We start from the raw sequence: 57,671 nt of genomic DNA on the forward strand, positions 1-57,671 counted from the left end.
ACCAAAGCCCACTACTCAAACGCTTTATGAGGTTTTGTTTGCAATGGCAAACGAAAAACTAAATAACTTGTTCATCGAGTCGAGCTGAAAATCACTTCGTAGTAGGTGCCGCTACCGTTATACGCTCTTGGTTAGATAAGCGAATTTGAATGCCATCCACAGTGGTAATACGCTGCGCTTCAATGTCTTTTTTGCGCACATAATAAGTTGCCGACATCGCTTCAACAGGCGATGAAATGGTCACTTGCACAATTTTATTATCGTCATACCATGACCAGCCCCAAAAGGCTGCAGTTACTAGCATCGAAACGGCGATCATCGGATAAATAATCAACTTTGAAAATAGCGGTGAAGAATCACTGCCCATTGACACTAAAGCCGGCTTTTTCTTTGTGCCACGACCGCTGCGTATGTACAGCACACAAGCGACGATCACTAACAAGGTTACCAGTATTTTTGTAAGCACAGCGTGTTCCACAGTTAATTAGCTTAAGTATAATTATACTGATTTTAAAGATATAAACCGTTATATAAAACACAGCCCGTTAAATTAACTATTGCTAATGGATAATGTTTTAACCCCAAAGCCAATAAGCCAGTCACAGCCGCTATTTCGATCTATTTAAGTGCGTTAATTATTCGCACTGCACCATTACGTAACAAAGCAAACGACCAACTGAGCGCCATCACAGACTTTCATTGGTTTAACTTAGTTACCGCTAGGCAATAGTAATGCTGCAACGCTATAACTTGTTAGCCTTTTGACTGAGTTAACATTGCGCACTGGCCACGTTTTGGAATGTTAGTTGCACTTAAAAGCAAGTATTTATGATTGGCGCTGATGAGCCATTACTTTTAGCTTAATAAGAAAATATATGACTCGAAAGCTCACCGTTTCAATAGGCCAATATTCCAACAAAGGCATTAAGGAAATCAATCAAGATTTTCATGGCGCCACGATCCCAAAGCAACCACTATTGACCTCTAAGGGCATTGCTATTGCCATTGCTGATGGGATCAGTAGTAGTGATGTGAGCCAAATTGCCAGTGAAGCTAGCGTAAGGGGCTTTTTAGATGACTATAGTTGCACGCCAGAATCTTGGTCGGTTAAAAAGTCCGCAGCTCAGGTGCTAACCGCCACAAACTCTTGGCTCTATTCCCAATCCCAAAAAAGTGAACATCGATTTGATAACGATCGTGGTTATGTATGCACTTTAAGCGCGATGGTCTTCAAATCGACCACTGCCCATATATTTCATATTGGTGATAGCCGCATTTATCGGTTGCGGGATAATGAAATAACTCAGCTTACTGAAGATCACCGCCTGTGGATAAACGCTCATAAAAGCTACCTTAATCGCGGCCTAGGTATCAGCCCCTTCTTAGAAATCGATTATGATGCTAAGGCACTAGAACTCGGTGATACTTTTATCTTAACAACCGATGGTATTTATGAATTTATTTCCGAAGACGAAATTAACTCATTAATAAAATTACATCATCAAGCCTTAGATATTGCCGCCCAAGTCATTGCAGAGGTTGCACTGGCCAATGGCAGCCAAGACAATTTAACCATTCAAATTATCCGCATTGATGACTTGCCGCTGCAAAGCGCTGATGAAGCTTTACAAAAACTCACCGAACAACCTTTTCCACCTATTCTTGATGCCAGAATGAATTTTGACGGCTATCAAATCCTCAGGGCTTTGCACCATAGCAGTCGCAGCCATGTGTACTTGGCCATGGATATCGACAACCTAGAAAAAGTTGTCATTAAAACACCATCAATAGATTTACAAGGTGATCCTGCTTATCTTGAACGATTTTTAATGGAAGAGTGGATTGCCAGAAGGCTAAATAATGCCCATATCCTTAAGCCTTGTCCGCCCACTAAACAGCGTAATTATCTCTATGTAGCCATGGAATACATCGAAGGCATTACCCTGAGCCAGTGGATGTTAGATAATCCACAACCCGCTATTGAAACCGTGCGTGATATTGTCGAGCAAATAGCTAAAGGCTTGCGGGCTTTTCATCGGCAAGAAATGATCCATCAAGATTTACGCCCTGAAAACATCATGATTGACATTAATGGCATGGTAAAAATCATAGATTTTGGCGCCACCAAAGTAGCTGGTCTTGCTGAAATATCATCCCCAATCGTACATGCCGATATTCTCGGCACAGTGCAGTATACCGCCCCCGAATACTTTGTAGGTGAAGTTATCACCCATATGGCTGATAACTTTTCACTGGCGGTGATCACCTATCAAATGCTCAGCGGCAAATTACCCTTCGACGGTAAGATGTCCCAAGCAAGGACCAAAGCGGCGCAAAACCGCTTGGTATATCAATCAGTATTGGATGATGAGCGCGACATCCCGGCCTGGATTGATGATGCGTTAAAAAAAGCGCTCCATCCTAATCCTTATAAACGCTACAGTGAATTATCAGAATACTTATACGACTTGCGTCATCCCACTCAAGCTTTTTTAAATAAAACCCGTGCCCCACTTATCGAGCGCGAGCCTGTTAAGTTCTGGCAAGGGATTTGTGCAATCTTAAGTCTCATCATCTTGCTATTAATATTTCGCTGATGTGCTAATTAACTTTACCTTAACTATGTCACTTAAACTGGAGCTGCACTATGGAAATCAACACCCTAAGTAAAACGATTTTAGCTGCCAAAAAAGCACAAAAACTCACCTTCAATGATATAGGTCAGATGGTGGGCCGAGATGAGGTCTGGGTGGCGGCATTATGCTACGGCCAAGCCTGTGCATCTGAAGCTGAAGCAATTCAAATTGCACAAGCCTTAGGTATCGAAGCAGAGCAAATGATGCCACTAACCAACTCCCAACTTAAAGGCTTAGGCCCGACAGTGCCTACCGATCCATTGGTGTATCGCTTTTACGAGATCATGCAGGTGTATGGTATGCCGATGAAAGCTGTGATCCATGAAAAATTTGGTGACGGGATAATGAGCGCAATCGATTTTAGTTTAAACATTGATAAAATTGAAGATCCCAAAGGCGATCGCGTATTAGTGACCATGAATGGTAAATTTTTACCTTATAAGAAATGGTAACTGGCAATTACAACTGAGCTAGACAAGGTGTAACTACCTAGACCATGCCTCGCCGATTAATAAATCCTATCGCCATTAATGGGCGGTGGGATTTTTGTAACAGTGACGCGATAAAGTTAACCGAAGCAGCGCTATTACCTTAATACTTTTGTGCCATCTATGTTGGGCAAATAACTGACGGGTCAAAGCCAATTGGCTATAGTGCCGAATATAATGCTAATTCATATTATTACTTCACCTTATTGCACTGTAAAAAAAGCCAATTTAAAGCCAGTTACAAATCTGGTTAAAACGCTTCCCTCGTCCACAGAAAAAGCTTTGTTACATTCGTAACACATTATATTTATTGCACTTTTTAACAATTCGATAACCCAAAAAATCTTGTATCCCCGTATTAATGAGCTTATAATTCAGCCGCTACATCATTGAAACAAAATTGCTAACTACCGTAAACAAAATGCGAGCATCATACGATTTTCAATCGGCACACTTTACTAAGACTCTTTATGACTAAAATTTCAAAGTTAGTATTCATGTTAATTAGCTTTTTGATGATGATGAACGTATTACTGGTGTTAAGTTTTAGCCAGGGTATCGATGCTATTCATACTGAAAATTTTCACCACAACGTAATTAAGATTGCACCTGCCAATGTCATAGATACTAATTCCAATTGGGAAAAGTGGCTGTTTTTAGAAAATGATATCGTGAAATCTGGGCAGCATTACTTTGCGGTACTGGCTCGGGATGACAATGAACTCACCGTAGTCAAGGTCACAGACGTGTTTGGCGCTATGATGATGTTCAGTAATGTGCCATTACTACTCATGTTTCTATTTGCCTGCTTTATCCCTTTTTATATCAAAGCCAGTTCTGATAAGAAGAACAGTGCATCACTTGAATTTATCAGTAATGAAACCGATAAATTGTTAGCGACCTTCAAAATAAAGCAGCCAAACAATCACACTAACAATACTCTGTCACACATTAGCGTGGCATTAAATGAGTTAAATAGGCATGTAAAACAACAAAATATTGATACCCAGTTAACTATATTTCAAGACAAGCTCACCGGTCTTGTCGATCGCCATGCCTACCTTGAACACTTAGAAAAACAGTTACAACGCGCCCAAAAAGATGGCACCAAACAAGCCTTACTATTCATAGACTTAGATGGATTTAAACAGGTTAATGACTCCTTTGGCCACAGCTTTGGCGATGAGGTGCTCATTCAAGTTGCCAATCGATTATCCACAGTGATCAGAAACCATGACCTTAGCTATATCGGCTCTGGGGTAAATTTAGAGCTAAATCTATCCCGCTTAGGCGGTGATGAATTCTCTATTTTTATTGATCACATTGACGATGACAACCGTGCAGTGGAAGTCGCTAAAAACGTGCTACAAGAAGTTGAACGAGATTTCGTACTTGGTAATAAAATCATAAAAATTGGTGCTAGCATTGGCATTGCTAGCTACCCTGACAGCGCATCAAACCCCAATACACTATTACAAATGGCCGATGTGGCCATGTACCGCGCCAAAGCCGATGGCCGCGGTATTTTTCGTGTCTATTCGCCAGAAATGGGTAATAAAATTCGCCGCTATCACTACCTACTCGAAGAAATGCGTTTAGCCATTGCCAGCCAAAATTTCAGCTTATCATTTCAACCGATTGTCAGCGTTGATGACTGCAGTATCGATTACTTCGAATGCTTAGTCCGTTGGAATCACCCTATTGAAGGCCCAATCACCCCAACTGAATTTATCCCAATCGCAGAAGACTCAAACTTGATCATTGAACTGGGTAACTGGATTTTATTTGAAGCCTGTCGCCAAATGTCAGCTTGGCACAATGCCGGCATGAATAAAGTCCGAATTTCAGTGAATATCTCAGGGGTGCAATTAAAGCATGTGCCGTTATACGACTGGATTATGGACACCTTAGCGAAAACAGGCTTACCAGCTAGAGCATTATTATTGGAAATAACAGAATCATGTTTAATCCATGCATCTGACACTATTATTAATGATTTACAAAAACTACGCCGCCAAGGGGTATTAATTGCCATCGATGATTTTGGCACTGGCTTTAGCTCCCTTTCAACATTGGCTAATTTACCCGTTGATGTGATCAAAATTGATAAGCTGTTTATTGACCAAGCTACTATTAACCCTAAATACGAAAAGATTTTAGATTCGATTAGTAACCTGGGGAAAACCCTTGATTTAAAAGTGGTTGCTGAAGGCGTTGAAGTGGCCTCTCAATTTGAATTAATCAAAAAACTGGGCATTCATTGTGTGCAAGGTTACCTCATCAGTCGACCTGAAACCTCATTCAATGTTGGTTCTAAAGTGATTAAAAACAACCTCAACCATATTGCATTAACGGGCACAGGTGTGTGTAATCCGATTATCAATAAAGATGAATAAACCTAACCGCAGCTAGCCTTAATAAAGGGCATGATAGCAGCATCTACCTTGCCCTTCATTTTTTGGGATACGTCAAATTGACCACACTCAGTGAATAGAATGGCTAATCGCTATTACTGATCATCAACTGACTTCTAAGCTGGCTTTTTAACTTGCTGTACGACCCAATTTAGGCATAAAAAAACCGATGCATACATCGGTTTTTGGGGCTTAAATAACATCTTTTATGTGATTGCTTAACTGCGATCACCTAATTGTTATCATCTATCGTTTAAATCATTGCAGAATTAGCCGATATCAGAGCCTATTAAGCGTGCGCGACTTTACGTTTACTGTGGGCAATAATCAGCCCTACTAAACATATAATCCCAACAGCGATACCCACTGGCTGGCTTAACTCTTGTGGTAAACCAAGGCCAACACCCGCAGTCATAATATAAGAGACTGTGATAGAAGTACCGACGATTGCAGGTAAACTCACAATCCAATGGAAAGTACCACGGTTAAATAAGTACTTAGTTGCCAACCACAGTACACTGGTTGAAAGTAACATGTTGGAGAAGGCAAAATAGCGCCAGATTAATGAGAAATCAATCTTAGTCATAAAGTATGCAATCACCAGAATTGGAATGGCTAATAGCAAACGGTTACGCATACTTTGCGGGATTTTAAACGCATCAATGATGGTCAAACGTAATGAACGGAACGCGGTATCCCCTGAGGTTATCGGGAAAATTGCTACAGCAATAATCGCCATAATACCACCAGCAACGCCAAGATAAGTGCTCGCAACTTGGTTCACTACAAGGCCAGGCCCACCCGCATCAAGAATACTCTTAAGCTCAACATATCCACCAGGGAAAGCCGCAATACCTGCTGTTGCCCATACGCAAGCAACAATACCTTCAGACATCATTGCGCCATAATAAACTGGGCGAACATATTTTTCATTGGTTAAACAGCGAGCCATAATAGGGGCTTGAGTAGAATGGAAACCACTAATGGCACCACAAGTTATGGTGACAAATAATAACGGCCATACTGGTAAACCATCAGGATTTGGCTCCAGTAAATCATTGTTGTAATGGCTATGGTCAAAATAAGCAAAAATATCTGCAACCTCGGGCAATTGCGGCGCACTGATAAGCAGTGCCACTGCAATTGATACTGTCATCACAATCATGAGTAGACCAAATAATGGGTACAATTTAGTGATAATTTTATCAATGGGTAACAGTGTCGCTAAGAAGTAATAGCCTAAAATAACCAATACCCAAAAGGTATTGTTAGCCAAGATGGTACCTTCAAATAACTCTAAGTTACTTAACAGTCCCGCAGGACTCATAATGAACACCACACCAACGAAGAACAATAACATCGCAGTGAATACCAACATCACCCCTTTAAAGTACACATTAAAATAGTGACCGGCGATTTCAGGTAAGCTTTTACCGTCTTCTTTGATGCTCATAACTCCAGAGAAGTAATCATGCACCGCGCCGCCAATAATATTACCCAATACAATCCACACTAAGGCGATTGGACCGTATAATGCCCCCAGGATAGGACCAAAGATTGGCCCGACACCAGCAACGTTTAAAAATTGAATAAGGTACGCTCTAACGGGATGAACTTTGACGTAATCAACCCCATCGTCAAAACGTGTTTGAGGTGTTTTTGCATTTGGGTCAATGCCCGCTTGGCGCTCAACAAAAGGGCTGTAGAATTTATAAGCGAGGACTAACATCGCAATACAAATAAAGAAAATTAGCATTTTTTATTATCCATACTTGGTAGGGTATTTGGTTAGCATAGAGTGTCAGGTAGTTACTAACATTGGTCAAGCTATCCAGAGTTATACCAAGGTCGGGGTTGCGTTACTCAAATCATTAAACTGTAGATATATTACCAACCAAAAGAAATAATCATTCGCGTGACATCAAATCGCCCCTATCAATAAAGCTTAAGCCACTAATAAAACAGCTATTTCAATAATTTAGTCAGTCTCTATGAAAACTGTATTTCAAAACTGTTGCTTAATTACTAATTAATAAACCTGCAAGCAAAAGCCATTTTTGTGATCGCCGTCCATACTTGGAAATTCAAAAGAACGTTCACATCTCAAAAAGTAGCAAGGTAGCTATTTATTAAAGAGCTTAGCAATTAAGCACTAAGCAGTTATAACCATACTCGCCGCAATGACGACGCCCCTACGTTATTTGCTGGGCGTTAAAGGAATATGTTGAGTAACCATTATTAGCTCAACACTAACTCTACGACCCCAAGTATCCTCTTAGCTCAAAGCTAGCTATTGATAAGCTCAGCTTTAATTAGCTTAAGTAAAAAGGTTTCACGTTCAATGGATAAACCTTTTTTAGCGCTATTGGCAATGGTATTAAGGTTGTGCTGAATCGCTTCATCAATATCAATCCATACAGGCTGCATGCCGTTGCTAATTTCGTGGGCTTCAAATCGGGTCTCACCCAGCTCACTATCTATCTCACAGCTAAAACAGTAGCTCAGCATGTTTATTACTTTATAGCCATCACGATCCCAAGGGCGATACTCTTCATAAACCCCAAATGCGGTAATATTGCTAATAGATTTCGCACCGGTTTCTTCTTGTAACTCGCGGATCAACCCTTGCTCAATATCTTCATGGGCATCAACACCGCCACCTGGCAAGCTGTAATCGTGATAACGCTCGGTATATAACATCAAAATATTATTACCTTTTAATACAATTGCTCTAGCAGCAATTCGCGTCAGCATATGTGGTTGATTAGCAGCAACAAACTCGATAGGTGTGTCAGAGTGATGACAGGTTTTTAAGTGGCGCATAATATTCAATATGATGAAAAAGCGCATGATACGTGGCAAATAACTTGATTTCAATCTAAGAGGTTAGCGGCAACTACTGATTAATCGTTAATCATCGACTCGCATTCAAAACCTTGCCTCATTGAATCAAAGCGGCATTTAGACCCACATTGCCAAGGGGCATTCTGATAAGTGACAGACATATCTTGGGAGTAAATTTTGCATGAAGCATAATCATTAAAACCATCTTGCATCAAATAACTGGCTGACTCATAACCATTTTTATAAACAAATGATGTCCAAGTTTCGGGGCTATGGCTTTGGTGAGCCTTGGTAATATAGATCACCGCTGAAACCGTTGCTAACAGCAAGCTTAAAATGATGATAATTGATTGTTTATTAGCAATTGGGTTGCTGGACATAATTAGCCTAAAAAGCTGAAACTGAATTGTATAAACTAGTTATACACAAACTACGCGCAGATTAATATGCGCCCGTTAACTGCGGTTAAAACTCACCGCCCAAACAAGCTTTAAAGCATGGTGTTACTACTTCTAGCCAAATAACTTAACGCCCAACAATGCTTTGCTCAAACTTGCTAACAATTACAAGGTTGACATTTCCCCTTGGCTTAACAATATTGTTAGCTAATTTTTATCTAAAAAACGCTCTATAAATACTTTAATTACCAACAAGGAAGAAGATAATAATGAAAAAGTCCTTAATCGCCCTCGCCCTCGCCTCCAGTTTTTTAAGCGCATGCGGTACATCTGATGTCAAAGTCACTAATGAAGCAGCAGAAGTCACTGCCCAAGCCAAAGGCGCAGCTGAGCTTGGTAGCTTTGGGGTTGATTTAAGCGCCCGCAATGAAGCAGTTAAACCCGGTGATGACTTCTTTATGTATGCCAGTGGTACTTGGTATGACAACTTTGACATGCCAGCAGATAAAACTCGTTATGGCGCATTTACAGCATTAGCTGAGCGCAGTGAAACCCAAGTTAAAGAAATCATTGATGATATCACCAGCCGCAATGACTTAAATGCTGAAGAGCAACTTATCGCTGATTTTTATAATGCTTACATGGACACTAACACCATTAATAAGCTGGGTGTCAGCCCAATTCAAGCAACCCTTGATAGCATCAACAACATTAACAACACCGACGACTTAACCAAAGTCTTCGGTCAAACTTGGTTAACCGATGCTGCATCGCCAATTTATGGTGGCATGTGGTTTAATCGCATCAATCCAGATCAATATGAAATGTCTATTGGCGCAGGTGGTCTAGGTTTACCCGACCGTTCTTATTATCTAGAAGACAGTGAAAGATTCATTAACATCCGCAAAGCCTATGTTGAGCACATTACAGCCATGCTGGCTTTCACTGGTATCAAAGATGGCAGCGCTCGCGCTGAAGCCATACTGGCATTAGAAACAAAAATTGCTGAAGGTCAATGGCCAAGAGAAAAGCGCCGTAACCGCGACCTGACCCTCAACCAAGTTAAACGTGCTGATTTAGCAGCGCAATACCCAGGCTTTAATTGGGATTTATTTATCGAACAAACGGGCTATCAAGTTCCACAATTAAATATCTCACAGCCTGAGCCAGTTAAAGCAATGATTGCCTTAATTAATCAGCAGCCACTTAATGTTTGGCAGGATTACCTTAAGTTCCACACCATCAGTAATAATGCAGAATTATTATCTGAAGACATCTACAACACCAGCTTTGCTTTTTACGGTAAAGAGTTAAGCGGGCAAGAAGAGCCTAAACCACGCTGGAAACGCGCAGTCGCTGAAATGTCGGGCACGCAATCATTAGGTTTTGCGATTGGTAAAGTGTATGTGGCACGTTATTTCCCTGAATCATCAAAACAGCAAATGGCGGAATTAGTTGAGAACTTACGTACTTCTCTCGGTCAACGTATTGATGGCCTAGATTGGATGGGTGCTGAAACTAAAGTCAATGCACACGCTAAACTTGCCGCATTTAAACCAAAAATTGGTTACCCAGATGTATGGCAACAGTTTGATGGTTTATCACTGACAAGCAAAGATTTAGTGGCGAACATCCACAACCTACGTCAATATTTTCATGCTGACAGCGTCGCTAAAGAGCTACAAAAAACCGACCGTAACCGTTGGGGCATGACGCCACAATTTGTCAATGCCTATTACAATAGTTCATTCAACGAGATTGTATTCCCAGCCGCAATTTTACAGCCACCATTCTTTGACCCTAACGCAGATGCCGCAGTGAACTACGGCGGCATTGGCGCCGTTATTGGCCACGAAATGGGCCATGGTTTTGATGACCAGGGCTCAAAATCGGACGCCAACGGTATTCAGCGTAATTGGTGGACCGACTCAGATAGAGCGGCATTTGATGCTAAAGCTGACCAGCTAGCAGCGCAATACAGTTTATATGAGCCAATCCCAGAAAACTTCGTTAATGGCCGTAATAGCCTTGGTGAAAATATCGGTGATGTTGGCGGCTTAGCCATGGCGTATAACGCTTATCAACTGAGTTTAAACGGCAAAGAAGCGCCGATTATTGATGGCCTTACAGGCGATCAACGCTTCTTTTTAGCATGGGCGCAAGTGTGGAAAGAAAAACGTACTGAGCAAAGTATGTTAAGTCAGCTTCGTGCAGGTACTCACGCGCCAGGGCGTTACCGCGCATTAGCGCCACGTAACCATGATGCATGGTACAAAGCCTTTGATGTTAAACCTGGTGACAAGCTGTACCTACCAGAAGATCAACGTGTGCGTATTTGGTAGTTAAGCAATAATCAGAGCTAATCAAACTTGATTAAAAACCCAAAATGCCAGTTCAATTGACTGGCATTTTTTATCTTTAAGTTATGTAATGAACCCACTTTAAAGTAACAGTCAATCCATATGATATTCGCAGCTGAACAATAACCAATGGTTATGAGCTTTATCATTGTTAATTTCGTATTAGTCCCAATATCTGATTTATACCCGCGCATATAACAACGCACGCTTTTAAAACACATGCTTTTAAAACAGAATAGTGACACAGATAAGGAAACATCATGAGCAACGAATATGTACCACCAAAAGTCTGGACCATGAATCAAGAAAATGGTGGTCAATGGGCAAGTATTAACCGACCAGACTCAGGCGCTCGTCACCAAAAAGAATTAGCTATTGGCAGCAACCCAATTCAGCTGCATTCATTAGCCACACCAAATGGCCAGAAAGTCACCATCATGCTAGAAGAGCTACTAGCCAAAGGGGTAAAAGAGGCAGAATACGATGCTTACTTGATTAATATTGGCGAAGGTGAGCAGTTCTCATCAGGCTTTGTTGATATCAATCCAAACTCTAAAATTCCAGCATTATCCGATAACTCAGGTGCTAAAGCGGTGCGAGTATTTGAGTCTGGCGCGATTTTAGTTTATTTAGCAGATAAGTTCGGTCACTTCATACCAAAAGACTTTGCTCTGCGCACAGAAACGCTAAATTGGTTATTTTGGCTTCAAGGAGCAGCGCCTTATCTGGGGGGCGGCTTTGGTCACTTTTATGCATATGCCCCAGAAAAATTTGAATACCCGATTAATCGCTTCGCTATGGAAGCCAAACGTCAACTTGATGTGCTTGATAAGCAATTAGCGAAACATGCCTTTATTGCCGGTGATGAATACACCATTGCCGATATGGCAATTTGGCCATGGTACGGCAGTTTGGTGCTGGGCCATCTTTATGATGCTGCAGAGTTTTTAGATGTCGCAAGCTATCCGAACTTAGTTCGTTGGGCCAATATTATTGCCCAGCGCCAAGCAGTAAAGCGTGGTCGTATCGTCAATCGCTCATGGGGCGAAGAATGGGAGCAACTGCCTAATCGCCACAGTGCAGCTGATATTGATGAGGTACTGAATAAACAGCCGTAAATTAAGCGTCTTAAAATTCTTAATTCAGATAATAGCTATGCCATTTAAACAAAAAACCACGCTTAATCTAATTAGCGTGGTTTTTATTTAGCTCTGATTTATTCAGTTAGGTCAAAGGCCTTATAACTAAACATTGCGATACTTATTTATTAAAGCCAAATCATTAAAGCTCAACCTATAAACCTAAACCACTAAACTTTAATCGCTTTAAAGTGCTCTGAAGGTGTGACCAGCTCTTGCTGGGCTGCAATAGTTTGTAGCTCCCACTGGCGCTGATGGGCGGTCTCTTTTAACACGCCATAACAAGCATCTGTTGCATGTTCAAATGCCTCAACAGCAGATAAGCCTTGCACTAAACTTGCGGTAAATAACGCCGAAATTAAATCACCAACACCAACTGGCTGTTTTACGAACTCAAGTTGTGGACGCTGACTGATATAACAACCCTCTTGGGTTGCCAGCATCATGGTGAATGTCTCATCAGCGATGCTGTGTAAATGCTTAACCAACACAATATCAGGCCCTAAAGACAATGCTTTTTGGCAAGCTGCTTTAGCTTGCTCAAGATTGGTAATATCCATTTGAGTGAACTGACTCAGCTCAAATTGATTAGGTACAATCACATCAGCCAGAGGCATAACTTGTTTAATTAATTGCTCAGTAATACCATCAGCCAAAATACAGCCCTTTTCAGGGTCACCCATTACAGGATCACACACATAAATAGCCTGAGGATTGATCTCTTTAACCGTTTGAATGGTTTGGATCACTGCTTGGCACTGCTCAGCACTACCTTGGTAACCTGATAGCACCGCCTGACAATCTGCAAGCTTACCTATGTTACCAATACCCGCCACCAGCTCATTAATATCATCGGCAGAAAAAGCCCGCCCAGTCCAGCCCTGTTGGTACTGAGTATGATTTGAAAACTGCACTGTATGAATAGGCCAAACTTCTAAACCCATACGCTGCATAGGAAATACTGCTGAACTATTTCCTGCATGCCCGTAAACAACATGCGACTGGATCGAAATGACACCTTTCATAACACTCTCTTTTATTTATGTTTTAAGAATAATTAACTATCTACATTTAAAGAATATCAGTTAACGACAACCAATATAAACAACATCTAATGTAAGTCATAGACTAAAATAACGATATTAAAATGCTTCCCCGACAGAAAGATAAAGCGCATCATTATTATTGGATGAGCGAGCATAATCTAAGCGTAAATTGATTCGCTCTGCTGGTTGTAGCATAAAGCGCACGCCAATACCGTATGAAGGAATGATATCATCAGATTTATCCGCATGATTCACATCATCCAATTTACCTGCGCCAATAAAACCCACTAATCCCCAGCGCTTATGAAAACGCCAACGGGCTTCAGCTTCTGTTTCAATGGCACCTAAGGCCATATATTCAGTGGATGAAAAACCACGTAACCCTAAACGACAAGCTGCCCATAGCGGCACGTTACCCTCTTTCAAACAGCCTTTTAATTTATAAGCCACGGTTATCGACTCATGCACAGGAAAATAACCATCAAACTCTAATGAATAAGATTCAAAGTTGGTATCACTGCCAATGGCATCATCAAAAAAAGTGCCGTTGAGCTTAAAGTAATAACCATCATAAGGGTTAGTAGGCACATCACGAGAATCATAAATAATCCCAGCACCAAGTCCTGCGGAGACAATTTCATTTCGTAAATCAAAATCGATGGAGCTAATGTTAACATTAAAGTCTTGTTCAAAATCAATGAATACCCCATTAACTCCGACAAACCAATTACCACTAATGCGCCGCTCCAATTCAAGCAGTGCACCGTAGCCAGAAATATCCCAATCAACGTCGATAGGTAAACCAAGCAACTCGGTTGACACTAACGGCAGCTTTAAATCGGCATAGGCGACCCCACCTTTTAAATGCCAGTTATTATTATCCCAATAACTGGCATGACCAACTGCCGCGCCCCAGCTGTCATTACTGGAATAAAACCCTGCGATACCGGTAACAGAAGGAGGTTGTACCGCTTTTTGCTCTGCGGTTTGTGGATAAAAGTAGCCCACTAATCCGCCTAAACCTGAATCAATGGTCGGATTTGAAAACGGAATGGGCGCTGCCACAAAATTGCCTTTATTCACGGTTAAAGGTGCTTGGTTTTCTTTTAAATTTGGCACTAATGAGCTTGGCTCATTGGCAACGCTATCTTCAGCATTATCATTAGCAACAGCAGCCATAGGCGTCAGCAGCATACACAGCAATGGGCCAATAACAATAGAATTCAACCTGATCGTTCCCATAGATACTCCCTTAATTCATTTGCTCTAGTATCACGCAGCTAATACACCATGTCGCAATCTTGCCCAATTAAGCTTTGTTGCTGTTTTAATACTTTGTATAACTGTGAAATATAGTACAAAATTTTTCAATCTAGCATAAAAAATGCCAATCAAAAGATTGGCATTTTCATTTCTCAATCATCAGTCAATATTTGACTGATTAACTGCGGTATTGATTAACTAGCTTGCTTGATACTCTGCAAAGTAGCCATCAAGTACGACTCTTGTCGCACGACCAATTAACTCATAATCGTAGTGAGTTAGGTTAGCTAGTGATACACGCACTGAAGCATGAACAACATCAAATCCTTTACCTGGTAATAAAATTACCCCTGTTTTGTACGCTAACACAAAGAGGAAGTCTTGACCTTTATTGTTATCTTTAAACCATTGTACAAACTCATCGCCATAAAGTTTACCACCTAAAGCATCTAACTCTAGTAGGGTGTAGTAATCAACACGGTCTTCGTTTTCTTCAATTTCAACACCCATGTTTTTATACAATGTGATGTAACGTTCACGAATAATACGTTTACAAGCTGCTTTGTAATTATCTTCCAAGTCCATTAAACAACTTAATGAAAATAATGCCATTTGCACCTGTTGTGGTAATGCTAAACCAGCTGTGTGGTTTAGGGCTACAGCACGACTGTCGGCAACGATACGGTCAATAAACTTAATGTCTCTTGGTTCAGGTGTCAGTGTTTTATAACGGTTATCTAACTGTAATTGATGCGCTTCTGGTAACGCACGCATTGCATCATCAAATACGTTTTCATAATGAATACCGATAGTACCTAAACGCCAGCCGGTTGCACCAAAGTATTTTGAGAATGAATACACACATAAGGTGTTGTATGGCAGTTTGGCAAATAGCGAAATAAAGTTGTCTGCAAATGTGCCATATACGTCATCAGTGATGATGAACAAATCTTTGCGCTGTGTGTTAACAAAGTCAGTTAAACGGTCTAACGTATCGTTTGAAAACTTAACCGATGCAGGATTGGCAGGGTTAACCACACACAATAGTTTGATACCTGTATCAGCTAATTTTTCAATTTCTGATTGTGGTAACTGCCATGTATTTTCGTCTAAGCGTAATTCAACAATTTCTAACTCATATTCAGCAAGCTCTGGAATCTCTAAATAAGGGGTAAAGATAGGCGTCACTAACGCCACTTTGTCGCCTTTTTTAAGTAAACCATTGTTGAACATTGTCGCAAAAGTATAAGTCATAGACGCAGTGCCACCTTCAGTAGCGAACAGGTCAAAGTCAGTTGTCATTGGCATTGGGCCATACATTTCTTCACCTATGTACTGCTTAACCACTTTTTCAATGTTGGTTAACATACGTGAAGGCACAGGGTAGTTACAGGCTAAAAACGCGTTTACAAATTCGTGTAAAAAAGCTTGCTTATCAATACCTAAACGGTCATTAGCATAGCTAATTGCTTTTTGTAAAAACTTAACGCCATCTCTGTTTAGGTTTTCTTTTGCGAAAGTGTCAAAACGTTCAACAACGCCAACACCATCCGGAATACCACCAAAACCTTCGTTTAAGTATGAGTAGCTGCGCTCTGATTCTTCGATAGCAAAATCGCCTAAACGTAAGAATGCTTTACGAGGTAAGGTGGCCAAGAAGTTGGGGTTACCGCGGCCCGCATCCAATAAAATACGATCTGGAACGGTTTTAGCCACTTCAATCAATTTATCTTTTAATTCAAATGGGCTTAAGTTGGCAAATTTAGTGAAATCGATTGTTGGTACAGTTTGAGTATTTGATGTAGTCATAATATTTTACCTATTTATCAATTTAAAAGGGTGAATTTGGGGTGATAGTCGATAAGAGGAGACGTCACTCTCATCGACTATCTAGGGTAATTATTGGGTTGAAATAATGCCGACAATGATTGGACCCCAAAGGGTGAGTAATACATTGGCAATGGCGTAAGTGACCGTGAAAGCAAATACCGGTGTTGCATTACCTGCTTTTTCAAGTAGAGCTGCAAAGCCTGGATTAGCGCTGCGGCCACCTGCAACACAAGCGAGTGCTTCAATCGGGTTCTTAATCTTCAATACGTAGTAAGAGATAAAGAAAGAGATAATTTGTGGAATAATGGTTACCGCGACACCTAGGAACAATAAGGTTAAACCGTTTTCTTTAACCATATCGATTGCCTGAGGTCCTGCTTGTAAACCGACAACCCCAACAAATACCGCTAAACCAAAGTCACGTAAGAAGTTTGAAGCGCCCAGTGGCAGTGATCCCATATTTGGTTTACGACTACGTAACCAGCCCACAAATAAACCTGAAATCAAACAACCTGCACCTGAACCAATTGTCACTGGAATACCGGCTATTTCGAAGTTAATCAGACCAATTAATAAGCCACCTACCATACCTAAACCAAACAGTACGTAGTCAGTTGAAAATAATGAAACTAAACGCTTACCGATGCCTTTTTCGATACGGTTAATATCTTTTGCAGAGCCAGTGACTTGAATAATGTCATTTTTATGGACGATAAAATCGGCTGAAATATTTTGCGAGTTACCACCACGGATCACGTCGGTAACATACACACCACGTAAGGTATCCACGTTAGTTTCAGCTTTAATCTGTGCAAGTGTTTTACCAATTAATTGCTTGTCATTAGCAACAAGTTGACGATTTTCTTCAATTAATACGGTGCCACGTGGTAATGCCACTTCATGCTTGGCAGACTCTATGTGTCCAGCGATAGCTTGGCGAAGACCGGTTACCACTAAGATGTCACCCGCTTTTATCACCACTGATTTATCAACTTCAATGTTTTGACCATCACGTGAAATCATTTCGATAGCGGTATCAAGCAGATCACCGTTTACAGTTTGAATATCTTGACCAATTAATCGACTGTCTGTAGGAATTTTATAAGCACGTGACACAAGATCTGTCATCGCATTAAATTCACCTGGCGCCAGCTCAGGCTTACCGTCAGACATTTTTTCAGCTAGCTTTAGTGCTTCTTCGCGGATATCCCATTTCATAAAGGTCGGAATTAACCATGACACCATTAAAATTGGGCCTAACGAACCAAAGATGTATGTTACGGCGTAACCCACAGCCACATTGGTTTGCATCAAGCTTTTAGCTTCTTCGGTCATGCCACCTAATTGAGATATCGCATCACCAGCAGTACCAATAATGGCTGATTGCGTTAAGCCACCGGCAGCAAGACCTGCTGCAGTACCACTGTCTAAGCTAAATAACTTAGCTGCCACTAATACCGTAATTAAACCGGTTACCGTCATCACGACAGCGGAAAGTAAAATGTTGATAGTTTTGAAGTTAAGCGCGCCAAAGAATTGAGGCCCACCTTGATAACCTACCGCATAAATAAATAATGCGAAGAAGATGGTTTTGACTCCTGGGTCTATTTGCACACCAAATTGGCCAATTAATACTCCCATCAACAAGGTACCTGCAATACCACCAAGAACAAAACGTCCTATGGTAATTTTGCCGATCAGATAACCAAGTGCCAGAGTAATAAACAACGCAATATAGGGCGAAATAGCAAAAAGATTTTGGATGATATTCATAATCATTGCTGCCTTACAGGTTAAGTTTACATATTAAGAATTAGGTGGAGCGAACTGACTGGCATATTTGCTAGAATTAACACTGCTGAATCCAGATTGAACCTTTCAATCCGACCGTTTGACCAGTGATACCTTGTATCTTTCGCTTCCTTGGAAAACATCATAGGGATAAACATACAATCCGATTAATACATTTTGATGGATCTAACCCTTCGTAAAAGACAAAATAAAGTCAAACCATCAAATACCAATAAAAACCCCTTGATAACTATAACCTTAAGCCATACTCACTTAGGGGTAGTTGATTTCTAAGATTGCTAGACTTATTAAAATAAATTAAAAAGCTAAAAAATAGACGAATTAGATAGGAAATGGCGAACTATGCCTTCGCGTTCAGAATTGAGCGCCAAGTAAAGTTAGCTTAACTCACCGACTAAATGATTATGAAGTATCAGCAAGCTTAGCGGTTTAGCGGTTTAGCGGTTTAGCGGTTTAGCGGTTTAGCGGTTTAGCGGTTTAGCGGAGGACTATCCAACAATATAATGGCTTTGATTAGGCTATTTACCCATACCTCGACCACACAACATAAAACTCTGTTTTATATATTATTAACATAAATTTTAGGTACAAAAAAACCTAACCTCAAACACCATTTTAGCGTTATTGCCGCAACAGTATCGAAGATTAGGTTTTAGTTTGTCAGCCTTTTCAAGCAAAGACGCTAGGGCTGGCTCGGTAGCACCGCATATAACAGTATATAACAGTATATAAATCACAATTTCATTAACTTACATTAGTCGTATTCGGTTAATAACAGTTTAATTTCACGACTAAAATCGCCGCCATATTTAGCATCTCGCAAACCGTATTCAACAAACGCTTTCATATAACCAAGCTTATCGCCACAGTCATGGGATTTACCCGTCATATTAAAAGCTTCCACCGCATCAGATTTAATCAGCATATCAATAGCATCAGTTAATTGAATTTCATCCCCTGCGCCCGGCGGCGTTTGGGCTAGTAAATCCCAAATTTTTTCGGACAACACGTAACGACCAACCACGGCTAAATTTGACGGCGCTTGACCCACTGCAGGCTTTTCAACCATTTTATACACTTTGACTGACTCTCCAGCCATCACGGTTTCACCAGCGCAATCTGCAATGCCGTACTTATTCACTTGCTCATCAGGTACAGGGGCCACCATAATTTGACTGGCTTGGGACTCCTGATAACGCACCAGCATAGAAGCTAAGTTTTCAGTTCGCTGATCCGCTGAGTAGGCATCTAAAATGACATCGGGCAACACCACTGCAAATGGATTATTTCCAATACAGGGTTTTGCACATAATATCGCATGGCCTAAGCCCTTAGCCTCACCCTGACGCACATGCATAATGGTGACATTTTTAGGGCAAATAGACTGCACTTCATGTAATAACTGACGTTTAACCCGTTTTTCTAAGGTTGACTCTAACTCGTAAGATTTATCAAAGTGGTTTTCAATTGCATTTTTACTGGCATGAGTCACCAATACAATTTCTTTAATTCCCGCACTGACACATTCATCAACAATATATTGAATTAAGGGTTTATCAACAATGGGTAACATTTCTTTAGGTATGGCTTTGGTAGCTGGCAACATACGCGTGCCTAAACCTGCAACGGGAATGACAACTTTCATAAAATATCCTTATTTAACTAGCGCTAAATTGTATAGTAAAAGTAAAACTAAAATGATTTTCGAGCCTTTCGCTGAGGCTCAGAAGGTAAATAACGAACCGACCAACACAGGGTTATTATGGTTAAAAACAGTAACGTATTGGCTGGTGCTTGTAGATGGAAATCAACCGAGATATGCAAGAGCATATATACGATAGCCATAGCACAACCAAATGCGATACCCTTATAAAGCTTGTTATTGCGTAGATACATTGTTCGACAAGCAAGCCAAAACGAATACAACACCCAAGCGCCTAATATCACCGTCATAACAACACCATACTCAATTACAAATTGCACATATTCATTATGGGCATGATCATAAAAACCAGAGTAAAACTGGGGTTGGTATTGCGGAAAAACCGTATAAAAGCTGCCTCCTCCTGTACCTGTAAAAAGATTATCTTGAATGATAGGTAAGCTATCAATAACCACATTATCGCGGGTTTCTGAAGCAAAGCTGGTCTCAGCTAAGCGCTGCTTAACTTTTTCAATCCCAAAAATCGAACCAACAATAATCAAATCTAAAATAAAAATACTGATAACTAAGGGTTTAAACAATGTCGGCGGGCGGCGGTAAATAAATAATGCAATAACCGACATCAGGCCTAAAGCAGCAAAAAAGCCCGCATTGCCCATCCGCGAACGGCTCATTATTAGTCCTATAACCATCAACACGATTGCTAAACGTAAAATTAATTTTCGACTTAATAGTGTTGATATCATCCCGATAAGCATGGCGCGCTTATCTTGATCGTGCTTAGTGGTTTTAAGCTCTGATAACAGCCAACCAAACGCAATGCTTAAACATAAGGCTAAATAATTAGCAAAATGATTTTGATACACAAAGGATCCACGGGCCTTTTCGCCATCACTAAAACCTAAAATGGGCGAGGCATCTAACTGCAGTAGATTCAGAATCACCCCATAAAAAGCCTGCAAACACCCTGATAAGATAATTGCTATAAACAGCCACCTTAAGGTTTTAGAATGCTGACAATATTGGCTTAATAAGAAAATAAAAATTGAATAACACAGAGTCTTAAGGAGTTGTTGTTGAGTCTGGTAAGGGTCGACACTATCAATACCTGGAAGCCAATTAAGATACTGTAAAAATAAATATATCAATAACAGCCCTGGGGGGAGCAATAATTGCTTTTGCCACTGGTAGCGAAAAAATGCACTATCATGCTTCAGGCAATAGCCAAGATGTACTATCCCCAGTGATATTGTTGTAAATTCAAGGATCGCCAACGCCCAAATACGATTACTGCCTAAAGGGATTGGCATCCAAATAATCACCACACACAGAGCCAATATCATAAAATGATCAAAGCGTCCGCTGAAAACCTTCGTTGGTTTGGCAAGAGTATCCATTAACGACACAGTTCCTTTTCAACCCAGTTTTTATCTTTGGGAGTAAACTCTGGGGTGATAAATTTAAAGTAGGTACATACTATTGGCGTCATGTCATATTGCGTGGCTAAGCGCTTCAAATCAGTGCGCACGTCCCAGCTAGCCATAGCTGAAATCCGCGCCGTTTCAAAAACGTTTTTCTTTTGTACTAGGGTTAACTGAGGCCAATATGCAAAACCGATGGCTAGAATTTGATGCAATACTTCAGGGGTATAAGGACCGTACAGTACAGCCTTATCTAATAAAGGCCATACTTGTGACACATCATGCTGAATGAAGGCTAAATTATATGCGTAATCACTATAAGCATTAGGCCATGTCGGCCTTTGGGAAATGGCATTGGTATATAACAGGTTAAATAGTGCGTTATTGGCAGCGGCAAAATTTGCATATACGCCCCACTCCATGACTTTTGCCAAGGTCAATAAATAGTGAGGGTTTTTACTATCAAGGTTATAAGCATTATCAGCGGCCAATAATGCCGCTGAGTATTGAAGCTGGGTAGGAGGGTTATTTTTCTGCCAATGATCAATATAGAATCGGGATTTAAAATGATACGCACTGGCCATGCCTTTTTGCACAATAACCGGCAATATCGCCGCTAGCAAAAGGAGTAAAAATACATATATCAGCCTTTGCCTTGACCAAGTGAAGTTTTTTATCATTTTAAACTTCAACATTTTATGTCATCACCTTATGATTATTGAAATAGCGAATTAGAAATAGTTCTGGGCATCTCTGTCGTTAATGCAAAAGCGTACTCTTCATCAACTAAGCTACTAACCAATTGCTTTGCTTGGGCAATTTTAGGTGGGCGACGTTTTAAGGAATGGCAATCTGAAGCGATGATGGAATAAAAACGCTCTTTTAAAAATTGCTCACTCAATTGCTGCGGCGCCGAGCCAAAATCGCCAATTAGCGACGCTGCTGTTAACTGAAATAAACAGCCAGCTTGGACAAAGGGCTTAATTCTATGGGGGTGGTTTTGCAGCTCTCTATTACGTTCAGGGTGAGCAATCATCGGTAATACATTTTTACTCAATAACCAGCTAATTAACCTATCTGTTCCCGCTGGGATATGGCTACTGGGTAACTCTAATAGTAGGACATCTTTTTGCTGATAATGACCAATAAAAGGCAATTTATGTTGCTCAACAAACAAGACGATTTCTGGTGAAATCCGCACTTCCGCTGCCGCGCGCAATTCAATAGCAATGTTAGAGCTAACTAGGGCTTGTGAAAGCGCCTTATAAGCTGCAGATATTGAGTTGATATCATTGTCATATATGCCTAGATGGATATGCGGGGTTGCCACCATGCGGGTTACCCCTTGCTCCTGTGCCAAAGCCATTAAACTCAGTGCTTCATCAACGGATTTAGCTCCATCGTCGATATTGGCTAATACATGGCAATGTAAATCAATCATACTTTTATATTGTCCAAGTCAGAAAACGGCTTAGGCTTATCTTTGGCGGCATAATCTGCAAACTGCACAGGTTTATCTTTAGGAGTCTGATCTGCGCCGTAAGCTTTATAGTAGCCATAGTCACCTTGGTAATGCTGTGCATCTTTCGTATTAAACTGGTTTAGAACGACACCAAAGACTTTACTTCTCGCTTGATTTAATTTTGCTAAGCTTAATTTAATCACTTCATTACGGGTATGATCGGCTTTTACCACTAATACCGTTGCATCACATAACGAAGTAATAATCAATGCGTCACTGACGGCATGTATTGGCGGGGTATCGATAATGATTTTACTATACTGAGTTTTCAGCAAGGTTAATAACCTCGGAAACTGGCTCGAAGAAAGTAACTCTTGAGGGTTAAGCGGCACCGCTCCTGCAGGCATAAAGTCAACGTTCGGTTTAACATCAGCAACGATACAATGAGGCAAGCTTTCTGTACCTGATAATATATTAGCAAGCCCTGGCTGATAAGAGGGTAAACCAAAACGCTCGCCCATACTGGATTTACGTAAGTCCGCATCAATTATCAATACTTTTTCCATCGTAGAAAAAGCAAAGCCTAAGTTCATTGAAGTGCTGGTTTTCCCTTCGTTAGGCGTCGATGATGTCACTTCAATGGTAGAGAAGTCACTGCCCATGGCCATTAATGACATCGATGTTCTTATGGTGCGAACCGCTTCTGCATGTAAAGGCTGATTATTATCGTAAAAGGCGAAGTTAATCTCTTTATAGCTGGCTCTTTTCTTGGCTTTAGGTATATAACCAAGTGCCCGTTGCGATAATATTTTTTCTACATCATCGCTATTTTTGATGGTGTCATTTAATCCATCAAGCACTAACACCATGACCACCCCAAAGCCTAAGCTGGCAAAAAAGGTCAATATTACAATCAGCTTTTTATTGGGTTTAGTAGGATAGATTGGCACAATCGCTCTGTCAGTAAAGCGGGCGATAGGCGAGTCAAAACTGCCGGTCACTTCGGTTTCTTTTTGACGAGCAAGAAAGCTATCAAACAATTGTTGATTAGTATCAACTTCACGCAGCATGCGACGGAAATCAGTATCTATAGTGCTCAGGTTTTGAAAAGAGCCTTTTGATTTATTAAACTGCGCTTCTAACCCCTTCAGCTTACGTCCTGCTGTTTGCGCTTCTTCTTCAATACCTCTCACTAATCTTGCTATTTGGCTATGTAAATTACTCTGTACTGATTTAAGCTCAGCTTTTGCCGCGATCATTTTTGGATGCTTTGGCCCATAAATTTGCTCAAGCTCAGAAACTTTTCTTTCAACAATCACCACTTCACGCTTAACATTTTGAATCGAGGGATGGGAGGTTACTTCAGGTAAGCTTTCTAAACGGCTGATATCAGTAGCACCGTAGCGCCTGACCACGGTAATAAAACTCTCTGCCTGCGCTTTGCGTGAGCGTGCCATGGCAATTTCATCACTTAATCGTTCGAGCTCTTTAGCATCTAACGCTGTGACCCCTTCAACATCAACCAGACCATTCGCCCGCTTAAAAGATTCTAAGCGTGTTTCAGATTCATCTAGCTTTAATCTTAGCTCTTCTAGCCTTCCACCTAACCAAGTATTGGCCTTTTGTGTCATGCCAACCTTTGCTTCCAATTGACTTAAAATATAGGTATCTCCCACCACATTAGCCACTAATGCGGCCAAGGCGGGATCTGAGCTTTCATAACGAATATGGACCAATTGCGTTTTTCTAACCGGTGAAATACTGATATCTTCGGCAAAGGTATCGATTAATTGTTGCTTAACAATTTCTTGGTCAACATTTTCTGTAGCACTCCCTTCAGGCAATAAGTCATCAGGTAGGTACTCTTCGGGAATATATTCTTTTGGAATAAAATCGAGTAAATAGGCTAGTTGACTAAGCAAACTTGGTTCTGAGACAAATGCAGGGTGATTTATTAAATCTAATTCGTTAAATACTCGCTCTGCAATTGAGCGTGATTTTATAATTTCAAATTGAGTTAAATAATATTCTTGCTGCCCTGAATTAATACCATAAACTTCATCTATTTTAATAGCATTAGCCTGTTCTGATTCGATCAATAAGGTAGACTTTGCACTGTATATTGGCGTCATTTTCAATACGACAAAAATAACCAAAGCAGTAATCAACATCGCAAAGGTTAATATGCGCCATTTAAAACGCATAACAGGTTTTATTAGCTTTTTGAAATCAATTAGCTGATCCATTTGAATTTGAGGCAATGGGTTGGCTCGCCTTTCCTGCTGAGTCATTTAAAAGAACCTCTGTTCAATGGTAATAGTATCACCAGCAAAAATCTTACTGTTAATGTTGCCACGCTTGGAGTTTACCTTTGCGCCTTCTCGGGAAATATTGATTTTGTCTTCTGAAGCCCGCTCAGTCAGCCCACCGGCTAGTGCGATGGCTTGGTTAACTGTCATTCCTGGCTGATATGGATAGCCACCCGGTTTTTTAACCTCGCCGTGAATATAAAAAGGTCGATATTCCACCATTCCGACATAGACACTAGGCTCAACAAAATAATCCCCTTTAAGACCCTTATAAACAATTTGCTCCACTTGTTTTATGGTCAAACCGTTAAGTTTAATTGGGCCTAAAAAAGGAAAATTAATGGTGCCACTATTGGTGAGTTGAGTTTCCAAGGTTAAGGCGTCCTCACCATACACTTGAATAATAATGGTATCACCAGCCCCTAATAGGTAACTATCATCAGACTCGACCGCCTCTGCAGTCGATGTCAGCATCATGGATACAAGAGCTAAAACTAGACTTAAAAATAGAAATCTCATGATTGCACCAATAATTACAAGGTCATTTCGGCAGTGATAAAATAGATATTACGATCGTAATCAAAGCGTTCTTGTATTGATGTATTGTCAGCAATATCTGCACCTGCTCTTAGCGTCATCCAGCGCAACACTTCAAAATTGAACGAAACGCGATAAACATTGGTGGTATCTTCACGCTCAAAGCCTGTGTAATCGTCTTGTATTCGATCGTACCCGAGAGTGGTACCAAACAAGTCGCTCCAATCATGGTTCCATTTAACCCCGTAAGTGGTCTCACGAACATAATCACCAAATGTATCAGGGTCCTCACTACTGCGACCGGTATAGAAGTCAAACTGACTATAGGTCAATGGTTTCCAAGTTAACTTGGCATCCCAAGCTACACCGCTAAAATCTTCCCGCTCTTGATTATCAAATGCTTTTTTCTGATAGCCGATCCTAATAGAACCCTCAGTGGTACTGGTTGCTTCCCACTCAACACCTAACTGTAAATTTTGGGTATCACTGTCTCTATCTCCGCCAGGATCCATGACGTCATAAGCGGTTTGAATATATTGGTAATCAAGAAAAATACTAGTGGCTGCTCGAGTATCATAAAAAACGGTAGCCCCTAATTTAACGTTATCTTTATTACGGAACTGGGTTAATTCTTTAAAGTTTGTATATTCCTTAGAATCATATAAACCATTAATCCTAACTCTTGCCGGCGTTGATTTAGCGCCATACTCATAATAACCACCACCTTGAAAAATATCATAGGTAGCAGGTTCTGTTGGCAGTCCATCATCAAAGCCAAAATCGAACACACCAGTACCACGATCTTCGTGACCGTAAAAATACTTAGCTTCAAGATTGAAACGATTGCTTTGATTTAACTCTACCTGAGCGCGAGCTTTTAATAGTGCATCAAGGTAGTTATCGTCGCTACTATCGAAATAATCACCGTACTCAATACCGGCATCAATAGTATAAATGTTATTCCCATCGAGCATCTTTGCCTGCACCGCAGGGGCTACGGTTAATATCCAACTTTCTTCTTCATTTGTACTTCTACTGGCAATATTATCGTCATATTTTAAGCCTGCATTTAATGCTGGAATAAAATCAACACCGGACTCAGTGGTAATTACCCCAGCTTTTTCTTCAGCACTCACATTTGCTATCCCAGCTGAGATGACTAATAGTGTAAATATATTTAGCTTTGTTCTCATTGTTATCACCTATTCCTTTGATTGTGATTTTTAGTAAACATGTTTACCGACAAAACCTTTAAAGCATGTCATAAAGACAATTTTCACATCTAACCAAATAGACCAATTTCTTATATAAGCCAAGTCGAATTCGATTCTTTTTTCCATTTTATCAAGGGTATCGGTTTCACCACGCCAGCCATTTATCTGGGCCCAGCCCGTAATACCAGGTAATACCTTGTGCCGAAGCATGTAATAAGAGACTAAATGTCTGTACTCTTCATTATGAGCAATAGCATGAGGTCTTGGGCCAACCACTGACATATCCCCCATTAGCACATTAAAAAATTGTGGCAATTCATCCAGCGAGCTTTTACGTAAAAAGCCGCCGATACTGGTTATTCGAGCATCTCCCTTCTTAGCTTGAATAACGACATCGCTATTTTCAGTCACCGTCATAGAGCGAAATTTCCAAACTTTAATTTTACGCCCATCAAGTCCGTACCTATCTTGTTTAAAAATAATAGGACCTTTTGAATTTAATTTAACTAACAGAGCAATAACTAATAAAACAGGGCTTAATATAATCAAGGCTACAAAACTAAACATGAGATCAAAACTACGTTTATAAAAGCGCATCATCCCATTTACGGGGGATTCAAACACACTTAAGGTATCAACTTCCCCCACGCTCCCGATACGAGCATGCATTAGGTTCTTCAATAAAAAGTCTGGGGTAATTAATACATCAACAGTACTATCGCCTAGCGCTAAAATAATATCGGCAATTCGCTGCTCTGCAATCATAGGTAAACAAACATATAACTTTTGAATATCCCCTCGGCGAGCAACATAAACCGCATCATTCACCGTGCCTTTTAAACATGACAAATCTAAATTTTCGATACGATTTGGGTCTCTATCATCATAAAAACCCACACACTCGAAACCTAACTCATCATGTTTCTGTATTTGAGTATATAAGCGTTGCCCCGCCTCAGTTAAACCTACAATGGCTACTTTTTGGACGCTATAACCTTTTTTACGACGAAAACGTTTAAACTCACGCACACACAGTCGCCAACTCACTAAAGATATAAGTGTTAAGACATACCAGCCTCCCACTGTTACCCGAGAATAAACTTCACTGTATTTAAATACGAATAATAATAATGTCATGAGTAAAAAGGCGAGAGTTACATTTAAACACATAATTCTGCACATGGTAGAAAACCGCCCCAAGCGCCAAGAACGGTATAACCCTAAAGATTCCCCTATATAACTATAAAAAAATAACACCCCAATCAGCACTAATAAGTAGTCCTTATTGAAAGTAATATTATAGCTATGCATCATGATCATTAATGCGGCGGCAATAATGGCAATATCAAAGATACGCAATAAGAAACTAGAACGGGTACCGACAAATTGAAGTGTTGATGGACTTTCCATTTAGCTCACCTAATTAACTAACGATGCATTTAAATTGATGTTCAATAACTGATACAAAGTATGTTCAACTAATTTTTTAGCTTTGGATATAGAGTCACTTTCGGCGTAACATCTAAATTCCGGAGCATTACCCGATGGTCGTAAATGAACAATATTGCCATTAGTAAAACTTAAGCGTAGTCCATCTTTAGAATTAACTTCTACTAATTTATTTTCAGATAGGTTTAATTGCTCAAGTAAATACTCTGGCTGCTGTAAACCTAATTTAATAATGTGCTTACTGCGTTCAGTGCTAAAATCTGTCAAACGGTCGCTATGGGTAAAGCGTTGGGGTAATTGTGCTACTAATTCTGCAATAGAGTTGGAAGAAGTTTTACTCAAAGCGCTATGAAGTACCATCAAAACAGGCAGTACTGCATCGCGAGTAGGTAGTGCAGACAAACTATGTCCATGAACCTCGATAGTAGACCCCAGCAAGAAGCCCCCATTAGCTTCAAATCCAGCAATTCGACTACTTTGCCTTTCTACCTCTGAAAACGCGGCTATCACATGGGGAGAGCCAATTTTAGTTCTTACGACTAGATCAAAATAGCGGCTTAGTTCTATGGCGGTATTACAGCTAACGGGTACAACTAATCCATCGATATCTAACGCCTTGGCGGAAAGTAACCCCAGAATGTCACCACGCAGCCAGTTACCTTGCTCATCAGCGAGCAATGGTCTGTCACCATCACCATCAGTGGAAAATAACGCATCAAGCTGATACTCGTGCGTCCACTCGATCGCTTTTTGACAATCTGCGTCACTAACTGCTTCAGTATCAATAGGCACAAAGGTATCACTGCGACCAATGGATATAACCTCGGCACCCAGCTTTTCAAAAATGAGTGGATATAAATCGCGCCCAGCACTTGAATGTTGATAAATGCCAATGCGCTTACCAGTTAACCATGGCGAATCAAATAAACTCACATAACGATCTATGTAATGATTTTCAGCAGCATTATCCACGGTAAGCAAGGGTAGTTGCTCTACGCAAGGATAATAATATTCACTATTTAAAATCGCTATTTCATCGGCTTTAGTAATCTCACCATCAGGCCGATAAAACTTTAATCCATTTCGGTCAAAGGGAATGTGGCTTCCTGTCACCATGATACAAGGAACCTCTTGGCTCATCGAAATACAGGCTAATGCTGGCGTTGGGATAACACCATAATAAACAACCTTTACATCACACAGCTCTAGAGCTGCAGCACAGGCTTGTGCCATCGTAAAACTGCTTGGACGATTATCTATAGCTATTGCGATTGTGTGAACATTAAAAGAGTCTTGCATGGTGTTTAAAAAAGACACTGTGAAAGCTGCGCAGACATCAACAGTGAAATCACATACCAAACCTCTGGCACCGCTGGTTCCAAAACCGATATGACTTGAAGCTATCACTTGTTTTGAATTAAGCATTTGATACGCCTTTTGTTGCTACACGGCCATATCTGTCTTCAAAGCGGACAATATCGTCCTCGCTGAGATAGGATCCCGATTGCACTTCAATTAATTCTAGAGGCACTTTACCTGGGTTTTCTAAGGCATGGATAACACCAACAGGGATATAAGTAGATTGATTCTCAGTTAATAAAATGTCTTGATCGCCATTGGTTACTTTCGCAGTTCCCGATACCACAATCCAATGCTCTGCTCGGTGATAGTGCATTTGCACTGATAACTTTGCCCCAGGCTTGACAGTAATTCGCTTGACTTGAAAACGTCCGCCATGATCGATGGAGTCATATTTCCCCCAAGGGCGATAAACTTCGCGGTGGTGTTGCCACTCGCTGCGTTCATGAGTTTTCAGTTGTTCTACAATATGTTTAACTTGTTGAACATCAGCTTGTTTTGAAACTAAAATCGCATCCTTAGTTTCAACAATAACCACATCATCTAAGCCGATAGTTGCCACCAGTTTTTCAGTGGCATTAACATAACTATTGTTGGTATCTATACCAATAACATCGCCTTTAAAGACGTTTCCATGGGGATCTTTATCTTCAATCTCCCATAATGCAGACCAGCTGCCGACATCGCTCCAACCGCAATCCATAGGCACAACCACTGCATGCTTGGTCTTTTCCATAACAGCATAATCAATTGAGTCTTCGGGACTTGTAATAAAAGCCACTTCATCGACACGAATAAAGTCTACATCATGAGTAGTGTTGACCATTGCGGCTTCACAAGCGGCAAAAATATCAGGGCTATATAATTTAAGTTCTTGTAAATAAACACTGGCTTTAAACAAAAACATGCCGCTATTCCAATAATAATGCCCAGTGGCAATATAATCTTTCGCAGTTGCTAAATTCGGCTTCTCAACAAACTGAGAAACCTCAAACCCAAGCTCATCAGCGAGTAACTCACCCCGTTGAATATAGCCGTAACCTGTTTCTGGCGCTGTCGGCACAATGCCAAACGTCACTAATTGGTTATGTTCTGCTAGGGTTACCGCTTTGGTGACAGCCTCACAAAATGCGGTCTCATTCTTAATGACATGATCTGCGGCTAGCACTAATAATAAAGGGTCTTGCCCATTGCGAACCGCATACATAGCAGCAAGTGCAATTGCGGGGGCGGTATTTCGCCCTTCGGGTTCTAATATAATTCCGCTGTTATCTATATTGCCTAAACGAAACTGCTCAGCAACAGAAAAACGATGTTCTTCATTACAAATAACTAAGGGCGCTGAATGAATAATTCCATCTAGTCGGTTCGCTGTTGTTTGCAACATTGAATGATTATCTAACAAAGTAAGAAACTGCTTAGGAAATTGCTGGCGAGACAATGGCCACAAACGAGAGCCTGAACCACCTGCCATAATTACGGGTAAAATCATATTCAACCTCGATAAAAATTATTCTTACAGTGACCAATAGGGAATTTAACGTTAAAAAAGGAGCGATGAGCGTTACCAATCACTTTAATAAGGATTAATTAATGCTTTTGATGAATGTACTTTATGAATATCGGAAAAATTTTAACGCCATTAATAACATACCGACCAAATAACCTTCTTGGTGATTGCATTAATCTAAAAAACCATTCTAGTGATAGTTTTTGAAATATCACAGGCGCTCTTTTTTCCTCACCACTTAAAAATAAAAAGGAAGCACCAACACACAAAGCCAGACCTGAAGCACCTGCCTGTTTAAGTTTTTGGCATAGAATTTCCTGTCTTGGTGAGCCCACGCAAAGAAATATTAATTTAGCAGGATTGGCTAATACAAAATCAACACACTTACCTACTTCAATATCATCATCAATAAACCCCATCGGAGGATTATAATGATTAACTGAGCGTAACTTATATTTAGCTTTTACAAAGGATATAGTTTCATCTGAGCAACCAATAACTGTTATATCAAAATCTTTTTCTGGCAAAGTCTCTATGATTCGTTTGGTTAAATCACTACCTGGAATAACATCTCCGATATCAACCCTAGCCAGCTTAGATAAGAGATTTAAAATTCGGCTATCATTGACAGTAATATCAGCTTTATCATATATAGTTTTAAAGCTTGAATCAGAGTTGTACCTGATGACATGGTCTACATTAGGCGTAACTAGCATTGAATATTCACCATTATAATTAACAATATGATGAACCAGATTATCGGCTGTAAAGTCATTAAAATTCACACCCAAAAAATTATTCTTTTTTGTAAAATCCATTTTATTCACCTTATGAAAAAGTCAGTAACTTTAATTTTGTTAGAAAAAAGAAAGACTAACCCTACACAGGTTTTTCTTGCTGTAATCAGCATCAATGCAAGTGAGCTAAAGCAATGATTCTTTAACACGCCGAAAGAGCCTTTGAAGTATCGATATCTGAACTCAGCAATGGGATCGCGATGGCCAATTAGGTTTGAGTTGCTAAACCATATATATTTAGATAACAACATTGCTCTGATGGCAAAATCAGTATCTTCACCACCATTATTTTCACTGCCAACACCGAAACTCTCATTAAAACATCTCAATTCAGCGACAATCTGACTTTTATAAATAGTGGTGTTTGAAGACGCGTTTTGAACCAATTTATAAGCAGAATGCTTTTCAATATCACCAACAGCATCTATCGGGCTGGAACAAAACTTGGTATAAAAAAGGTCGCAATCATTGGTACTTACTAACCCTTCAAAATTGAGCCAAAAACTCGTAGGATACCAGCAATCATCATCGGGAAAGGAAATGTAATCATAATCACTAAGAAGATCGAAAACTCTCTCGATAATAAAATTTCTTGCTTTAGATAGTGAAATGATATCTTTAATGTAAAAGTGTTCGGCACAATAATTATCATTATTAGCGGGTTGAATCATTTCAGTCTGAGTGTAGTTTTGAAATAAAACAGCATGAAAGAAGACGGCCTCACTACTTTGCGAGTGCAAGCTATTAACTAGGCGTTTAAAGTCTGAGTAGTTAGTTTCATTATAAACGCAAGTAGTTATAAGTAACACTTTCATAAATCAATACCTAAATAATAAATGGGTGAATCAATAACAAAATCTAGAAAACTACCATTATATATATATGCTGTATAAGTAAGCTTCAGGTTGAAATAGGTAAAGCCTAAGATCAAACAAGAAGTAAAAATACTTAAATTAGCATTTTTGTAATATGAGAGCTTAGTGCTGAAATAATTAAAGATGATAAAATAGTTAAGCCACTTAAAAGAATCATAAAAGGTTAAAAATCTTAGAGGTAAAAAAGAACTAATATGACAAAACATCAGAGCAATGAATAACACCACTAAAAAACGGTAAACATTCCTATATTTTGAGTCATAAAAAAATACAATTATCCCACTAAAAACAAAAATACTAAAATCAATCAGTTTAACAACTATACCTCTTGATTTATCTTCGAGATCTTCATAGTGACCACTAAGGTTAAAGTATACAGCAACATAAAAAATAGATAACAACACCGTTGCCGTTAGTAATAGCTTGTATGATATGTAGTTAATATTGTACAAACAAAACAATAATATTAGTGCGGCCATCAAAACCGTTGAATTATGAGTAAACACTGAAACAATAGAGAAAAACAAACAAAACCATGGCTTTTTTATATACATAAAATAAAAAGTCAGCACCAGAAACGAACTGGCCACCTGTTGTCTGATTAAATTATATGCATTACCAAAATCATAAAACACCAACATTTGAAACAAAACCAAAGAGCAACATATCAAGACATTTACTTTTTCGCGCTTACAGATCTCGATAATCACAAAGGTTGGAATCAGATAAATCACACAGTGTACCCAGAGAATATAAGCTGGATAATATCCATTGGTCGCTTTACTCGAGATATAAACAAAGAAATGATACAGGGGCTCACTTGCTTTCAATGACACGCTAGCCAGATCATCTTCAAAAGCATTAAAAAAACCTAATTCATAATCTGAAAAATTAGTAAAGTAAGTATAATACCATTCTAGGTCGTTACCCTTTACGAAAAACTCCCGATTAAAATTGATTAAAATAAAGAAAAACACAAGCGATATAGGTAGTAGCTTTACCAATTTATAGTTGTGAGTATAAACAATCAAAAAAGCACAACAAAGAAATGATAAAAAAGGAGTAAATATAGAAAACAATATTAAAACAGCAAAAACAAATGAAAACTTAACATTTAGAATACTATCATCATCGCTATATGATAAGTGACTATCCACAAGTACTCCTTGTTAATTACTATGTTTTATTTTATAAGCCATTCTTTTTATCAAGAAAGGTAAGCCTGTTACGGTTTTCAGTGCATAAAAAAATGATTTACCATTAATAAAAATAGCATTACCATCTTGCTCTATCGAATACAAAAATCTTTTGGTACCAATAAACCTTTTTTTAAAGGAGTTGAGTCTTGGCATCACTATATAATAAAAACAAAGATATTTTTTCCTATATAATATAATCGCTTTCAATCTCTGATACTCAGCATCGTCTAAATTAAGACTGTTGAGTAACTTTTCTTCATATTCAAATCTAAGCTTAACCGTCTGATAAGAACACGGTGTATTTGAAATTCGATACTCATCATGATCCACATGGATAAATGTTGGCTGCTTAAAAAACAGCACACTTAGCTTGCTTAAATGTATTTTAAGGATTAGCACATGGTCTTGGTATTTTTTACAATTATCAAAGCCACCAATTTGCATCAATGCTTTTTTTCTGCCCATAACCATAGGAGTATAACAGTTACCATCTTCGAGTAATTCAATCGGAGTGGTTCCCTTGAAGTGGCAGAAATCTAACTGATATTTTTTCCCATTAAACTTAGAGTACATATCACTGCAACAAATATCGTACTCGCTGTGCTCATTAAAAAATTGAAGTTTAGCTAAGGTTGCTTCAACAAGCAGCATATCGTCATCATCTAAAAAAGTGACGATTGAGGTTTTGGTTAATTCAACCCCTTTATTACGTGCTATACAAGCGCCTGAATTATCATTTAAAGCATAATATAATAAGCGGCCATTAAACTCAGGGGCTACGTTATCTATTAGCGCTTTAGTTGAAACCTGGTTAGGTGTACCTAGTCCATTATCATCTATCACCACAATTGATATATCTGGATGCTGACAAGAATGTATTGATTTTAAAATCTTTTCAGCTCTGCCATAAGTAGGGATCACCACGGTCAACTTGTTAACATCATTGTTTTTATCCAACATACTACCTACCTAACACGTAATGAGTCATCCAACTATTACTACTTAATAGTTTATCAATAACAATAGAGCCTGCGATGCCTGCTGTAAGCCCAACCATAAAAACTAAACTCGTATTTAATACATCAAAATAATTTAAAAAAATCCGGCTTGATGCCGTAAAGAACACATGGAACAAATAAATAGAAAAAGAATAAACTCCAATGTACGAAAGCCATTTCATCTTTATTTTCAATAAAAACAGAGTAAAACAAAAGCTAAATCCAATGCCAATTCTTAATGCTCTGTCATCGAAGTCAAAGTATAACGATAACCCGTAAGACACCAGTATCGCTAAACTAACAGTTGACATTTTTTGCATAGCAGAGGGGAACCTTGAGTTCATCATGCCAAATAAAAAGAATGGTAATAAGTAAAAAAAACCATCTAAAGATAAATAGTTAACATCAACGCCTAAAAGGTAAATAACGATAGAAAGAACCAAAATAAAAACAGACGTTAGATAACTATTGAGCAGATTAAAAAACTCAAACAAAGTAACTAAACAAAAAACTAAAAAAATCGCCTCTAAAAACCAATAATGGCCGACAGGAATAATATGCATAAGCCAAAAGTTTATCGTTTCTCGATTAGTCCCTGGCACATAAAACTGTAACAAAGCAAACAAAGTTCCAACCGTTAGCATAGGGTATAGCAATCTTGCCGTTTTCTTTTTTAAAAAAGGAATAAAATTGCTTTTTAAGGGTCTCATACCATATATGAGTCCTGATAAAAATGAGAAAAGCGGCATACGAATATAAATAAACACATCATTAATATCACGTAATACGCCTGAGTCTATTCTCATTCCTTGCGTAGATGAAGATCCAATTACGTGATAACTAACTAACAATATACATGCCACCCCCCGTAACGTGTCAATTTCAAGCTTTCGACTAGCCAACATAATTAAATCCTTATGTTAAAGCATCTTACGAAAACAAATTTCCTATAAATCCATTTAAAAGATAAATATTGTTCATTAAAATAATGCTATCAACTAAAAATTATCATTTCACATTCATATAAAAACAAAATAGACAATGAGCAATAAAATGAATATTTTTTATACTTGCTACTCTTTGAAGAATCTACAACGGGTTTAGATAAAATCCTGTTTAAAATCAATCTTGGATTCTTAATATAATTCTTATATGACTGGGGAAAAAAAGGTAAATGACCTTTCGAAAACGCAAACAAGGTCGACAAAGCCAAAGGGGGATCTATTTTATCTCCTGCCAATTTAAATACTGAGATAACTGAATGATTTTCGGTATTTATTTTTTCATTTTTTATGTAGGATGACTCTCTCAAAGCCACCTCAACTCTAGAAGAAACAACCTCTTTTGAACGGTTAACAGTTAAGGTACCAACACCTCTGGTCACACAATAAAAAACTTCATCCAACACACTAATTTTATTCGCTTTACTCCCTGACACTAAAGAGAACATCACATCATTAGATGCTAAAACCTCATCAAAGCGAACATTATTCTCAACTAAGAATTTACGTCTAAACACCTTGCTCCAGGGGACATAAAATTTATAGCGGATATCTTCACATTCAGACTGTAAATAGTTATCAATCAATTTAGCATATCGAACATGCCTGTCTGACTTTTCTTTTTCAACCAAACAAAAACTGGTTGGTTTAAAGTAGCAAATGTCACAATCTTTTTTAAGACCAGAACAGATAGTATCAAAAGCATTATCTACAAAATAATCATCGGAATCAGCAAATATGATAAATTCTCCTTTAGCATGCTTTATCCCAATATTTCTTGCCGCGCCAGCACCTTTATAACCTGATTCATTAGTCAGCACAGTCAAGTTTTCATAATGCTTAACCATAAACTCATCTATATAGTCAGTCACTTTCGAATGACTATTATCATCTACAATTATAACTTCCACATAGTTTTTGGAAGGTATTGTTGATAACAATTTATTCAAACCATTGATATTGTTATAGTGAGGGATAATGACTGTATATTTATAACTCATTTGCTAAGCCCTTTACCTATCTTTAATAGTGCTAAATAAACCATTAAGAACCCATTCAAATAAAATGCATATTGAACATGTAAAGTAAAACGGAGAAAAATTAAAATAAATCACTGACTGACACCAAATATTAATAATCAAAAATTAGTCGCTAATACAAAATTTGCAGCTAAAATAATTACACTGCTGATAACCCCGTAGGATATCGTACCAAATACACTTGACAGGCCTGAAGGAAAAATATGTTTACTCATTAGCAGGTAGCATTGAATAAAATTAATTGTAAAACTGATAACTATTAACCAACAAAGCGTTTCTAAACCACCTAAATATACCCCGATAACAATGGCACTTACGCTGGTGAGGGCATGGTAAAAGCCGCATTTCAATAATAAATCTGCTCTACCCGCAGCTTGGTAAAAACCACCACTTGAACTAATCACCACTTGAGTTGGAATTGAAATAGAAAGAATTCTAAGCAATATAGATACATCCCCCCATTTATCACCAAGTAAAATGAACACGATTTCATCGGCAAAGATACATATTAATATTCCGACTAAAGCACCAAGCAATGACATATATTTAGTAAACTTTATATGTAACCGTTCAAATTCAGGAGGGTTTTCTCTAAGCTCCTTCATAACAGGTTGTATTGCCGGCGCCATTGCAAATGTTAATATTAACAGTGGGTATCTCATCAATCGATAGGCTTTATCGTATATCCCTAGGCTTGTTGCACCTAAGTACTTACCCACTAAGATATTATCTAAATTTTTTGAAAAGTAGTTTAAAAAATTAAAGCCGGCTTGATCCTTTGAAAAAGCCAATATTTTTTTAACATGGCCTAATTCTCGGCCAAAGTGCGGAATACCTTCTTCTGTATTCTTAGCGGCAAACAGTATCAAAATATATCGAAAAATTGAGACGACCAAAGGCTTTATCGCTAGCGCCCATATAGGTTCAAAATAGTCTAAAGTGAGCAGTAAAAAGACAACGGAAATGATCTCTGCTATTGCTTCACATCGCGCTATGGTAATAAATTTTTTCTCTCGGTTTAGTGCAGACATCGGCACTATAACCGAGGTGTTAAACACAATACTAATGCCAACCGGAATAACTAAATATTGATATATGTCATCACCATAAAACCAAGCAATAAGTGGAGATATGATAAAGAAAATTACAGAAACCGCAGCACCCAAAACCCAAGTAAAACTGTAAATACCATCGCGCATCTGCGTTGATATTTTGGATTCATTAATTAAAGCAGGCCCAAAACCCATCTCGCTTAATAGGGCAAAAAATACAGCAAATACTTGAATAACAGCAAATATACCAAAAGTTTCAGGTGTAAATATTCGCGCTAGTATCATCATTGATAGTAACTGCACTAAATACACTAAGTATCGACCTGTTACGCTATAGAGCATTGAACTAGCTAATTTTTTCCCATTTGAAATTTCAGGCATGAATCACTTTTAGTCCTTTAACAGTACCGAGGTTAGTTGCTCTTTCGTTTCAAATATTCACAAAGTTCCAAAGCGACTAATAGTCATTGCCAAACAAATCTCGGGTATAGACTTTTTCTAATACATCATTTAAATCGGCTGTAATTCGATTAGATACAATCACATCCGCACTAGCTTTAAATGCTGCTAAATCTCGGTACACTGGTGAGTTAAAAAACGTATCTTGCTCCATAACAGGTTCATAAATAATCACTTCTATGCCTTTACTTTTAAGGCGCTTCATCACGCCTTGAATACTTGAGGCCCTGAAGTTATCTGATCCTGACTTCATGATTAATCGATAAATACCTACAGTGTTAGGGTTTCGCTTTAGAATAGAATTAGCAATAAAGTCTTTTCGAGTGGTATTAGAGTCAACAATTGCTGTTATCAGATTATTTGGCACATCAGCATAGTTAGCTCGCAGTTGTTTAGTATCTTTTGGTAAACAGTAGCCGCCATAACCAAAAGAGGGGTTATTATAATGATTGCCAATACGAGGGTCTAAACCTACTCCATCGATTATCTGCTTGGTATCTAGGTCAAGGGATTCTGCATAGGTGTCTAGCTCATTAAAATAAGCCACTCTTAAGGCTAAATACGTATTTGAGAATAGTTTGACCGCCTCAGCCTCTGTCGACTCGGTAAACAAGACTTTGATATCTTGCTTTAATGCCCCTTGAACCATTAACTCAGCAAATATTTCAGCGCGTTTACTCTTCTCTCCCACAATTATTCTTGAAGGATATAGATTGTCGTACAGTGCTTTTCCCTCACGTAAAAATTCCGGTGAGAAAATAATGTTATCGCAATTTAACTTTGTCTTTATCCGTTCGGTATATCCAACTGGCACAGTAGATTTTAAGATCATCACAGCGCTAGGGTTAATCGAAGTCACTTGTTCAATAACCATTTCTACAGAAGAAGTATTAAAATAATTTGTTTGAGGATCATAATCCGTAGGAGTGGCTATAATCACAAAATCAGCACCTTGGTAGGCGCTGACTTTATCTAAGGTCGCTGTAAAGTTTAACGATTTATTTGCAAGAAAATCTTCAATTTCAGTATCGGTAATTGGCGACACCTTGTCATTGAGGAGGTTAATTTTGGACTCAATAATATCTACAGCAACAACCTCATTGTGTTGAGCAAGTAACATAGCGTTCGATAAGCCAACATAACCTGTACCAGCAATTGCTATTTTCATTTAAAACAACACCCTTTTTAACATATAAGTTAATGTTTTTTTTGTAAATCTTATCGGTAGATTCAATAGCAAAAAATTATAATTCCACATATCTCTAGATGGCTTTATCCACGCTACCGCACTGAATTTTAGCTTCCAGATTGCTATAAAAGTTATGAATAATTTAGCTAATAATTTACAAATTTGATTGGCAGTTAGGCCGCTTCAACTTTCAAATCCAACCAGAAAACTTAGCAACAAATGAAAGTATAGACACTCACATGAATCTCGGTACAAAGTATGAAAATAAAAATTGATCTTCATTAAAGTCTACGCCATCTAAGTTAATCGGCTTCATCAAGCCCACTTAACAATGATGTTACATTGAAGCATACATGAAACCCCTGTCAGTTTTTTGAAACCCTATAATCTCAATTCAAAAATCAACCTAAAGTAGCCTAATTACTCACCTCGGTATCAAACTAAGTACTATTACTGCGAACCAAGAATAGTACTTTAGTATAGGTCACCCTTGCACTTGGTGGATCCTCAGAGCTTAGAACGCATCCATCTATGCCTGAGGCTGCTGTATTTTGGTGCAATGTTAACTTTAATAAACACCAACCACTTAGGGGAACTAAAGCTAGCAACAACAAAAAAACGTTTAAATACAATAACTAAAAATCAAAATTAAGCGTGTTAAGTAATAATTATAAAATAAGGCCATTAAATCGCCCTAAATAGCTGTACATAATTCAATCAAGATCCGTGCCAAAAACAAAGCAAGTTAGTAAGTACCAACAAACAATGTAACAATTTTGCAATAGTTTAGTCCCTAGAAATCTCGGAGCTTAAACTTAGAACACTGCATGAGGCACCTAATTAAATACGTCATTATATTGACGATCATTAAGGCCAACTTCGCTATGATGAAATTTACAGATCCCTTATTGCACATTTTTGCTACAGTTTTAGCATCTCTATGGATAGGTTGGGTGAGAAAATTAATTCATTGCGTGTTGATTTGAATTGGCAACGCTATTGGCTGTTAATACCAATAGTGTTTTCTGCTGTTTGCTTTTCAACAATGAACCACAATATTTTTTCTGGCGCGTTTTTTACTCAAATTGAACTAAAATATGGACTTAACAGAATCGATGACTTTCATAAGTGGCAATCAATTATTGAAAAGGGATCTGAGTTTTCTGACAGTGAACGCTTGCACTTGGTTAATCAATTTGCCAATCGACATATTAATTTTGTCAGCGATATCGAACATTGGAATAAAAATGATTACTGGGGGACACCGATAGAGTCATTGGGCACTAAAGGTGGCGATTGCGAAGACTTTGCAATTTTTAAGTACTTTACTTTAAAAGCAATGGGAGTCAGCGAAGAAAAAATGCGCTTAATGTATGTTAGAGCGTTATTAATTGACCAACCACACATGGTACTTATTTATTTTGATAACCCTAAGGCCATGCCCTTAGTATTAGATAATTTGACAACAAGCATTAAAAAATCAAATCAACGGACTGATTTAAAACCAATTTACTCATTTAACAGTCAAGGCTTATGGTTAACTAAAGCACGGGGATTAGGTTCAAATCGCCCTGTTAGTACTGGCTCTAAAAGTTGGACAGATCTCGTTAATAGAATAGAGAATGGTGAATAACATGCGAAAATGGAATTGGAGTCGCTGAATGGTAAACAAAGGAATGTCGCTAAAATTACAAGTATTTTTACTTATTAGCTGCTTAACAGTTTTTAGTTTCAGTTTTGGTTTATATAACAATATCTCGACCATGAAAGACTATTTAAATGAACAACTTGCTTCTCATGCTCAAGGCGCGGCACATAGCTTAGGGCTTTCAATTTCGCCTTATATGAACGAGCAAAACCTTGTTGTTGCAGAAACAATGACTAATGTCATTTTTGACTCGGGTTATTATCAACTAATTCAATTTACTGACATCGATGAAGTTGTTCAATTTAAGCGAACGATTGATTTTCCCACTTTATCTGTACCCAATTGGTTTATGGCCAGTTTTCCATTACAACCTCCCATAATGACCAGTGAGGTAAGTGATGGTTGGCGTTTAGCCGGGCAGTTATCAGTGCAGTCCCATGTTGGTATTTCCTATAATAACTTATGGCATCATGCAGTAACGAGTCTCACTACCACTTTTATTCTATTAATTATTACCTTATTAATCGCTTACTTCATTTTAAAAGCAGTACTAAGACCGCTAAAAACCATTGAGCAACAAGCCAATTCAGCGTCAAAAAAACGCTTTATTACCAACCCAATTATTCCTTTTACTACAGAGCTTAAAGCGGTCGTCGATGCTATGAATCAGATGATTGCTAATATTCAGCGGGCCTTTAAAGAACAAACCCAACTTGCTGAAAATCTAGCAAAATATGCCTACATAGACTCTTTAACAGAATTACCAAACAGACGCGCTCTATTAAAAAATTTCGAATCGATTCAATCAACAAATACACCACAAAAAAATCAGTTCTATTTAGGCTTGATAGCCCTGCCATCGCTAAAAAGTATCAACAATAAACAAGGATATGCCGCCGGTGATGCCTATATTAAGTTAGGGGCCAATATTATTAGCAAGCAACTTAATCAAATCACCGAAATACAGCTTTATCGAGTTTCTGGGTCAGAATTTGCTTTTCTATCGCCATTAACAGAGGATGCTGTCAAATTAGTCCATAAGCAATTAATCGATATTTTAGTGGCTAACAAAACAGAACACGACGTTGAAGATGGTTTTGCAAAATATACAGTGACTTGTATTGGTGCCAATGAAAGCTTTAGCGACACACTCAAACGATTAGACTCTCAATTAACCACTAACCCATATTGCGACAAACACGCTGAGTTAATACTGTCACAAGCTGACAATAGCCACCATACACGGGAAGAATGGGCTCACATTTTAACTCACTTTACTGAATACTTTATCAACGAGCTTAAACACTGCAACCAAGATAATTTTGAGCTTAAATGTATTCCTTTAGATGACTTTTTTGATTTACTGCTACAACCGGTAGTCGATAACCAACAATCAATTATGTATGTTGAATCCTTTGTGGGCTTTAAATTTAATGGAGAGTCTTTACCCACACTAGATGTATTTTCCATGGCCGATAAATTGGGCGTATTACTTGAGCTTGAGCAAGCAATAACTTGTTTCATCTTTTACAAATTAACACACATAAAAAAAACACCCATAGCTATTAATATTAGCAACCAAGCGATACAAAGCTCTGCTTTTACTCATTGGCTATTTAATTTATATCAACTACAACAAAAAAAACTTCCACCACTTTTGTATGAAATTAAAGAATCTGGCGTGATACTTTCGTCAGCTGTTACAACCTCATTTATTAATAAAGCTAAAGAATTAAAAATTGATATTGTCATTGAAAACTTTGGCTCAAACTTAAACTCATTTCACTATATTCGTAACTTAAACGTTGATTTTACTAAATTAGATCCTTGCTTTGTACATGATATAGATCAAGCTGACACACGCTTTTTTGTCCAGATAGTTACCCAAATATGCCATGGTATTGGATTAAAAGTCATCGCTGCGCAATTGGAAACACCAGCCATGATAGGCATTTTTTCCAATATCCATGTGGATGGTCTTCAAGGCAACGGTTTGTATGCTGTTCAAAATTTGACTACTCTTATACCAGTGACATTAGATAGTTCATGGAGCTGTACTTTACAACTCAGTGACTTTTGTCCCCCATCAAACCATGAGGCAGAATAAATGTACCCTAACAAATTAACGCTCATTTTGATTGCTGCAATATCTTCAACGGCGTTGTCAGCAGGAGCATATGCTGTATCTCAAACAGATTTTACCAATGGCGTTCAGACAGCTGCTAATTCAGGGACGAGTTTAGCTGATTACACGCTCACTCAAATGCAATCATCACCTGCAGAACAAACCAATATCCTCGCTTTTGCTTTACAGGCGACTTTTGGCAAAACCGCAACTATATTAGAAGTGCTTAGTGCTGCACAAACTGCAGGAATGAACGCTGATGATGCATTGGCTATCGCTATTGCAAATGGTATAGACCCTTCAATTGTTGCAGAGGTCTTTGAGGAGACACTCACTGCCAGTGGTGGCACATTTGGAGCAGCTCCAGCGCCTGGTGCTCAGGGTTTCGGTGGTGGCTCTGGTGGTGGTGGAGTAACGGCTTCCAGCAACTAATTAGTGTTTATCAAGCACCCTTGCCTTTTATAAAGAACTTGGGTGCTTTTTTATAGCTATTATTAGTTAAAAATAACCGCGATTAAATTTAGCTCATTAACGAGTATTTGTTGCTTAAACTGCAATGAAACCCTACAAACTCATTATCATGCAAGGGGTTGGACGTATATAAAAACAATGAATTTTTGTTTATTTCTAGTAATCCTTTTAGCTAACAAACTCTCAACTAATCCTCTCAGCTAATAACCTGTTAGCAAATAATCTGTTAGCAAATAATCTCTTAGTCAGTAATCTATTACCTAACAAACTCTTAGCTAACATGCTCTTATATTGTGGCGTTAAATGACTTACGTAAAGAAAGCGTACTAGCCCCTAAATATGGCTTTAATTAAAGCTCTGACTCGCCATTCATTTTCCTTATCAGCCAATCCGGTAAAGCATGCCAACCACCATAATGAGGCGAAGCGTCATAGCTTTCATCACCTGATTGCCAGTTAATACTGCCGTCTTCTTGTTGAGTTACATGCCAATAAAGCAATTCTTTATTGGCCAGTAAGTAATGCTCTAACGTCAAGGCGAATTCTGGGCTCTTGATTAACACCCCAAACTCAATATTTAAAAAATCTGAACGTGGATCAAAGTTCGATGATCCAATGTAGGAATATAAGTCATCAAAGATAAAGGTCTTATTATGGTAATAAGTATCACTATGGTAAAAATGATCACTATTTTTAGCATGATCTTTATATTCATATAAATCCGCCCCCATATCTAATAACAGTGGGCGATGCTTTTCAAAGTATGCCGGCACAAACCCCGAATCATTTGATGCCGATGAATTTGTGATTAAAGTGATCTGTGCATTATTGGCACTAAGCTTTTCAATAATGGTAAATTTATTATCGGTTGGAATTAAGTAAGGCGTTGAAATTACGGCTTTCTTGGCATCATTCACCGGATCAGTCATTAGATTTTCAACTCGACTTCTAAAATATGGCTTACTGTCTTTCATCTTTTCAAGCGAATCAAAGACAGGTTTCACAACAGCTGCGGTATAACCCACTTCTGTTAAGCTCTGCACTTGCTGATTAATCGCATTCACCACTTGTTGGCGGTTTTCAGTTTGTTGCCGATAAGTTTTTTCAAACTCGGTAAATACTCCCACCTGCTTCACTTCTACAAGCATTTCGATTGGGATCAAATAATCAGTGCCCCACAGCCCATCAAAATTCGCTTCAAAAGCCTTAATGACGTCACCTTTAAAAATGACATCTAAATCAAAAAAGTTTGCCTCAGTGCTATAGCCAAAGTAGTCATCGCCAATGTTTCTGCCACCTAAAATCATATTGTGACCATCAACGTTAAAGTACTTTTCGTGCAGGCGATTATCCAGCTGTTGCTGATGAATTTGAAAGTCCATCGCACGGCCAATCCAACCCATTTTTCGAGAGTCGAAAGGGTTAAAAATACGAATATCGATATTTTGATGGTGGGCGAGCTCTGCAAGCCACTTTTCATTAAACACCAACAAGTCATCAAGGGTTACTCTGACTTTTACACCGCGATCGGCAGCTTGCTTAATTTCGGCAAAAAGCATTAATCCCGACGTATCTTTGTTCCATGAGAAGTAAGTTATATCAATAAAGCTTTTGGCTTGACGCACTAGCTCAATACGCCTCGCTAAGGCTTCTTGTGCGGTAGGGATTAAGTACAAATCAGCATGGTATTTTTTCGAGTCCCAATCCGCTTGAAAACCGTCCTCAACCTCAGGGTAAGACGTTGCGCAGCCAGTCACCACTATGGTAACAATAATAAAGCTAAGTACAGTTAGGCACTTAGAAATAGAATGCATGTTCATTGATATACCGTCATTATGGTTAAAAAATTACGGCTAGCAAATGCTAGCCGCCAATCAAAGCGATAAAGATAAAGCTTATTTAGTCATTAATTAAAGTAGCCTAAAATTAAGCCTAAATCCTCAAGACCCGTTAAGCGACCTTCGCGTAACTCAGGGTCTATACCAGCTTGCTTTCTTTTATCCCAATCAGACTCAAGTTGTATATTGGTGTCACCATCAATCACTAACACATTGTCATCGCTGGTATTGAATTGATAGTTATCAAACAGCTCATCACTAAACCAAAGACGTGACAATTTATCCATTAACATCATATCACTATCACTTGGAGTAACCTTGTTACCTGTCACGGTATAAGGTTTATTGAACACAAATGGTAATTCCGCACCATTACAAATGTTACCAATGCAGCTAATTGATTTAATTAGCGCTGCAAGGTCAATGGATGTTGCTTCATTACTTGTGGTCCACACATTAAAGCTTGGTTTGTAATCAAAGTTATAAAAAGTCACTGGCACCACACCATTATCACTGGTTTGCTTGGCCATAACCCGTGCTGGACCACTAAACAGCATATCGTTTACGAGTAAATTAAATTGCGCCATATTACCTGTGGCACCGCTTAACTCACTTTCATCGTTTGGATAAAAGTCCGTTAATTTAAACAGTTCATCTATGATAGCGCCATTGCCTAAACCAAAGAAAAAGCGGGTAATGGCGTCATAGGCTGTGCTAGGTAAAATGTCACCTAACTCAACTTGGGCTTCAACATCTGAGTTTGTTATGGCCATTAACTCTTGCTCTAACAATGCCAAGTTATCTTGGGATTCTAACCAAGCCTGAATATCTAAAGCGGCTAAATCAGGATCTTCAGGCGCATCATTAAGCTGTTGGATTAAATTGATAATCGTCGGTATTAATGAAGTTAAACTCGGCAGAAATGCCGTTGTTCTTGAATCATTACTGTTAAAGCCTAATACAGTCGGTACATTTAATTCAGTTAATGCTGGCTGCGCTTTTAAATGATAACCACTGATTTCAGGGACAAAAATACCGCCTCTAGCGCGAAAATCAACATAAGGCGAAAAAGGCTTTAAATTGGCTAACGGCGTAGTTTCAGCGCTAAGTTTAGAGGTTAAACATAAACCACTGCCTACTAAGTTATCCACATCAATACAGTCTAATCCTGACCAAGCGCCAACTTTCGCTAATGGATTTAGTGCCTTTTCCTGCACTTGCATGATTTGTTCAAGGGTTAACTCATCAAGTACCACAGAGCCTTCTTCAGCAAATAACTCATCGCCATAATCTTGTAACTTACCTTGAAAGGTTTTGGCTTGATCATAAGACTTATAATCAAAGCCATAAGGGTTGCTTTGCATAATAGCGCGCTGGAAATAGTCACCAGCAAAACTTTCACTGTTTTCGGTTTGCTGTAAAATCCCTACTGACATGGCGCCAGCGCCTTGGCCAACAAGGGTAACCTTATCTGGGTTACCACCAAATAATTCAATATTGTTATTGACCCATTCAAGCGCGCGTTTTTGGTCACCTAAAGCAAAATTACCGCCTTTGTCGTTCTTACTACCATCAAGCCAGTAGCTACCTAAAATACCTAAACGATAATTTAGAGTGACCGCAATAAATGGTTTATCATCTAATGCCCCCTGAGCGACAACATTATCGCCTTGTACTAGCGGGTCTGAGCTTGAACCAAATTCAAAATCACCACCATGAATGAACACATAAACAGGTAAATCAGCGGACTCGACCGTATCTTCTGGGCGCCAAATATTAAGGTTTAAACAATCTTCTGATTGCTCCTGCACCGTTAAATCAAGTTGCGGGCAAGCATCACCAAAAACCGTTGCATCGACCACATCTGTTAATTCTGTGACCACACTGTGCTCAAAGCGCGCAGAAGTCGCATAAGTAATGCCTTTAAACGCCTCTAACTCAACTCGCGTTGCCGTACCCTCTACATCATTAATCACCACTGACTCTTTAAGCCCCATTACGGTGCTATCACCAATGATCCGATCAATCTGCTGTGGTGGCAGTGGCTCGACAACGGGTACTTCAGGTTCTGGATCTGTAACACTAGGGCTGTCATCACTGCCACAGGCCACTAATGTTAATGAAATAAGCACTGCAAGGGTAGAACGGTAAAACACGGTCATAATTAACTCCATGTATCTCTGATTGCTAGGGTTTGGCTAGTGAATCATCAAAGTAGCTCAAGCCTAATATTAGGTTAAGGTTTGCATCTTTGCTGTATGAGCCTGAATAATTAAATTTATAGTAATTAATTTAACCCTTACCTTGTAATCGCTTATGAAGGATCGAACCATCATCATTAACATTGAAGTAATAAAATTAACCGCTATAGAGTAGTAAAAGCGTGAGATTTACACGGTTTAAAATCGATAAATCGCCCATCTACCCCCAATTGACGATAGCAATTCACGATAGCAATTCACGTTAGCCGTTTTGTGAGGGTTAAATCCTTCAAACGCGATTTAACAGATTACACAATGTCCATTAACCTTCTAATATTAATTATCAGCAGATCATAGAAACCGCTTTCGCTTCTATAATATTGCTAATTTGATTTAAAATATCTTTAGATTTTTAGCCGCTAAACGGCTAAATGGAGACACTAATGAACACCCCGAAGAACCTTATTAAGTTAATATTTTTTGCCTTGTTCATAACGGCCTGTAGCTCAAATCATCAACTTGAACAACGGGTTGATGCTAACAATTACAAAGATGCTCTCGTGGCGGCGGATCAAACCGAAATAGCTGAACCTTATCGATTTTGGGCTGATGAACAACCTGCGTTTTTATATGATGCAACCACCAACACCACACCATTAGCAAGTGCGTCAGAAAAGCTAAATATATTAGTGTTATCGGGTGGTGGTGCTAAGGGTGCTTATGGCACCGGAGTAATAAACGGCCTTTATGATAGTAATCAACTACCGCAATACACCATTGTCACAGGGATCAGTGCAGGCTCTTTGATTGCACCATTTGCATTTATTGGTGGTGATGAAATTCATCGATTAAAGCAAGTCATGCTAGGCCTTAACGATAAGGCTATATTAGGTAAACGCAATTTTTTAAATGCTCTTTTTAAAGATGCCTTTACTGATGGCAGTAGTCTATATGAGCTAGTGGAGCAGTTTTACCCTGCTACAATGATTGATAAAATAGCGACTGAACACCAAAAAGGGCGTCGACTATTTATTGGCACTACGCAGTTTGATTCTGGCGAGCTGATGATCTGGAATATTGGCCAAATTGCTGCCAGTAACTTACCAAATAAATATGACTTAGTTCATCAAATTTTAGCCGCAAGCTCGTCAATTCCAGGGGTGTTTCCACCACAATTCATCAATGTTGAGATAGATGGAAAGCCTCTAGAAGAACTACATGTTGATGGCGGCATGAACTCACAAATGTTTGTCGACCCAGGTAATTTCGATTATGGGTTAGTCAATCAGGCTTTAGGTTATCAGCAACCAACTAATATTCACGTTATCCGTAACGGGGTATTAAAATCACCTTATATTTCCCTACATGATAAAGGCCTTGAACTACTGAATCGCAGTTTGAAAAGTATGACGGTTCAACAAGCTAGAGGTGATTTATATCGAATGCTGTATTACAGCGAAGTAAATAACTACGATTTGTCATTCACTTATATTGACGACAAGTTTGATGCAGAACCTGCCACCAAGAAAATGTTTGATCAGCAGTACATGGAAGCCTTATACCAAAATGGCTATGACAAGGCGGTAAACAACAATTTATGGCAAAACCAAGTTCCTTATTAAAGAAGTTATAGTTTACTTTCACGACTCTCCCAAGCCATTACTGGGAGAGTAAAATCAAGCTAATACGTCATTATTAATCCCACCTTTTTACCATTTTATCAGCATTTTTAGTCGCTTTAGTTATGACTCTACACTTTTTGGAATAACTTACCATGTTGAGAACGACTTGAAACACTGAACATAATGGCGGCTTTATCAATAAGCTGCAGCTAAGTAATTCCTCTTCTTAATACTGTCTGTTGTTAGCGATTGCGCAATGCCTTAATGATATTACTATCAACCAAAGCAGCTGCATTCATCCATCAATATTCATGCCTCCCATCAAATACATTCCATTCTTCATAATATCGTTTCAGCGCCAGCGGTTCATGGCATGACACGTATGAATAGCACCTTGCAGAGGCTACTCAATTTCATCAGTATTCCAGTTAAAGTCAGTCCCTATAAAGGTTTAACTCATGCTCAACGTTAATGTGACGGGTTACATTGCAGCATTATCAGTCATTTAGGGCTTATTAAAGCCGAACCTAAAATTTTCCACCTTCCTGTGAAATAGTGACTGTTTAAAATGGAGACTAAGCTGCTGATTTAATCTTTTAAAAATTCTCAACACAAAAAAGCCCATCATGAGTACATGATGGGCTTTAATAACAGGGGCAGAATAATCAATTAGAAAGCTGTTACAAGCTATAATTTAAACGACCAAATATAGTTTATAAAACAGTGATGACATCTTGTTCAGGTAAACGCGATTTAGGTAAACCAAAGTTATAATCTTCACCCTCTTTGTGATAACCCATTGCTAGCGCAAACTCACAAACGTAACCATCTAACTCTTCTTTAAAAATTTCACCAATTAAGCTTGGATCAACACCTTCCATCGATGTAGAAGCAATCCCTAAACGAGCTAGCGTATGCAAGGTATTACCAATAGCAATATAGGTTTGCGCTTTAGTCCAATGGCCATTAAAACCACTGTCATCAGTATTTTGCTCTGCAAAACCAAAAGCACCATTTAGCATGTTGTCATACATGTCTGCCGGTAAATGACCTGACGACACTTCAACATCAACAACTTTTCTGTAGTCATCTTTAGTGAACTTAGGGTTATGGGCAAATAAAATCACATGGGAGGCTTCAGTAGCATGAGGCTGATTAAACTGGTGCATATTGGCAAACGTTTCATGAAAACGTTGTTTTGCCACATCAGTTTCTAATACGATAAATTTCCACGGCTGTGAGTTAATAGAAGAAGCAGTTAAACGAATCGCTTGTTTCACTACGTCCATATCCGCTGCTGAAATACGCTTACTTGAATCATACTTTTTCACAGTATAACGTTTATTCAAATCTGCAATAATTGGGTGTGACATAATGATTTTCCTCATAGGTGATGCCGATGCGTGCATTTTAGGCTTTTCCATTGAGAAAAAAAGAGTGCTAGACACCAATCTTTATGGAGTTTTTAAACCATAAAAAATCCGTAATAGCGGGTGCAGATGGCTCTATAGCGTAACTATACGTAGAAAAAATGACAAACCCATGGCTGTTCACTGGTTATTTTGACTAATTCAGCTGGCTACTTTCACTATATCATTTGCATTTATAAAGGTTAAAAACGATAACGCAATGCTGCAAGAATGATAAAGCACTGTTTTTATATAGCATCTTTAAACTGGCCTGCATATTGCTTTAATTTAACTTAAATACAACATCTACCCTAGTGACTAAAATCTGAGTCACTATGTACTATAAAGTCCAAGGAGTGACATTATGGCCGTGATTTTAGAAGATCGCCCTATTGAGCAAGTCAGAGAACAAGTTATCGATCAGTTAATTGTCAATTATAGCCACGGCATTATCTCTGCTGAAGCCTTTGAAAGACGCCTTGATGAGGCAATGAACTCAAGTGTTCATCAAGAGATCGTCGCACTGGTCGCAGACCTAACCTTAACCGCTGATACTGACTATAGTCAGCAAAAAGACCACCAGTTTGCGCCAAACTATGGCAGCAAAACTGCCACTGAAGATATGCGCTTAACCAGCATATTAGGTAACAGTGAACGTAGCGGCCAATGGGTGGTGCCAAAGGTTATTAAGGTTAATAATATTATAGGTGAAACCACACTGGATTTTAGTGATGCCATTTTTCAGCATCAACATGTCACCATTGAGATTAATTGCTTTTTGGGCAGTAGCAGTATCTATGTTCCTGAAGGCATTAATGTGGTGTGTAAAACTTACGGGCTCGTCAGTAGCATTGAAAACAAAGCGCCTTCTATCGCAACCCGCCAAGCTCCTGTCATCACCATTGAGGGTAAGGTTATTTTGGGCTCGCTGGAGGTGTCTATCAAGCGCACCATTAAAGAGAAATTTATCGAGTTTGCTAATAATTTAAAATCGGCATTTGATACTAAAAACTACTTTTGATACTAAGAACACAAGATCCGAATATAAGGCAAACCTCAACGATAATATTTGCCTTATTTCGGCCATTAAATCAGCTCTAAGCCATAAGTAACTCAATACCTAGCAATCGCCAAGCTGGGATTAGATGATGCTTCAATCAAGCGCTACTCTAAGTAATCACACTAAATACTCTAAGCAAGTCATCAATTGTTACAACAACCGCCATGTAAAAGATGCGACCTAGTCACCATGCGGTTATTAATTTGTTATAATCAGCATCAGCTTTAAATGACCCTATAGAATCATCAATGCAATGGTTCCAATACAAGCGTTATGAATACAATCATTATCAATAAAAACGCTAATAGTCACTCAATCCTAATCAATGCCATTAAACATCATGGAATGATAATTAAAACAACAGGAAATAACATGTATCGAATCGTCACTGCGGGACTGGTTACGCTCTCATTTGTGGGAAGTACCGACGCCTTAGCCAATGAATACGTGCTAAGTAAAGTCGCCAAGCCACTATCACAAAGTATTAAGTTCAACTTAGATCCAGTAAAAGATAACTTCTCAGGCAGCACAGCCATTCAAATTGAAGTGCTTGAAGCCACTAAGCAATTACAACTTAACGGCTTAGAATACACTGCTAGCAATATCCAGTTAGATGCCAAATCAGCTAACAACAAAGACTGCCAACTAGATGTAATCATGCAAGATACTGGGGTGGTTTTGTTTAACTGCCCACATACTATCGAACCTGGTGCATATTCTTTCTCAATGGATTTCACAGCTCCCTATAACCGTCAATCTGTCGGCCTGTATAAAACCATTGATGGCGGCCTGCCCTACTTATTTACCCAGTTTGAAATGAGTGATGCGCGCCGCAGTTTTCCAAGCTTTGATGAACCAGAATATAAAATCCCTTTTCAAGTCACCATCACAGCCCCAAGTACTGAAAAGGTTTACAGCAATACCCCAGAGCTTTCAGTTGCAACCAAAGATGGCCTGACAACTCACGTATTTGCTCAAACCAAGCCAATATCCTCTTACCTTGTTGCTTATGCTGTGGGTCAATTTGAAGAAATTGAAGTCACAGGCATGAAAGTCCCAGGGCGCGTAATAACCACTAAGGGGAAAATCGAGCTAGCCAAATATGCAGCCGAGCAAATGCCGTTAGTGCTTAGTGCATTAGAAGATTATTTTGGGGTCGATTACCCTTATCAAAAGCTTGATAGCGTTGCCGTACCTGAGTTTCCTTTTGGGGCGATGGAAAACGCAGGCTTAGTCACTTATCGTGAAGATATTTTGTTAGTTGATGAGCAAACCGCCAGCCAAAATAGCAAAAAAACGGCCGTTTCAATTATTGCCCACGAGCTAGCACACCAATGGTACGGTAACCTAGTGACCATGCAATGGTGGAATGACCTATGGTTAAACGAAGCTTTTGCCAGCTGGATGGCTGCGAAAGTGACCGAGCAAATTCACCCAGAATTTGAATCTAACTTAGCATTATCCAAAAACTACGTGATGTCATTAGATGCGCGGGTATCGACCAAGCCTATCCGCAAGCCCATTAAAACCGAAGCCGACATTATGGACGGTTTAGGCCTTGCCTATAGTAAAGGCGAAGCAGTGCTAGATATGGTAGAAAACTATATCGGCGAGGCTGAATTTAATAAGGGTATTCGTCAATACATTAAAGATCATGCCTTTCAAAATACTGAAGCTGATGATCTTTGGAATGCCTTATCAAAAGCCTCTGGCAAAGATGTTGGCAGTATCTTAAGCACCTTTATTGAACAATCGTCTTACCCTTTAATCGATGTGTCATTAGCAGGTGATAAGCTAACCCTTAAACAAAGCCGCTTTGTAAATGCTGGCACTGTAGCTGCAAAGCAGTCTTGGACTGTGCCAGTATCGGTTAAATACGGTAAAGGCGACAAAGTTGCAACCGAAACCATTTTACTCACCAGTCAATCGCAAACCATCAAATTAGCATTCAGTCCTGATTGGATTTATCCAGATTCAGACGCCATGGGTTACTACCGCTGGTTGTTAGATGAAACACAAATGAGCAACTTATTAGCCAATGCTAAAACCCAGCTTACAGCTCGTGAGCGTAAAGCCTTGATCTCAGCAGCTGATGCCTTATTAGATGCCGGCTTTATCTCAGGTGGTGAGTTACTGAATATTTTAGGCGCATTTATTGATGACCAACATCCGCAAATCGTCTCTGCCGCATTAGGTTACTTACAATCTCAAAAACGCACCTTTATTGATGACACCAACCAAGAGCTATGGGCTAAGTTCATTGCCTCAAGAGCACAAAGCGCAATCGAGAAGTACGGTGTTACTGCAAAAGTTGATGAAAAGTCATCTATTAGTAAGTTACGCCCAACATTGATTAACTTATTAGCTTTTGAAGCCAAAGATAAAGCCACAATTGCAACCGCTAAAAAACAAGCTGACTTGTACCTTAATGGTAATAACGATGTTGACCAGTACCTTATCGGCACTTACCTCAATATTGCAGTGTATTTTGGTGACAGTAAGGTATTAGCGAAAGTAAAAGCTGAATTTGAGGTAACGAAAGACCCGCAAAAACGCACTCGTTTAATGTATGCCTTAGGCTATGCGCCTACTGAAAAACTACAAAACAGCGTGCTAGCTTATAGTTTGACCGATAAAGTCAATGCGCCAGATTTACGCTATATCTTTGCAGGGCAAGCTTATACCGATGAGCGTAAACAACGCTTTAGAGATTGGATCTATGCTAACTTCAGCGCCATAAAAGCGAAACTACCTCCCTTTGCGGTGGCGATGATCCCATCGTTTACCGGTAGCGGTTGTGATTTAGCGGCACTGGATACAACCAACACATTCTTTAAGCCAAAAGTCGCGCAAACACCTGAGTTTGGCCGTACCTTAGCCAAGCTCGATGAAAGTGTTAAAAACTGCGTCAGCTTAAAGCAGCGTGAACTTGCCAGCGTTGAGAAATACTTAAACCAGCTCTAATCGGTCTGTAGAGCCTTAACTAAAAAGCCAGTCTCACGACTGGCTTTTTGTTGTTAGTGCATCAGTTAGCGTTTTTAGGTGGCTTAGACAGCTTAATATAAACACTTAGGGATATAAAAATCAGCGCACCGCCAATAACTTTTTGCAGCGAAATTTGCTCATCTAACAGACTAAAGCTTAAGATCATGGTCCAAATAGGCTCTAAAATCATAATCAATGCCGCGGTTTCCATCTTAACTTGATACTGGCCTAGAGTCTGAAATACATAACGCACTGACGTAGCGATAACAGTAGAGACCACAAACCAAAATATCAAACTATCATTGACCTCAAAGCTTAATTGCTGGGTAAAGGCAACATACACAGCAGCAACTAAGCCAACCATAAATAACTGTAAACATATCGAATCAAGTGGCTTAATACTGAGACTAATTTTTTTGTTCAACACAAAATGAACAGACAGCAATGAAGAGGCAAGTAAGAAATACCATTGACTGGTCTCCACTTGCCAGCCATTACTTAAACTCAGTAACATCATCCCTACCACACTGATGGGTAAAGCTAACCAAAATGCGCGGTGAGGCTTAACTTTAAACAAAACCCAGGCGGTCATAGGCGCAATGATCATCGCTAAACTCATGATAAATGCCCCTTCAGACAGGCTATTACTGATCGATACCGCAAACACCCAAATCTGTAACGACATCCCCAAGAAAATGCCTACTCCGCAGGCTAATAGCAACTGCTTGGCTCTTAATCGCCAAATACTTTTATAGCAAAAAGGTAATAAAATCAGACTAGCTAACATAAAGCGGCTAGCAATAAACACTTCGCCGGGCATTTCATCAACCACAAGCTTTGACGAAATCCAGCCAACAGCAGCCAACAAGGTGGCAATAAATAAATATAACGCTCCGCGCATTGATAATTCTCTAGAGTAATATTGAAACAGACACAGCTCATCAGCGCCTAAAACAAGCAGGCCGCAGTGAAAATAAGATTAACTAAAGTGCTGTATCAATATGCATGGATCGTCATGCATTGATAAAAAGAAAGGTATTAGCGGTTAGCTTAACCACCCCCTCATATAGTAAAATAGCCACTTTACAGTGAAGTAAAGTGGCTATTATATTTTAACCTGTTTAGCGACTGCTTAACTAGCAAGCGTGCGCTTTATAGGCATTAGTTGCTAGCATACTCACAATAATCAGTTAAGCCTTTCTCATCACCACCAAATAAGGTGGCTGGATCATGCGCAGCCAATGGGTAACCATGCTTAATACGGTTAGGTAAATCTGGGTTTGCCACAAATGGGCGGCCAAAACCAACCATATCCACTAAGCCATTTTGTATCGCTTGCTCTGCGGTATCGGCGTTATACTTACCGGCATAAATGAGTACCCCTTGATATGCTTCACGTACCGCTTTTTTAAAGCCTGCTGGGGTTTCAGGAGCATCATCCCAATCCACTTCTGCAATATGTAAATACACAATCTTATGGGTATTTAATAACGCTGCTGCAGCAGTGTAAGTTTCAACAGGGTTAGCATCAACGGTGCCATTTAATGAAGTAAATGGAGCTAAACGCACCCCAACTCTGTCAGCGCCAATCGCCTCAATCATAGCGCCAACCACTTCACTTAAAAAACGTAACCGGTTTTCTACTGAGCCGCCGTATTCATCGGTGCGGTTATTCGCCTCTGAATCAATAAACTGGTTAATTAAATAACCGTTAGCAGCATGTAATTCAATGCCATCAAAACCCGCTTCAATCGCATTAAGCGCCGCTTGACGATATTCTTCAATCACAGCTTTAATATCTGCTTTGGTCATTGCCCGTGGCTCAACCACATCAACAAAACCAGGCTCTTGGGTGCCGTTGTCGATAAAGACTTTTACATTTTCAGCTTTAAGGGCAGAAGATGAAATAGGTTGCTCGCCACCAATATTATCAGGGTGAGTAACGCGGCCAACGTGCCAAAGCTGAGCAAAAATAACCCCGCCTTGTTGATGAACTAAATCAGTGGTTTTTTTCCAACCCGCAATTTGTTCAGGGCTGTAAATACCCGGTGTCCAAGCATAACCTTGACCCATTGCAGAAATCTGCGTGCCTTCAGCCACAATTAAACCCGCTTGTGCGCGCTGAGCATAATATTTTGCCATCATGTCATTAGCCAAGTTTCCTGGCTGTGAAGCACGTGAACGGGTCATTGGTGGCATTACAATGCGGTTGGTTAGTGTATGACGGCCTAGTTGCAGCGTTTGAAATAATGCTTGTTTCATGTTGTCATTCCTCGAAAAATGGGTCATTGAGCAGCCGATGTAATAGGGCTTTGAGATAACGAGCTCAGTTCAGTTAGCTCGGTTCAGTTAGCTCAGTTGAATCAGCTCAATTTGATAGTTATCAGGGTCAGTGATGAATGCGATGTGCGTCGCGCCGCCTTTTACAGGGCCGGGCTCACGAGTGACTTTTCCGCCTAAATCTTTAATCTTGTCGCAAGCAGCGTAAATATCATCCACACCTAAGGCTAAATGACCAAAGGCATTACCCATATCATACTGGTCTGTAT

43 protein-coding genes (1 of these 43 running past the window's edge) are annotated in these 57,671 nt (G+C 39.2%); 11 read left to right on the forward strand and 32 right to left on the reverse strand.

Translation table 11 applies throughout. The annotated features are described in order from the left end of the window. Nucleotides 1-91 precede the first annotated feature (91 nt). Nucleotides 92-466 carry a hypothetical protein gene (locus BCU91_RS09155; protein WP_102520808.1) on the reverse strand — a complete coding sequence of 125 codons (375 nt, stop codon included), beginning with the start codon at nt 464-466 and terminating at the stop codon, nt 92-94. Between the two features lie 409 nt (nt 467-875). On the opposite strand from BCU91_RS09155, the gene BCU91_RS09160 reads away from it, so the two are divergent. The 3 genes from BCU91_RS09160 to BCU91_RS09170 all read left to right on the forward strand — a co-directional run bounded on the left by BCU91_RS09160 (nt 876) and on the right by BCU91_RS09170 (nt 5,520). After that, complete coding sequence (locus BCU91_RS09160; protein ID WP_102439037.1) at nt 876-2,597, forward strand: bifunctional protein-serine/threonine kinase/phosphatase; 1,722 nt, start codon at nt 876-878, stop codon at nt 2,595-2,597. Between the two features lie 50 nt (nt 2,598-2,647). Next, nucleotides 2,648-3,088: a cyanase gene (gene cynS / locus BCU91_RS09165; RefSeq protein WP_102439039.1), complete on the forward strand. Its 441-nt coding sequence runs from the start codon at nt 2,648-2,650 to the stop codon at nt 3,086-3,088. Between the two features lie 506 nt (nt 3,089-3,594). Then, nucleotides 3,595-5,520 (forward strand): EAL domain-containing protein, encoded by a 1,926-nt coding sequence (locus BCU91_RS09170; RefSeq protein WP_102531336.1) that lies wholly within the window; start codon nt 3,595-3,597, stop codon nt 5,518-5,520. 307 nt (nt 5,521-5,827) lie between these two features. Here the strand turns inward: BCU91_RS09170 and BCU91_RS09175 are convergent, their stop codons facing one another. The 3 genes from BCU91_RS09175 to BCU91_RS09185 form a co-directional block, all read right to left on the reverse strand. Next, nucleotides 5,828-7,294: a carbon starvation CstA family protein gene (locus BCU91_RS09175; protein ID WP_102439041.1), complete on the reverse strand. Its 1,467-nt coding sequence runs from the start codon at nt 7,292-7,294 to the stop codon at nt 5,828-5,830. 530 nt (nt 7,295-7,824) lie between these two features. Further along, nucleotides 7,825-8,361, reverse strand: a complete 537-nt coding sequence (locus BCU91_RS09180) for an NUDIX hydrolase (protein ID WP_102439177.1) — start codon at nt 8,359-8,361, stop codon at nt 7,825-7,827. Nucleotides 8,362-8,441: 80 nt separating this feature from the next. After that, nucleotides 8,442-8,762, reverse strand: a complete 321-nt coding sequence (locus BCU91_RS09185) for a hypothetical protein (protein ID WP_102520806.1) — start codon at nt 8,760-8,762, stop codon at nt 8,442-8,444. 287 nt (nt 8,763-9,049) lie between these two features. Here BCU91_RS09185 and BCU91_RS09190 point away from each other — a divergent pair, with 287 nt between their 5' ends. Continuing rightward, a complete protein-coding gene (locus tag BCU91_RS09190) occupies nt 9,050-11,122 on the forward strand; it encodes a M13 family metallopeptidase (RefSeq protein ID WP_102477070.1) in 2,073 nt (690 codons plus the stop codon). Nucleotides 11,123-11,400: 278 nt separating this feature from the next. Then, nucleotides 11,401-12,258, forward strand: a complete 858-nt coding sequence (gene yghU, locus BCU91_RS09200) for a glutathione-dependent disulfide-bond oxidoreductase (protein WP_102531337.1) — start codon at nt 11,401-11,403, stop codon at nt 12,256-12,258. Between the two features lie 191 nt (nt 12,259-12,449). Here the strand turns inward: yghU and pdxY are convergent, their stop codons facing one another. From pdxY to BCU91_RS09310, 22 genes are all read right to left on the reverse strand, one after another. Continuing rightward, entirely contained in the window at nt 12,450-13,304 is an 855-nt protein-coding gene (pdxY, locus tag BCU91_RS09205) for a pyridoxal kinase PdxY (protein WP_102439051.1), read from the reverse strand. Between the two features lie 117 nt (nt 13,305-13,421). Next, nucleotides 13,422-14,567, reverse strand: a complete 1,146-nt coding sequence (locus BCU91_RS09210; RefSeq protein ID WP_102439053.1) for a BamA/TamA family outer membrane protein — start codon at nt 14,565-14,567, stop codon at nt 13,422-13,424. Between the two features lie 219 nt (nt 14,568-14,786). Further along, nucleotides 14,787-16,397 (reverse strand): bifunctional aspartate transaminase/aspartate 4-decarboxylase, encoded by a 1,611-nt coding sequence (locus BCU91_RS09215; protein ID WP_102520803.1) that lies wholly within the window; start codon nt 16,395-16,397, stop codon nt 14,787-14,789. A gap of 90 nt (nt 16,398-16,487) precedes the next feature. Beyond that, nucleotides 16,488-18,191 carry an aspartate-alanine antiporter gene (aspT, locus tag BCU91_RS09220; RefSeq protein ID WP_102439057.1) on the reverse strand — a complete coding sequence of 568 codons (1,704 nt, stop codon included), beginning with the start codon at nt 18,189-18,191 and terminating at the stop codon, nt 16,488-16,490. Nucleotides 18,192-18,984: 793 nt separating this feature from the next. Continuing rightward, nucleotides 18,985-19,875, reverse strand: a complete 891-nt coding sequence (galU, locus tag BCU91_RS09225; RefSeq protein ID WP_102439059.1) for a UTP--glucose-1-phosphate uridylyltransferase GalU — start codon at nt 19,873-19,875, stop codon at nt 18,985-18,987. A 47-nt stretch (nt 19,876-19,922) separates the two neighbouring features. Continuing rightward, the gene (locus BCU91_RS09230; protein ID WP_102439061.1) at nt 19,923-21,290 is read right to left on the reverse strand and encodes an O-antigen ligase family protein; all 1,368 of its coding nucleotides are present in this window, start codon (nt 21,288-21,290) and stop codon (nt 19,923-19,925) included. Further along, nucleotides 21,290-22,009, reverse strand: coding sequence for a hypothetical protein (locus tag BCU91_RS09235; RefSeq protein ID WP_102531338.1), 720 nt, complete (start codon nt 22,007-22,009; stop codon nt 21,290-21,292). Before BCU91_RS09235 ends, BCU91_RS09230 begins: the two co-directional genes overlap by 1 nt. 20 nt (nt 22,010-22,029) lie before the next feature. After that, a complete protein-coding gene (locus BCU91_RS09240) occupies nt 22,030-22,755 on the reverse strand; it encodes a CpsB/CapC family capsule biosynthesis tyrosine phosphatase (protein ID WP_102439065.1) in 726 nt (241 codons plus the stop codon). Continuing rightward, nucleotides 22,752-25,067: a polysaccharide biosynthesis tyrosine autokinase gene (locus tag BCU91_RS09245; RefSeq protein WP_102531339.1), complete on the reverse strand. Its 2,316-nt coding sequence runs from the start codon at nt 25,065-25,067 to the stop codon at nt 22,752-22,754. The genes BCU91_RS09240 and BCU91_RS09245 overlap by 4 nt, the downstream gene beginning before the upstream one ends. Further along, entirely contained in the window at nt 25,068-25,604 is a 537-nt protein-coding gene (locus BCU91_RS09250; protein WP_102477065.1) for a polysaccharide biosynthesis/export family protein, read from the reverse strand. It abuts the gene before it with no gap. A 14-nt stretch (nt 25,605-25,618) separates the two neighbouring features. Beyond that, nucleotides 25,619-26,815, reverse strand: a complete 1,197-nt coding sequence (locus BCU91_RS09255) for an outer membrane beta-barrel protein (protein WP_102477064.1) — start codon at nt 26,813-26,815, stop codon at nt 25,619-25,621. A gap of 30 nt (nt 26,816-26,845) precedes the next feature. Further along, nucleotides 26,846-28,246 carry an undecaprenyl-phosphate glucose phosphotransferase gene (locus BCU91_RS09260; RefSeq protein ID WP_102520800.1) on the reverse strand — a complete coding sequence of 467 codons (1,401 nt, stop codon included), beginning with the start codon at nt 28,244-28,246 and terminating at the stop codon, nt 26,846-26,848. 9 nt (nt 28,247-28,255) lie between these two features. Beyond that, the gene (locus tag BCU91_RS09265; RefSeq protein WP_102531340.1) at nt 28,256-29,710 is read right to left on the reverse strand and encodes a phosphomannomutase; all 1,455 of its coding nucleotides are present in this window, start codon (nt 29,708-29,710) and stop codon (nt 28,256-28,258) included. Further along, entirely contained in the window at nt 29,703-31,136 is a 1,434-nt protein-coding gene (locus BCU91_RS09270; RefSeq protein WP_102531341.1) for a mannose-1-phosphate guanylyltransferase/mannose-6-phosphate isomerase, read from the reverse strand. The genes BCU91_RS09265 and BCU91_RS09270 overlap by 8 nt, the downstream gene beginning before the upstream one ends. 98 nt (nt 31,137-31,234) lie before the next feature. Then, on the reverse strand, nt 31,235-31,972 hold the full coding sequence (locus BCU91_RS09275) for a WecB/TagA/CpsF family glycosyltransferase (protein WP_102439080.1): 738 nt from the start codon (nt 31,970-31,972) through the stop codon (nt 31,235-31,237). A gap of 5 nt (nt 31,973-31,977) precedes the next feature. Continuing rightward, complete coding sequence (locus BCU91_RS09280) at nt 31,978-32,766, reverse strand: glycosyltransferase family A protein (protein ID WP_102531342.1); 789 nt, start codon at nt 32,764-32,766, stop codon at nt 31,978-31,980. Further along, nucleotides 32,763-33,983: an EpsG family protein gene (locus BCU91_RS09285; RefSeq protein ID WP_102531343.1), complete on the reverse strand. Its 1,221-nt coding sequence runs from the start codon at nt 33,981-33,983 to the stop codon at nt 32,763-32,765. Before BCU91_RS09285 ends, BCU91_RS09280 begins: the two co-directional genes overlap by 4 nt. Nucleotides 33,984-33,995: 12 nt before the next feature. Further along, a complete protein-coding gene (locus BCU91_RS09290) occupies nt 33,996-34,985 on the reverse strand; it encodes a glycosyltransferase family 2 protein (protein WP_102531344.1) in 990 nt (329 codons plus the stop codon). A 1-nt stretch (nt 34,986) separates the two neighbouring features. Continuing rightward, nucleotides 34,987-35,928 (reverse strand): acyltransferase, encoded by a 942-nt coding sequence (locus BCU91_RS09295; RefSeq protein ID WP_102531345.1) that lies wholly within the window; start codon nt 35,926-35,928, stop codon nt 34,987-34,989. 89 nt (nt 35,929-36,017) lie between these two features. Continuing rightward, nucleotides 36,018-37,025, reverse strand: coding sequence for a glycosyltransferase family A protein (locus tag BCU91_RS09300; protein WP_102531346.1), 1,008 nt, complete (start codon nt 37,023-37,025; stop codon nt 36,018-36,020). A 137-nt stretch (nt 37,026-37,162) separates the two neighbouring features. Beyond that, nucleotides 37,163-38,497 carry a lipopolysaccharide biosynthesis protein gene (locus BCU91_RS09305; RefSeq protein WP_102477057.1) on the reverse strand — a complete coding sequence of 445 codons (1,335 nt, stop codon included), beginning with the start codon at nt 38,495-38,497 and terminating at the stop codon, nt 37,163-37,165. 76 nt (nt 38,498-38,573) lie between these two features. After that, nucleotides 38,574-39,743 carry a nucleotide sugar dehydrogenase gene (locus BCU91_RS09310; RefSeq protein WP_102531347.1) on the reverse strand — a complete coding sequence of 390 codons (1,170 nt, stop codon included), beginning with the start codon at nt 39,741-39,743 and terminating at the stop codon, nt 38,574-38,576. Between the two features lie 1,066 nt (nt 39,744-40,809). Here BCU91_RS09310 and BCU91_RS09315 point away from each other — a divergent pair. From BCU91_RS09315 to BCU91_RS09325, 3 genes are read left to right on the forward strand one after another with little or no spacing between them, the layout of a single operon-like run. Beyond that, entirely contained in the window at nt 40,810-41,397 is a 588-nt protein-coding gene (locus tag BCU91_RS09315) for a transglutaminase-like cysteine peptidase (RefSeq protein ID WP_241904058.1), read from the forward strand. 28 nt (nt 41,398-41,425) lie between these two features. Next, nucleotides 41,426-43,519 carry a LapD/MoxY N-terminal periplasmic domain-containing protein gene (locus tag BCU91_RS09320; RefSeq protein WP_102531349.1) on the forward strand — a complete coding sequence of 698 codons (2,094 nt, stop codon included), beginning with the start codon at nt 41,426-41,428 and terminating at the stop codon, nt 43,517-43,519. Next, nucleotides 43,520-43,969, forward strand: coding sequence for a hypothetical protein (locus tag BCU91_RS09325; RefSeq protein ID WP_102520792.1), 450 nt, complete (start codon nt 43,520-43,522; stop codon nt 43,967-43,969). Nucleotides 43,970-44,357: 388 nt separating this feature from the next. Here the strand turns inward: BCU91_RS09325 and BCU91_RS09330 are convergent, their stop codons facing one another. Both BCU91_RS09330 and BCU91_RS09335 read right to left on the reverse strand, forming a co-directional pair. Then, a complete protein-coding gene (locus BCU91_RS09330; protein ID WP_198590457.1) occupies nt 44,358-45,827 on the reverse strand; it encodes a phospholipase D family protein in 1,470 nt (489 codons plus the stop codon). Nucleotides 45,828-45,913: 86 nt separating this feature from the next. Then, on the reverse strand, nt 45,914-48,007 hold the full coding sequence (locus BCU91_RS09335; protein WP_102531350.1) for a carboxylesterase family protein: 2,094 nt from the start codon (nt 48,005-48,007) through the stop codon (nt 45,914-45,916). A 482-nt stretch (nt 48,008-48,489) separates the two neighbouring features. Here BCU91_RS09335 and BCU91_RS09340 point away from each other — a divergent pair, with 482 nt between their 5' ends. Next, the gene (locus BCU91_RS09340) at nt 48,490-49,668 is read left to right on the forward strand and encodes a patatin-like phospholipase family protein (RefSeq protein ID WP_102531351.1); all 1,179 of its coding nucleotides are present in this window, start codon (nt 48,490-48,492) and stop codon (nt 49,666-49,668) included. 713 nt (nt 49,669-50,381) lie between these two features. Here BCU91_RS09340 and BCU91_RS09345 read toward each other — a convergent pair. After that, nucleotides 50,382-51,041 (reverse strand): nitroreductase family protein, encoded by a 660-nt coding sequence (locus BCU91_RS09345; protein WP_102439106.1) that lies wholly within the window; start codon nt 51,039-51,041, stop codon nt 50,382-50,384. A 400-nt stretch (nt 51,042-51,441) separates the two neighbouring features. On the opposite strand from BCU91_RS09345, the gene BCU91_RS09350 reads away from it, so the two are divergent. After that, complete coding sequence (locus BCU91_RS09350) at nt 51,442-52,098, forward strand: LiaF domain-containing protein (RefSeq protein WP_102439108.1); 657 nt, start codon at nt 51,442-51,444, stop codon at nt 52,096-52,098. A 411-nt stretch (nt 52,099-52,509) separates the two neighbouring features. Continuing rightward, nucleotides 52,510-55,101 carry a M1 family metallopeptidase gene (locus BCU91_RS09355; RefSeq protein ID WP_102531352.1) on the forward strand — a complete coding sequence of 864 codons (2,592 nt, stop codon included), beginning with the start codon at nt 52,510-52,512 and terminating at the stop codon, nt 55,099-55,101. A 61-nt stretch (nt 55,102-55,162) separates the two neighbouring features. On the opposite strand, the gene BCU91_RS09360 is transcribed toward BCU91_RS09355, so the two are convergent. From BCU91_RS09360 to gloA, 3 genes are all read right to left on the reverse strand, one after another. Continuing rightward, on the reverse strand, nt 55,163-56,023 hold the full coding sequence (locus tag BCU91_RS09360) for a DMT family transporter (protein ID WP_102477050.1): 861 nt from the start codon (nt 56,021-56,023) through the stop codon (nt 55,163-55,165). Nucleotides 56,024-56,283: 260 nt separating this feature from the next. Then, nucleotides 56,284-57,384: an alkene reductase gene (locus tag BCU91_RS09365; RefSeq protein ID WP_102531353.1), complete on the reverse strand. Its 1,101-nt coding sequence runs from the start codon at nt 57,382-57,384 to the stop codon at nt 56,284-56,286. An 87-nt stretch (nt 57,385-57,471) separates the two neighbouring features. After that, on the reverse strand, nt 57,472-57,671 hold the 3' portion of the coding sequence (gene gloA, locus BCU91_RS09370) for a lactoylglutathione lyase (protein ID WP_102439116.1). 184 nt of this gene lie beyond the right edge of the window; 200 of the gene's 384 nt are visible here — the last part of the coding sequence; the start codon falls outside the window, past its right edge — the gene reads right to left on this strand; its stop codon occupies nt 57,472-57,474.

Origin of the sequence: Shewanella sp. 10N.286.52.B9, from assembly GCF_002873635.1 — a bacterium.
Taxonomy (GTDB): Bacteria; Pseudomonadota; Gammaproteobacteria; order Enterobacterales; family Shewanellaceae; genus Shewanella.

Coding starts and splice junctions, on each gene's coding strand:
- BCU91_RS09160 (WP_102439037.1), top strand. CDS start 876: ATGACTCGAAAGCTCACCGTTTCAATAGGCCAATATTCCAACAAAGGC.
- cynS (WP_102439039.1), top strand. CDS start 2,648: ATGGAAATCAACACCCTAAGTAAAACGATTTTAGCTGCCAAAAAAGCA.
- BCU91_RS09170 (WP_102531336.1), top strand. CDS start 3,595: ATGACTAAAATTTCAAAGTTAGTATTCATGTTAATTAGCTTTTTGATG.
- BCU91_RS09175 (WP_102439041.1), bottom strand. CDS start 7,294: ATGCTAATTTTCTTTATTTGTATTGCGATGTTAGTCCTCGCTTATAAA.
- BCU91_RS09180 (WP_102439177.1), bottom strand. CDS start 8,361: ATGCGCCACTTAAAAACCTGTCATCACTCTGACACACCTATCGAGTTT.
- BCU91_RS09185 (WP_102520806.1), bottom strand. CDS start 8,762: ATGTCCAGCAACCCAATTGCTAATAAACAATCAATTATCATCATTTTA.
- BCU91_RS09190 (WP_102477070.1), top strand. CDS start 9,050: ATGAAAAAGTCCTTAATCGCCCTCGCCCTCGCCTCCAGTTTTTTAAGC.
- yghU (WP_102531337.1), top strand. CDS start 11,401: ATGAGCAACGAATATGTACCACCAAAAGTCTGGACCATGAATCAAGAA.
- pdxY (WP_102439051.1), bottom strand. CDS start 13,304: ATGAAAGGTGTCATTTCGATCCAGTCGCATGTTGTTTACGGGCATGCA.
- BCU91_RS09210 (WP_102439053.1), bottom strand. CDS start 14,567: ATGGGAACGATCAGGTTGAATTCTATTGTTATTGGCCCATTGCTGTGT.
- BCU91_RS09215 (WP_102520803.1), bottom strand. CDS start 16,397: ATGACTACATCAAATACTCAAACTGTACCAACAATCGATTTCACTAAA.
- aspT (WP_102439057.1), bottom strand. CDS start 18,191: ATGAATATCATCCAAAATCTTTTTGCTATTTCGCCCTATATTGCGTTG.
- galU (WP_102439059.1), bottom strand. CDS start 19,875: ATGAAAGTTGTCATTCCCGTTGCAGGTTTAGGCACGCGTATGTTGCCA.
- BCU91_RS09230 (WP_102439061.1), bottom strand. CDS start 21,290: ATGGATACTCTTGCCAAACCAACGAAGGTTTTCAGCGGACGCTTTGAT.
- BCU91_RS09235 (WP_102531338.1), bottom strand. CDS start 22,009: ATGTTGAAGTTTAAAATGATAAAAAACTTCACTTGGTCAAGGCAAAGG.
- BCU91_RS09240 (WP_102439065.1), bottom strand. CDS start 22,755: ATGATTGATTTACATTGCCATGTATTAGCCAATATCGACGATGGAGCT.
- BCU91_RS09245 (WP_102531339.1), bottom strand. CDS start 25,067: ATGACTCAGCAGGAAAGGCGAGCCAACCCATTGCCTCAAATTCAAATG.
- BCU91_RS09250 (WP_102477065.1), bottom strand. CDS start 25,604: ATGAGATTTCTATTTTTAAGTCTAGTTTTAGCTCTTGTATCCATGATG.
- BCU91_RS09255 (WP_102477064.1), bottom strand. CDS start 26,815: ATGAGAACAAAGCTAAATATATTTACACTATTAGTCATCTCAGCTGGG.
- BCU91_RS09260 (WP_102520800.1), bottom strand. CDS start 28,246: ATGGAAAGTCCATCAACACTTCAATTTGTCGGTACCCGTTCTAGTTTC.
- BCU91_RS09265 (WP_102531340.1), bottom strand. CDS start 29,710: ATGCTTAATTCAAAACAAGTGATAGCTTCAAGTCATATCGGTTTTGGA.
- BCU91_RS09270 (WP_102531341.1), bottom strand. CDS start 31,136: ATGATTTTACCCGTAATTATGGCAGGTGGTTCAGGCTCTCGTTTGTGG.
- BCU91_RS09275 (WP_102439080.1), bottom strand. CDS start 31,972: ATGGATTTTACAAAAAAGAATAATTTTTTGGGTGTGAATTTTAATGAC.
- BCU91_RS09280 (WP_102531342.1), bottom strand. CDS start 32,766: ATGAAAGTGTTACTTATAACTACTTGCGTTTATAATGAAACTAACTAC.
- BCU91_RS09290 (WP_102531344.1), bottom strand. CDS start 34,985: ATGTTGGATAAAAACAATGATGTTAACAAGTTGACCGTGGTGATCCCT.
- BCU91_RS09295 (WP_102531345.1), bottom strand. CDS start 35,928: ATGTTGGCTAGTCGAAAGCTTGAAATTGACACGTTACGGGGGGTGGCA.
- BCU91_RS09300 (WP_102531346.1), bottom strand. CDS start 37,025: ATGAGTTATAAATATACAGTCATTATCCCTCACTATAACAATATCAAT.
- BCU91_RS09305 (WP_102477057.1), bottom strand. CDS start 38,497: ATGCCTGAAATTTCAAATGGGAAAAAATTAGCTAGTTCAATGCTCTAT.
- BCU91_RS09310 (WP_102531347.1), bottom strand. CDS start 39,743: ATGAAAATAGCAATTGCTGGTACAGGTTATGTTGGCTTATCGAACGCT.
- BCU91_RS09315 (WP_241904058.1), top strand. CDS start 40,810: ATGAACCACAATATTTTTTCTGGCGCGTTTTTTACTCAAATTGAACTA.
- BCU91_RS09320 (WP_102531349.1), top strand. CDS start 41,426: ATGGTAAACAAAGGAATGTCGCTAAAATTACAAGTATTTTTACTTATT.
- BCU91_RS09325 (WP_102520792.1), top strand. CDS start 43,520: ATGTACCCTAACAAATTAACGCTCATTTTGATTGCTGCAATATCTTCA.
- BCU91_RS09330 (WP_198590457.1), bottom strand. CDS start 45,827: ATGAACATGCATTCTATTTCTAAGTGCCTAACTGTACTTAGCTTTATT.
- BCU91_RS09335 (WP_102531350.1), bottom strand. CDS start 48,007: ATGACCGTGTTTTACCGTTCTACCCTTGCAGTGCTTATTTCATTAACA.
- BCU91_RS09340 (WP_102531351.1), top strand. CDS start 48,490: ATGAACACCCCGAAGAACCTTATTAAGTTAATATTTTTTGCCTTGTTC.
- BCU91_RS09345 (WP_102439106.1), bottom strand. CDS start 51,041: ATGTCACACCCAATTATTGCAGATTTGAATAAACGTTATACTGTGAAA.
- BCU91_RS09350 (WP_102439108.1), top strand. CDS start 51,442: ATGGCCGTGATTTTAGAAGATCGCCCTATTGAGCAAGTCAGAGAACAA.
- BCU91_RS09355 (WP_102531352.1), top strand. CDS start 52,510: ATGTATCGAATCGTCACTGCGGGACTGGTTACGCTCTCATTTGTGGGA.
- BCU91_RS09360 (WP_102477050.1), bottom strand. CDS start 56,023: ATGCGCGGAGCGTTATATTTATTTATTGCCACCTTGTTGGCTGCTGTT.
- BCU91_RS09365 (WP_102531353.1), bottom strand. CDS start 57,384: ATGAAACAAGCATTATTTCAAACGCTGCAACTAGGCCGTCATACACTA.